The sequence below is a fragment of the Megasphaera sp. UPII 135-E genome (genome assembly GCF_000221545.1).
Taxonomy (GTDB): Bacteria; Bacillota; Negativicutes; order Veillonellales; family Megasphaeraceae; genus Megasphaera; species Megasphaera hutchinsoni.
In genome coordinates, this window is record NZ_AFUG01000021.1 from 1 (window position 1) to 57671 (window position 57671).

The following is a 57671-nucleotide window of genomic DNA, read 5'->3' on the forward strand; positions in this document are numbered from 1 at the left end:
GTTTCCCGTAGCATTATTTATTACAGTAAATTATTTTCTTTCAAATATTCAATTCTCTTTTTCAGAATCTCATCTCTTGACAGTTCTTCAAATTCTTTCTGTGTTAGTGGTAGAGAGTAATATTCTACAGATTTATTTTTCATGGAATCAAACTGTTCTTTTGTAATGGAGTAGGACTCCAAGTCGAACAGATTATCAGACAATTCTTTTAGGATATTGCATACGTCAGCATTAAAAGCGTGCTCTTTATCATTACCATAGAACACAAGCTTAACATTCCATTTATTTTCATCGGTTTCAATATCGTTATTGGGGAATTTATCTTCTACAATTATTTTGAATCCGATTTCTTTTTTCATTGCCAGTTCATACATAAATAATACAAAATCTCTCATGCTTGAAAGACCGAAAGTATAGTCACTTCTTCCGGCAAGCCAGTCTAAAGATACTTTACATTTATCGGCAATATCGATCAGTACATCTATTGTAGGATTATTTTTACCATTTTCGTAAGCAGACATTGACGGCTGAGGTATTCCTAAAAATTCTGCAAACTCCTTTTGTGTTTTTTTATTTATAGAACGAAGATATTTCAATCGCTCTGATACAGTTTTATTATTCATATTATAATCTCCTATATTTATTATATCTTATTATATCAAATCGTATACTAAAAATAAAGAGAAATTCTGATAAAAATTAGAAATGACTATTGACATCTACTATATAAATTATTATACTAATATATATCGCAAGTCTAAATAAATGAGAAAGGAGGAAAAATATGAGAAAAATGTATGTTGATGCTGAAGAAGTCAGCAAAGATTGGGGAGTTTCAAAACCTAAGGCATACAAAATGATAAAAGAATTAAATGAGAGAATGTTAAAAGACAATCCAAACCTGATAGTGATTGCAGGCAAGGTTAATCGAAAATTTTATGAAGAAAACTGTTATGGACAAACGAAAGAAGTATAGGAGGTGATGATGTGTCAGCCAGCAAGGATAAAGAAAGAGGTACATGGAAAATCTATTTAAGGTATGTTGATTGGCAAGGGATGAAACAGATTCACACAAAGCGTGGATTCGCTACAAAAAGAGAGGCTTTGGAGTATGAACGAGAGTTTTTGACAAGTAAGTCGAGAGATTTGAATATGCTTTTTGAGTCATTTGTTGAAATTTATTTGAATGATTTAAGACCGAGAATTAAATTCAACACCTACTTAACAAAGGTGCATATTATAGAAACGAAAATAATACCTTACTTTGCCAAAAAATCGATAGCTGAAATAACGGCTCCGGATATTTTACAGTGGCAGAATGAATTACTTAAAAAATCTGATGGTGAAGGAAAGTCATATTCTCAAACATATTTGAGAACAATTCAGAATCAATTAAATGCTATTCTTAACCATGCCAATAAATATTATGGATTAACAAGCAATCCCGCTCATAAAACAACTAAGATGGGAAAATCAAAGGCACAGGAAATGTTGTTTTGGACGAAAGAGGAGTATGAAAAATTTGCTGAAAGTATTAAAAGCAAGCCAGCTTCATATTATGCCTTTGAGATTCTTTATTGGTGTGGCATTAGAGAGGGTGAATTGCTTGCACTTACAAAAGATGATTTTGACCTTGAGAAGAAAATTCTAACTATTAGCAAATCATTTCAAAGGTTAAAAGGAAAAGATTATATTACATCTCCAAAGACGGAAAAAAGTAATAGAACAATTCAATTACCACAATTTCTATGTGATGAAATGTCTGATTTCTTCGGAATGTATTATCATCTGGATTCAAAGTCAAGGCTCTTTACTTTTACAAAATCATATTTACATCATGAAATGGATAGAGGATGTAAATTATCAGGAGTAAAAAGAATTAGAGTTCATGATTTAAGACACTCTCATGTTGCATATTTGATAGAGCAAGGCTTTTCTCCTGTGGTGATTGCAGAAAGATTAGGTCATGAAAGTATCTCGATAACCTTAAATTATGCACATTTATATCCGTCAAAGCAGTTGGAAATCATTGAAACGATAGAGAAAGAAAGGAATTAAATTGATTAAGATGAGTAAGATATTTAAAAGAGAAAGTCTGCAGTCAAAAGGTAGAAAACTGAAAGTCGATAACAACAGAAAAAGAAATATTATAGTGAATTTCAGAATGTCTCCGGAAGAAAAAAGTTTATTGGAAGAGAAAATAGCATTATCAGGATTAAACAAACAGGATTATATGATTCAAATGAGCATAAATCATAAAGTTGAGGTATTTGGAAATATAAGAGTGTTTGATGAACTGAAAACGAAACTGATGATGCTTGAAGCTTATTTTAAAAATGTTAATTTGGACTGCGATATTGAAGAAAATAAGCTTGAACTTCTGGCATATATTCTGGAAATGTTTGAAACGGTGAATAGAAATAAAAATGACTCTACCTACGGCAATAGATAGAGCCAAGAAGCAACCTGATAAGATTGTAAATCTCAAATAACATTTTATCAGGTTGTACTTCTATCATCAACATGATTATGGAGGTAATAACTATGAATAAAGAAAAATATATTAACAATATTCCACAGGAATTAAAAGAATGTAAGCAATGGTTATGGTTCAAGATTTATCATAATGAAGATAAGAATGGCAATATAAAAATGGTTAAGATTCCAATCAGTCCAATCACTTGTGAATCAAATGAATGGAACAAAAAAGAGAACTGGACAGATTTTGAAACTGCTTTAGATGGATTGGAAAGAAGCGGCTGTGATGGACTATCATTTGTCTTAACTGAAGATGATCCGTTTGTCTGCATTGATTTAGATAATGTTAAGGACAGCTTTGAGGATGTGCAAGACATTATAAGTGATTTTGGCGAAACATATAAGGAAATTTCCGTATCGGGCAACGGAGTCCACATATTTGCCAAGGGCAGAATTCATAAGAATATCAACAATCAAGCTGATCGTTTTGAAATGTATAAATCAAATAAGTGCATTGCTATGACCGGTGATGTCATAGGAACTTGCACGGAAGTAAAGAATGAACAATATAAGTTAAACCTTTACTATGAAAAATATGCCATTAAAGAAACGATTAGAGAGCAAATTTTCTACTATAAAAATATAAATAGTGATGTGCCGGATATTGAAGGGATTTTAAAGGCAATGTATATGACTAATCGCAAAGGCAGAGAGCTTTTTAGAGGCGAATATTCCACAGGAGATGCAAGCAAAGATGATTTTCAGCTTCTTCTTGTACTTAACAGTTTTACACATGGAAATGCTGATTTAATGTTAGAAATATTCTTAAAATCGGCATTAAATCGCATGGGAGATATGAGTAAAAGAAAAACAGAAGCTGCATATATTAAATATCTAAATCAGAGCATTAAAAAGGCACAGGAAGTTGGTGGAAATAACTATTGGGATTATAACTATCACAGAAAAAATCAGGAGGTAATTCGTTGAAAGCATATACGATAAATACTAAGTTTGATGCGTCTGATAAGTATATTGTGGATAACATTATTGCAAGTAAAAGCATTACCCTAATTGTAGCTTCGCCTAAAAAGGGCAAGACGGCTTTAGGGCTTAATCTTGGTATATGTATCAACGAAGGAATTGATTTTCTTGAGAACAAAGTTAAAAAAACAAACGTGGTTTACTATTGCAATGAGCTTTCAGGAAGTCTAATTCAAGAAAGAATAAACAGACTTGATTTACTTTGTCCAAATACTATGAAGTTTTATGAAGGTACAAGCTATGTGGTCTTTGATGAGTTTGAAAAAATTATAAAAGCTGATATTGAATTAGGCTATGAAGTATTTATAGTTGATACTTTTTCAAAGATAAAATATGACAGAAAATATAATGCCAATGATTATAATGACACCTATGAGGTTATGGCAAAGTATTATGAGCTTATAGAAAAATATGGATGTACTTTTATTATGATGTACCATACAAAAAAGGATTCATCAGTAAAAAGTGTAAGCGAGAAAGTGATAGGTTCACAAGCATTACCCGGCTCAGTAGATACCATTATAGCTATTGATAAAGCTTCAGAATTTGATACGGAGTTTAACTTAGATGTTACAAGTAGATTGTTTGAGTCAAAGGTATATCAGGTCAAAATAAATCCTTCTAAGAGGATATTAGAGCTTGATAAGGTTGATCCGATTGAACTGCTTGAGCCGTCAATTCAGAAATTGGTACAAGCCATGCCAAAACTAAAAGAAATAGAGGGAACGATAGTGGATATTTGTTCAAAGATTAATCTTGATATTGAAAGTCCTCAACAGTTTGGGAAGACCTTAAATCGTAATAAAGATATTCTAAGAAAGAATGGAATCAGCATTACAATGAAGTGAGGAAAAAACAATAATAATTATCAGATTAAGTATAACGCAGAAGATGTAATTTACTAAGACACCGTTCAGACCGTTCGTACCGTTAGATGTTTTCTATATAGGGAAATGTCGTGCGGTATGAACGGTGCAAACGGTAAAATGAAAAATTGCATCCATTTTTTTCTGTGTTAGTCCATAGACAAATAAGCAAAAGTATGAATTAGAGGTAGATAGCAAGCATATACTTTCTGACCACACTCAAAAAGTAGGCTTGAAATTTGATGCCTCAAATTTGAAATATTTAGGGAGAACCCTAATACCCCGAATATGAAAGGAGAGATGAAAAATGTCAAAGACCGTTAATCGTAAAAATAATTGTACCGTTCACTTTATGGTGAATGAAGAAGATATGAAAGAATTAAATAGAAGATTTGCATTGACCAATTTTAAGAGCAAGAGAGAATTTTATAGGGACAGTATTTTTAAGAACAGAATTATAAGCATTGATATTTCCGGAGCCTTTAGAAAAGAACTGAGGGAATTATCTTCTCTTGTAAGTCGTAACTCAGCAAACCTGAATCAAATTGCAAAAGCAGTAAACAGCACAGGAATTATTTATAAAGATGATATTGAAAGCATTAAGAAAGCTTTGCAAGGCGAACTTCTTTTCCTGTCAGAATTTAGAGAAAAAGTTTCTGACTATATTATCAATGAGGTTGTAGGGTAATGGCTGTTACAAAGATACACCCGATTAAAACTACTCTTAAAAAGGCGATAGATTATATCTGTAATGGAGATAAAACAGATGATGAAATCTATGTTACAACGCACCTGTGCAGTAGAGAAAATGCTCATAAAGAATTTGAACTTACCAAGAAGCAATTTAGCTCAAGAACAAAGACCTTAGCACATCATCTAATCCAATCTTTTGTTCCGGAAGAAGTCAGTTTTGAAGAAGCGCATCAAGTTGGAATTGAACTCTGTGAAAAGATTTTAGAAGGAAAATATGAGTATGTTTTAGCGACACATATCGACAAAGACCATATCCACAATCACATAATTTTTAATTCCATAGATGTGGATGAGGGGAAGGTTTATCATTCCTATTATGGTTCCTACATGAACATCAGAAACCAAAGCGACAAGCTTTGCAAGGAACATAATTTATCAGTAATCGACCAAGAAACGCAAAAGGAAATCAACGAGATTAAGCGAAGAAAATTTGTGAATTGGTATGACTGGAATGAAGATAAAAAATGCAGTAGCTATAAGTCAAAACTTCAATTTGACATTGATAGAACAATAAAGCAGTCTATCAATTGGCAGGACTTTTTATCTAAGATGGAAAGCCATGGTTATGAAATTAAGTTTGGTAAACACATTGCTTTTAGAGGTAAAAATCAGCAGAGATTTACCAGAGCAAAGACCATTGGAGCTAACTACAATGAAGAACGAATTAAGGAAAGAATCCTGAATAAAGATAAAGAACTTGGAAATATCATTGATATTAAGAACAGTGAAAAAGCAAAGTCAAGCAAAGGATATGAAAATTGGGCAACAAAACATAATCTTAAAACGGCTGCGTCTACGCTTGTTGAAATCAGGAATAAAGGGTTTAATTCAATGGAAGAATTGGAGCGTGGTATCAGCCGAATTTCCATTGAAAAGAATGACTTGAAACGAGAATTTGATAAGTTGTCATTGGAACAAAAAAAGGATAAAGGAAGTATTAAAGTATATTCAAATCTGTATTAGCAAGAGAGAGCATTATGAAGGCTATCGTAAAAATCCAAACGATAAAATTTATATGATGATGAATAGAAAAGATGTGGAAGCCTATCAGAAATCCTATGAGGAGATAGATATTTTCCTTAAACAATTTCCTCATTTAAGACATGTAGTGTTGGGAGAGTTGAAGACAAAATCAGGTAAAAATCTTTTCAGAAAATTAAATGAACATTCAGAAGAATTACAGACTAAACAAGCAGAGATAGCAAAGAAGCATAATTCGTTATCAGCACAGTATGAGGAGTTGGAACATTTGAAAGCTAATATGAATGAATATCTTGGTAGGGATAAAGCTGAGAAGAAAAAGGAATCCGTTATTGGTAAAATCAAGAAGTGTAAGGTGGAAGAAAAATTAAAGCCTATGGTAAAGAAAGAAACTTCAAAGGAAGCTGAGAGATAAATATATGGTCGGTGCGGTCTTCGGGCTGCACTGATTATTTTTTATTGTAAAATTGGTTCGAGAAAAAAGAAGATAATGCTACTAAAAGTTCTATTATTATGTTATAATAGAAACGATATGATATTAAGATGTATAAGACTGGAGGATAATCATGTCGAAACTAAGCTATAAAAAATTATTTAAGAAATTAATAGATATAGAAATGAAAAATACTGAGCTTATGGAAAAAGCAAAAGTAAGTAAAAGTACATTCTACAAAATAAAAAATGGCGAAAATGTTACTACTGATGTATTGCTAAGGATATGCAATGTCTTAGAGTGTGATATTTCGGAAATTGTAGAATGCGTGGAGGAATGATATGAATTTAGAAGTGAAAAAACAAAAGTTAAATAGACTTGTGAATGTTTTTTCTGAAAATTTGCCATACTATAAAAATCAAAAAAATAATTTTAATGAGCAGATGACTAGGCAACAATATATAGATGTTTTTTTAAGGTTATTGGGTTGGGATATTTCTAATCCCGATGGATTATCATTTAAGGAACGAGAAGTTGTAGCAGAAGAATATTCTACAGTTAACAGTAAAGATAGACCAGACTATACAATTAGAATGAATGGAATGAGCAAGTTCTATGTCGAAGCAAAAAAAGTTAGTGTTGATATCAGTTTAGAAGAAGCCCCAGCTTTACAAGCTAGAAGATACGGATGGAATGCTGGACATGATATTTCGTTACTTACAAATTTTGAATATTTAGCAATATATTTAACCCATGAAATGCCCAGAGAATCTGATGTTGCTAGTAAGTATAGATATAAACTTTATCATTATTCTGAGTATGAAGAAAAATTTGAAGAAATATATCGTTTATTATCAAGAGAGAGTCTTTTTGACGGGACATTTAATAAGTGGATAGAATCTGTACGACCAGAAGATGCAACTAAAATGTCTTTAGATAAAGTTTTTTTAGATCAGTTGAATGGTTGGCGAGTTTTGATTGCAAATGATTTATTAAGTTCTGGATGCAATATAAATTCATATGGAAATGTTAATGAATGTATACAGACATTTTTGAATCAATTAGTGTTTTTGAGGTTTGCAGAAGATAATAGATTTGAAAATCATAATAGCTTAAAAAATGAAATATTAAGTCATAGAAGCTATAAAGATTATTTCAAAACATTAGATAAAAAATACAATTCGGAATTATTTAGAAACTCTAGTATAATCACAGATCTGAGTGAAAATGTTTTGAGCAGTATAGTAGAGAATTTATATTTTCCTAATGTGTCTTATGATTTTTCTGTAATTGATTTATCGATTTTAAGCAAAATATATGAAAATTTCTTGCAACAGGAAATTGTAATTAATGATGGAATAGCGACATTAGAGAAAACAAAAAGTGCAAAAATTAAATCTGTAATATCTACACCTGATGAAATAGCGGTATCAATGGTGAAGCAGGCTTTATCTGATAAAATTATTGGAAAATCGGTTGAAGAAATACTGGAATTAAGAATAATTGATATCGCTGTTGGATCTGGAATTTTTTTGATTGAGATTTATAATTTTCTGGAAAGACATTTAGTAGATTTATATGCGGATAAAAATAGCGAATTTATTGATGAAAAAGTGGTGCCGTTTGCTGTTAAACGAGCGTTGATAGAAAAGGTGTTATTAGGATTTGATATAAATAATCAAGCAGTTCAACTTACACGTTTCTCTCTATTATTAAGATTATTATCCAATGAAGATAGGGAACGAATAGAGGATATTTCACCAATATTGCCATCACTTACTAAAACAATTGTATGTGCGAATTCGCTAGTCAGTGATGCTGATATAGATATAGTATCTGTAAATAAAGATGATTTGTATGAGATTATGCCTATGAGAAGTGAAGATGAAAGGCAGATGCAGTTTGATATTATTATTGGTAATCCTCCATATTTGAAGAAAGAAGATATTATTAATTCAACTCCAAAAGAAGAGATATCAGCATATGAAGTGAAATATGAAAGTGCATATAAACAGTATGATAAATATTTTTTGTTCATCGAGAGAATAGTAAACCTATTGAATGAAGATGGACAAGGTGTACTTATAGTTCCAAACAAATTTTTTAATGTTGCATCTGCATTGAAATTAAGAGATTTTCTTTTAAAGAAGAAGTGTATAGCTAAAATTTTTGATTTTGGAAGTAAACAATTGTTTAAAGGTGTTATTAACTATGTGTGTGTTTTAAAATTAGAAAAAAATTATGGAGATTCTTTTGAATATACGAAAGTATCATCGCCAGAAGATATTTATAACAACAAAAAAGGATTAATTTTTGATGTTTCAAAATTAGATATTTCACATTGGTTTTTAACAGATGATAGTACAATTCTTAATAAGTATGAATATGCAAAAGAAAAATTTCCTTGTATTGAGGAAGAAATAATACCTGCTAACGGTATACAAACTAGCAAGAATGATGTTTATAAAATACCCAAAAATACAATAGTTTCAAATGAAAATGGCGTAGTTACATTTATAAAAGAGGGACAGGAATTTAAAGCAGAGATAGAACTATTGAGAGAATATTATTTGCCAAGTAAAAGTGATGGGGAAAATAAGTCATACCAAAATCTAAAATCAACAAACTATGTGATTTTCCCATATATTAATGGAAAAATCATACATGAAAAAGAGATGAAAGAAAATTATCCAAATACATGGAGATATCTGCACTATTTTAAAGATAAATTACTTCCTAAAAGTTTAGGAGGTAAACGAGATGTAAGAGGAAATGAAGGTGATTTTGAATGGTATCAGTATGGTCGCTCCCAAGCCTTACGAGAAGTTGATAAGGAAAAAATAATTGTTGGAGTGCTTTCTAAAGAACCAAACTTTAATATAGATAGGAATAATATTGCATATTCATCGGGAGGTACAGCAGGTTATATAGGATTGTATTTGAGAGATAATTCAAAATACAACTTGGAATATATTCAAGCTTGGCTTAGTCACTGGTTTACAGATGAAATTTTTAAAACTATTGGCAGTGATTTTGAAGGAGGCTTTTACACTCACGGAACAAATATGTACAAGGATATACCACTTCTGCCGATTGATTTTGAAAATGAATATGAACATAAAATTTTTGATAGGATTTCCGAATTGGTAAAGAGTATTAATACTATAAATGAAGAGATAGAAAATGAGACTGATTCAAGAAAAAAAGAACTTAATTTAAGAATTAAAGAAAATATAATATCAAAAATAAATACTCAAATAGACGAATTAATAGAATTAAAGGTGGAAGAAAATAATGAATGTTAAAAGTAAGCAAACAGAAGAAAAATTAAATGGCGTTTTCTATACACCTTTTGAAATTGTTGATTTCCTTACAAGATGGATTACAGATAAACAACAAATTTCTAATGTATTAGAACCATCGGCGGGAGATGGTAGATTTGTAAAACAGATAGTTGAACTTGCAGATAAAGCGAATGTTACAGCGGTTGAAATCGATCCTTTGGAATGTGAAATAATTAAAGCTATTGATAATACAAAGGTTATAAATGATGATTTTTATAATTTTTACGAAGAGATAAAAGATATAGGAATCAAATATGATGCTGTAATAGGAAATCCTCCGTATATTAGATATCAATTTTTATCAGAAGAACAGAGAAATTATCAAAGTGATATATTAAAACGTAATGGCATGAAACCTAATAAATTGATAAATTCATGGGTTGCTTTTACAGTAGCAAGCATTGAATTATTAAGTTTGGGTGGAAAATTTGCATTTGTTTTGCCAACGGATCTTTTGCAAGTGTCTTATGCTAAGGAGCTTAGAAAGTTTATTTTCAAGGAACTGAAAGAAGTAACTATTATTCGTTTTGATAACATTGTGTTTTCTGGAATACAACAGGATGTTGTACTTATTTTTGGAATAAAAAGAGATATGGAAAGCAAAAAAACATTAATAAGGAATATTAGTGTAAAAGATATGTCTCAATTATCTAATAAAATCTATGCCATTCCATTTGAATATTATGATTTTGACAATAGTGACAAATGGAGAAAATTTTTGTTAAGCAAAAACTTTATGAAATTCTATGAAGATAAATTTATTAATGAGACTACTTCAATCAAAGATATTAGTACCATTGAAGTAGGTATTACTACTGGAAATAATAAAGTCTTTGTTGTAAATAATGAGACGGTTAATAAGTATAGCCTAGATGATTATAAAGTTCCTTTGGTAGGGAGAAGTTTAGATGTCTTTGGATTGTTTTATACAGAAAATGATATTTCGCATAACAGTTTAAATTGCAGAAAAGTTTGGTTATTGGATTTCAATAACAGGAAATTAAATAGAGGTGCAAAAAAATATATAAAGGAAGTGGAAAGCAGAGACGAACATAAGGGATATAAATTAGGTTTAAGGGAGAAATGGTACGAGGTTCCATCTATATGGATTCCAGATGCGTTTTTACTTAGAAGAATGGGAAATTTCCCAAAGATAGTCAAAAATGAAATTAAAGCTACGAGTACAGATACTTTTCACAGAATTAGGTTTAATGAAGGAATTGATGTTGCAAAAACATTGGTATCATTTTATTCTTCAGTGACACTTTTATCTTTTGAACTCGAAGGAAGAGTTTTTGGTGGGGGTGCTTTAGAAATACTGCCGGGTGATTTGAAAAATATTAGATTACCTAAAATTAATGATGGGATAGATTTTATTGAAATCTCAAAAAAAATAGATGAAAAATTAAGAGCAAATCATGAGTTCACGGAAATTGTAAAGTGGGTGGATAGTTTAATTCAATCATTATCAGGATTCAATAAATCTGAGATTAATGAAATCTATGATGTATGGAACAGTCTAAGGAGGAATAGAGTAGAGTGATATATTTTATTTAAAGGGGTATGAAGATGGATAAGGATATGGATAATCTAAAGAAACAAATCCAAAGTTTCTTTGACCAAGGAACAGTGACAATAGTGGGTTCTGGGCTATCTTGTGCTGAAGGTATTTCAGGAATGAAAGCACTGTCTAAAAAACTGATTGAAGATGTTCCTGATAGGCTAAGTGCCGAAGATATGGAGTATTGGAGAAGTATAGAAGAAACTTTAAATAATGGAACAGATTTAGAATCTACACTACAACAAAATAAAGTAACAAGTAACATTGAAAAAGCAATTGTTGAAAGTGCATATGAACTTATTTCCTGCGAAGATATATCTATTTTTACGGAAATTATAGAAAAAGGTAAAACGTTAAAGTTTTCTGAGTATTTATCGTGCTTTAATATTGATTTGTATAATTTGGCTGTAATAACAACCAATTATGATTTGTTAATAGAGTATGCTTGTGAAATTAAAGGATGTGATTATTCAGATTCATATTATGGGAAAATCATTTCTAAATATTCACCCGAAAACGCTGAAAAAGAAATGCTTAAAGGGATAAAAAGAGGTAAGAAACCTATGAATCATTACAAGCCACATATAAAAATATATAAACCACATGGATCAATTAATTGGAAACTCATCAATGGAAAACTTAATAAGATAAATCATGTAAATTGTGGTACTCCTTGCATAATTACCCCAGGTTCTAATAAATATGAAAAAGGATATGAAGAGCCTTTTGATTATCATATTGGAAAAATGAGGCAGGAGATAGATAATGCGAAAAGGTTAATATTTATTGGATATGGTTTTAATGATAACCATTTGGAAACTCATTTAAATAAACCAGAAAATATTTCTAAACCTAAACTAATTGTAACTAGAACCTTATATGGTAATGCGAAAAAAATTGTTGATAATTCGCCAAATACTATAGCTATAGAAGAGATGAAAATAAATAATAAGAGTTGTGGAACAAGAATTTACTTTGAAAAACAAATATATGAAATTAAAGATAAAAAAATATGGGATATAGCTGAATTAATTAAGGAGGTGTTTTGATGGATAAGTTAGTGTTTCAAGAAAATGATACAATAGGTTCTGTTATATATGTGGATACTAATCAGGTTTTAATTGAAGTGGAAGATAATGAGAAAATATCATTATTAAATGTTGGTAGTATTGTTGCTATTCAAACCACAAGATCCTTTGAGTTTACAATTGGTATTATAGATAAAGTAAGACGAAAAGCAAATGAATTAATGGAATTAGAAGATTTAACTGATGAATATAATGAAAGCCTTGAAGAAGAAGCCTATATTTCATCAGATGTAATCCAAGTTTCGTTAATTGGGACATACAAAACGGTTGACGGAGATACTAAAAATTGTTTCAAAAGAGGAATTGATACTTTCCCACAAATTACACATCATTGTTATTCGATTAATGGTAATAACTTAAAGTTATTTATGAATATTATTAGTGATGATGTTTCTTTGGAAAAACAATTGGTTATAGGAAAATTTGCAATTGATGACAATGCTACTGCAATTTTAGACGGCGATAAATTTTTTCAAAGACATGCTTCTATTTTGGGAAGTACAGGTTCAGGTAAAAGTTGGTGTGTTGCAAATTTGATAGAGGAAGCCAGCAAACTTAATAATCCTAATATTATTGTTCTTGATATGCATGGTGAATATAAGTCATTATGTGATACAGATAAGAAATATGCTGATTATTATAAGATTGCAGGACCAGGAGACTTAGAAAACGACGATGAAAAATATGTTTTCTTGCCATATTGGTTATTAAATAGAGATGAAATGCTATCTATGATTTTAGATAGATCAGATAATAATGCTCCTAATCAAGCTTCACGTTTTACTTTTCATGTAAGGGAACTAAAAGAGGAAACTTTAAGAGAATTGGGCAAATCTAAAGTTTTAAGTACTTTTACAGTTGATTCACCTATTCCATTTAATATGGAAGCACTGATTACAAGATTGAAAGAGGATGATACAAAAAAAGGAGTTGGAGCTAATAACAAACCAGTAAAAGGAGAGTGGGAAGGTAAACTTACTCGTTTTATATCAAGGCTAGAAACGAAAATCATGGACAAAAGATACGGATTTTTGTTTCAACCCAATATTAATACATTAAATTATGATTGGCTATCCAAGTTATTGTGTAAGATGATTGGTGCAGATGACGAAAGAAAAGGTATAAAAATTATTGACTTTTCAGAAGTACCTTCCGATGTTTTGCCTATAGTTACGGGAATTATTTCAAGATTACTGTTTGATGTGCAAATATGGATGGATGAGGAAAAAAGAACTCCTTTCGCTATTTTGTGTGATGAAGCTCATTTGTATCTTCCAATACAAGAGGATGCTGATAGTGTTCAAAAACAAGCATTGGGAAATTTTGAAAGGATTGCAAAAGAAGGTAGAAAGTATGGAATCTCTTTAGTTGTTATTAGTCAGAGACCTTCAGATGTAAGTAAGACAATTTTAAGCCAATGTAATAACTTTTTGGTACTACGACTGTCGAATGACAGAGATAAGTCTGTAATAAGAAATTTACTACCAGATGCTTTAAAAGGCATTTTAGATCAACTCCCCCTATTAGATGTAGGAGAAGCAATAGCGGTTGGAGATGCAATATTATTACCAAGTAGGATTAGATTAAAAACGCCACAATTAAAACCTATGAGTGCAACTAAAAATTTTTGGATAGAGTGGGAAAATACTAAGGCGGATAATGCTGCAATTATTGAAGCTATAGAAAATATGAGGTGTCAAACTAAAGAATAGAAAAGAGAAGACTTTTGCATAGCAGACAATGATTAAAACAGTTAGAAATGCCGTATCAAAACTAAATGATGAAGAATGTTTAGATTTGTTGGATAAAGAATAATGCTGTGCTTGCAATATGCTTGCAAAAAATCAGATAAACAGAAATAAAACGGATAATAAGGCTAAATCTGATAACAAAAACCTTGATTTTATGCCATTTATACAAAATAATATCAATGGACATATCGAATGGGAGTAATCGCAAAAAAAATCAAAAGCCTTGTAAAATCAATGGTTACAGAAGGTAAAAAATTGTAACTGGGATTAAAATGGGAACATTTGTAAAAAAGAATAAATTGAATAATAGTGCCAAGTGGTTTACATTTGGACAAAAAATTAGACCGTAGTTAAAAGCTGCGGTCTTTTTGTAATTAAATATGTTAAAAAGATGTGTTTATAAGATATGTAAAATAATAAGTCAATATTACTTGCCAATATAGCAAGTCGGTGATATAATTATTATTGAAAACAGAAAATTGTTTTTTGGAGGTCAATATGAAAAAGGAGATAGGAAATAGGATAAGCTATTTGTTAAATAAGAATGGTATATCACAAAAAGAATTAGCTGACAGAATAAATATTTCTGAATCTGTTGTATCAAGATATATTTCCGGAGAAAGAGAGCCGAAAGCTAATGTGATTGCCAACTTAGCCACAGCACTTAGGACAACTTCAGATTACTTATTAGGCATAGAAGAAGATGATAACTTTAGTCAACCACGTATCAAAAGAATGATAGCAAGAAATGCTGATAATATGACTGTGGAAGAAAAAAGAGAACTAATTAACGCCTTATTTGGGGAGGAATAAGTTGGGATTTAGATTATCAAATAATAGATATGAAGAAATTAAGAAAATAGTAGTAGAATTTTTTATAAAATATGATGTTAAATGTATTCCTATAAATGGATTTGAATTGGCTTCAAAAATGGGGATAAAGATAATTCCATACTCATCTTATAATGAAAAAACTCAAAAATTAATGATAAAAAGAAGTAAAGATGGATTCTTTGTAGAAAAGACCGAAGGAGAATTTTACATTTATTATAATGATACGATGAATTATGGTCGAATAAATAACACAATTTTACATGAAATAGGTCATATTGTATTAGATCACACTGAGGAAAGCGAACTTGCAGAAGCTGAAGTAAATTTCTTTGCAAAATATGCACTGGTCCCACCTGTTTTAGTTTATAAATTAAATATAAATAGTCCTAATAAGATTTCAGAAATTTTTGATGTTTCTATCCAAGCAGGATATTATGCTTATAACTACTATAGAAAGTGGCTAAAGTATGGTGGTTATATACTGAAAGAATATGAAATGAACTTAATAGGATTATTTAAAGATGCAATTTGATGCAAGGGGGTGATTGTATGAATGTAAAAAAAATCATCTATTAAACTATTGGCGTAGTAATAGATGATTGGTAGAATATGGTCTCATATTCCTTGGTAAGATTATGATACCATATTTTTGCCTTTTAGTAAATGGAAGAAGTTTAACTTTAATTTATATGAAAGGATAATTATGGCGAAAATTGAAAAAAAACGAAAATCGTGTAAAGATGTCTATAAATCTTTTTTAGTCGAAGATGCATATTATGATGGAGATTATGAAATACCAGTTCTAAGGGAAATTAATAATGTAAATCCAAAAAATTTAGTTTTATATTCTGATAGAAATAAAAATCCAAATAAAGAAGATTGGATTTGTTTTTATGAAGATGATTATAAAATAAATTCCTTTTGGAATAATCCGAGGAAATATTTAAATATTTTATCAAAATATGGAGGCATAATCACGCCAGATTACAGTCTATATCGTGATATGCCACTATCTATGCAAATATGGAATATATTTAGGAGTAGAGCCTTAGGTTATTTTATGCAATCTAATGGGGGAAAAGTTGTACCAAATATTAGATTTTCAGATGAAAGAACTTATGATATATCTTGTGCAGGAGTTGAAAAAAATTCAACTATTGCACTTAGTACACATGGCTTAATGAAGATAAAAAAAGAAAAAGAAATATTTAAAAAAGGATTAGATTATGTAATTAGAAAATTAACTCCTAAAACTTTAATAATATATGGAACTACCCCTGACGATATATTTGAGCAATATAAAACACAAGGAATAGAAATACTTTCTTTTGAAAGCAAAATTTCTAAAATCCACAAAATGGAGGCTAATTAATGGGTAGTGGAAATTTTGGAGGATTTAAAAATACTAAAGGATCATTAAAGCCTGAACATCTTATGGAAGAATTAAGAAATAGTGGAGTTAAATTTACTGAAGAAGACGTTGTAATGATTGCCAAACAAAAAAATGGCGAGCTTTTATGGCTTGAAAGAGGAAATAAAGTAGCAGGATTAATACACATTGAAGAAGGTCATTCTGAAAATTTAAAATCTGCATTTGGAGTGAATAAAAACTCCATACCTTCATTTATAAAGAATGTTATAGAACAAGGAAAAATAGTTTCTAATGTTAAAAAAGGTAAAAGAATTACCAGAATATATGATTTTGGTGGTAAACATTATGTACTATGTGCACTTGGAACGAATGGATTTATTGTTTCAGTTTATCCAAGATAGGTGGTTATATGAAAAAATTAAAACTCATGTTAGATTTTGGAGAAGGTCCAATATGGACTGAATATTTTGATGAAGAGAAAGGAAGATTATTAACAGGAATTGAAAAAGTAGACAATGATAAAGAATTATGGGATATAAATGAAACAATTCAAGAATTGTTTACATCTTACTACCACTTTGATTATAATGATAAGGCTTGCTTTTTCGATGAAGAACAAGAGAAAAAAAACAAGTATAAAATGCTTGCATTATTAGAGAAACTTAAAAAAAGACTATATGAAATAAATGATGGGTCTTTTGAAATTGATGATAGAGAAACTGAAAGAGTTAAAAATTTATAATGAAAGAATTAGATGTTGTAAGATTGAAAGAGGATTACAGAGAAATAAGTAAAGGAACAAAAGGAACGGTTGTTTTGCTTTATGATGATAAAAATTGTGAAGTTGAGTTTTTTGATAAAGATGGAGATACAATAGATGTAGTTATGACTCCTTTAAAAAAAACTAGAATTAATAGAGTTATTCTAATAGAATTTAAACTTTTGTAAAAAAAGCTTGCAAAAATGAATCATATAAGCTCTGATCTTATATTTATTTAAGAAATTAACTTTATTAAACATCATGTCTTCTATCGTTAAGTTACAAAGGATAGCGTAAATTCATCAAGAGGACTAAGAAAATCTGATTCTTAAATAGAGAAGTTATATTATAATTCTTTTTAAGATCAATATTTCTGAAATCATATTTAAATCCAGTACTGGGACTGGGACGGGACTAAAAATTTGAAAACGTCCTATAATTAGGTGTATTTAGTGGCATTAGAAAAAATAGAATCTAGTATGTTGAATGGTTTGGGATATATCGGATGTTTGGAAAGGAAGAATGGGAATAATCGCAAAATTTTCTAAAAAGGCTTGATTACAAGCTATAAAGAGAATAAAAAACGGCTACTGGTACTTAAATGGTACTGGTAGTAAAAAAAATAATCAAAATAATAGTTCCAAGTGGTTTACATTTGGACAAAAAATAAGACCGTAGTTTCAAGCTGCGGTCTTTTTGCGTATATATTATGCGTATATATTACTATTTTAAAAATCTTGTTTTTAGGGTAAGATAACTTCCAATCTTCAAATTCCTCGTCTGTTATTTTATCGTTGTAATGCTTTTTTCTCATTTCATTCTAGCTTTTTAGTACATTATTGAAGTCTATATCCTTTGATAATGACTGGGAATTTATCTATCGTTTGCTAATGCCCTAAGCGTCATATCTTTTTCATAATTAAAGACGATATGCATTTTTTCAAATATAAATTTGGAGATGTGTGGATCAATAGATGGTTACGACTTCAAACAATATGTACTAGGAGTGCTTTTTTATCGCTTTATTTTAGACAATTATGTAATTTTTTCATTCGGCGGCCATGCAGTAGGCGATGAAGTTTTTGATAGGTCAATTTGATCAAGAAGTAGAAGCCGATATTTAAGTCATAGGGGGTTCATTGGTTTGCAGGGTAATTTATGGTATACTGCTATATAGTAAAGCCGTGAGGAGGAAACGTATGAGTTGGTGGCGTGACATTATACGACAAAGTATATTTCTTTGTTTTTTTATTGTTCCAATTCCCATTGGGGCCTATACGATTCATAATGGTTCAAGTGCAACCGTTGCTGTTATTAGCTATGCTCTTTTATCGTTGGGGATTCCCTTTGCGTATTTATCTAGACCGGAAGCCGTATTCGGTAGACAGGAATACACCCTTTCGCGGAATGCTTTTGTGGGTGTGTGGATTATCGTAGTGCTTCTTCTTAGTATCATTGCATGGTCGCAACGAAGTATGTGGCAGACATTGCCCTTTTGGGAATGGTCAACTATCGGACGCGATATTGTGTGGATTGTCGGTATGTATGGCGGTGTCGTTGGCATGCTCATCGTGACCTATTTGTTATCACGGCGAGGAAAAGGATGAATACGCTTGGTATCTCCAAGCAGGGATATCGAGAAATTAAAAATTTAGGCTGGGATGGCTTTCGTTTTAGCGGCAGTATAATATTATTACTAAATGGACCTTTCACGTTGTTTTTTAGTACAACTGTGGGAGGTCCGTTTAGTTTGTAAGGTTGTATTGTTACACGCTGCGGTGAGTGTGTTTTGTGTATCGTGAATATATATCATATATAAATTATTTAAAAATAGTGGAATATAAATTAAAAACTATATCATGTATAAATCCTTAATATTAACATAAGATAACATATGATGATATATCATAAACTAAGATTAATGATATTATGCATAAAATGGAATTCGTTTTATATGCCGAGTCTTCAGGTGCTAGTGGTAGAACGAAGGTATATGTTTGTTTAGTAAATAATTAAATAGGGGAGATAATATGAAATTACAAAACAATGTGTTATTTATGATCGCTTTAATTGCCGCACTTATGAGGGGGATATGCTACACAGGCAGCATATCAGGTAGAAAAAGCGGATTATGAGAAAAATTTAAAGGCGATTCACACGTATTTGAAACTGGGGGAAAATAAGGCTATTAAGGATAAGATAGATAAGGCTTTTGACAAGGTTAGTCAAATTGCTAAAAGTGAAGCTCAAAAGAAAGTGGAAAAAGAGTTATTTGATAAGGAAGTGGCTAAGAAAAAGGTTGAGGGAGAAAAACAAAGATACAGGTTGCTGTAAATGCAGTAGATAAAAAATATAAGGAAGCGGTGCTACGGTAGAAGTAAAGAAAAAAGATTTAGCGATAAAGAAATAGGAAGTAGAGAAGGCGAAGATTGCTTATGATAAGGCACAAAGAGAGTATGATGAACTTGCTGAAGCAGAAAAAAGTAGCTGAATTGGAAGCAAGAGATTAAGATATTCGCTGTAGGGTGAATGATGGTAAGAAAAGTAGTAAAACGATACTGGTATATGTGTGAATTTTGTATTAAAAATGTTCCTCTTTCCGATGGTGTTAGGGAAGAGGAACATTTTGTTTGTGTTTTTTTATTTATTTTGTTAAGGGAGTTAGTGTTTCTAAGTGATAAGGTGTTTCTTGATAAACGAGATTTAGCCAGTTGTGGTAAAAGAGATGGGCATAGCTGCACCAGTTGAAACGAGGGGTTTTGCCGTCATCGTTTTGGGGGTAGTAATGTTTTGGTAAGGCAATGGGAAGTCCTTTTGCCTTATCTCGTTTATATTCTGTTTCTAATGTATAGCGATCGTACTCAAAGTGTCCGAGTACGAAAAAACGGCGGTGATCCCATGTGCCAGTAATATTAATACCGTTTTCATCAGAACGAGATAGTACTTCTAATGCGGGCGTGAAATAAATGCGACTATCATCAATAGATGTATGACGTGATTGGGGAATAAAATAGCGATCATCAAACCCTCGCAGGAGCGGATGATTGCGAACAGTTAGACCGTATTCATAGATGCCGAATAATTTTTGGGGTAAGGTTTTTTTTCGACCCCGTAGTAATAATATAAACCTGCTTGGGCACCCCAACAGAAGAAAAGGGTGGAAAACACGTGGCTTTTTGCCCATTCGAAGTATTGCGTTAATTCTGACCAATAGTCAACAGCTGTAAAGTCAATTGTTTCTACAGGTGCACCTGTAATGATAAGACCATCATAGTAGGCATCTTTTATTTCATCGAATATACGGTAATTTTTTTCTAAATAGGAGTTATCAATGTGCTTGCTTGCATGAGATGTCATATGGCAAAAATCAACGTCAAGTTGTAAGGGTGAATCACCGAGGAGTCGCAAAAATTGCAACTCCGTCTGCTCTTTTAGGGGCATAAGATTCAAAATTAGAATGCGTAAGGGGCGAATGTCTTGCTGTAAGGCAAGGCGGTTGTCAATAGTGGCAATTCCTTCTTCATGTAGTTGTTTTTTTGCTGATAAATTATTAGAAATTTGAATTGGCATGCTGCTGATTCTCCTTGTTTATTATTCGTTTATAATCCAGCAAATGCTGTGTCTAAGGCATGTATTAGGTCGGTTACATTTTCTAAACCAACGGAGATACGCACGGTTCCTGGGGTAATACCGCAAGCTCGTTGAGCTTCTTCAGATAATTGTTGATGTGTTGTAGATGCGGGGTGAACTAATAAAGATTTAGAATCCCCTACGTTGGCTAGGTTAGAGAATATAGTAGCATCTGTAATGAATTTGCGAGCCGCCGCATAGCCGTCTTTTAGTTCAAATGAGAAGATGGAACCAGTACCGCGAGGGAAGTATTTTTTTGCTAATGTATAGTACGGTGAAGAGGGTAAGGATGGATAATTTACTTTCGCTACCTTGGGATGCCTGGATAAATAGGTGGCGATTTTTTCAGCGTTGCTTACATGGCGTTCGACACGTAAGGATAGTGTTTCTAATCCTTGTAAGAGAAGCCAAGCGTTAAATGGACTAATGCACGCACCTAAATCGCGGAGGTATTTTGCCCGGATGCGTGTTACAAAGGGGGCATTGGGAATGTCAACGGCAAAGTTTATCCCGTTGTATGAGGCGTCTGGTGAGGTGAATTCAGGAAAACGACCAGATGCACACCAGTCAAAGGATGCGTTTTCGATAATAAGTCCGCCGAGGGTGGTGCCGTGACCGCCGATGAATTTTGTAGCTGAATGAACAACGATATCTGCACCGTGTTCTAAGGGACGGCAGAGATAGGGCGTAGCGAAAGTGCTGTCGACGATTAAAGGGAGACCGTGACGGTGTGCTAAGGCTGAAATGGTTTCAAAGTCGGGAATGTTAATGGCTGGATTACCTAAGCTTTCGATATAAACGGCTTTGGTTTTATCGGTAATTGCTTTTTCAACGGATGTCAAATCGTCAATGTCAGCAAAACGAGTAGTAATGCCTAAGTGTTTAAATGTATCGGTAAAGAGTTCTATCGTACCACCGTAGAGGGTAGGTGCGGCTACGATTTCGTCACCAGCACCGGCTAGGTTGATGATGCTGTATGCAATGGCGGATGCACCACTGGCAGTTGCGAGGGCAGCGGTGCCTCCTTCGAGTGCAGCAATGCGTTTTTCTAAGACTTCTTGCGTTGGATTTGCTAAGCGACTATAAATGTATCCAGGCTTGCGTAGAGCAAATTGATCTTCCCCGTCTTGTGCGTCTTTGAACACATAAGATGTCGTTTGGTAAATAGGAACAGCACGAGAACCTGTGGTGGGATCTGCTGTTTGACCTGCATGTTGTTGTAATGTTTCAAATTGATACGTTGTGTTGTTGCTCATATGATTACCTCCTCTTATATACACAGTCGAATAATAAAAAAAAGCCCCATCCCATAAGGGACGGAAGCTCCGTGATACCACCCAATTTTATTCGATTTTTACAAACCGAATCTCTTCAGGTACGCAGACCGTAGTCTTGAATACCATAGCACTGTAACGGGTGCACCCGGATGGTTTAATGATTCGACCAATCGGCTCCGAGGCCATCTTCAACAAAATTTTCTGCTTTCCCTTTCACCATACGGGAACTCTCTGTGCCAGTCCGTTTTGTTTACTCTTCTCTTCATCGCCTTGTTTTGTGATTATGGACGTAAGTTTAGCACGGAAGATTTTCTATGTCAATGAAAAAACAAGAGGTGTGTTCATTCTTTAGCGGTATTGTGATATATGACAAGTTTAATAAAAAATGAATACGTTTTAGGGGTGACGGTCATTTATTAGTTAAATTTATATATTTATTAGAACAGGATAACAAATAGGTATTCCTTGATTGGTTTCTTGCAATGTGATTTTCTGTATGATATAATTACCTAGTATGGATTTTGTATGTCAGAGAAGAAAGAGGTGTGAATTGTGAAAGAAGGAATTCATCCGAAATATGAAACGGTTACAGTTACTTGTGCTTGTGGCAATACGTTTGAAACACGTTCCACTGCCTCGGAAATTCGTGTTGAAATTTGCTCTAAATGCCATCCCTTTTTTACAGGGCAGCAGCGTGCACAGCAAGCTCGTGGTCGTATTGAACAGTTTAATAAACGGTATGGTAAAAAAGCTTAATAATCATATTGCAAGTGGATGGCAGAGCAGAAATGCTCTGCTCTATTTGTATGTCAGTAAATGAGGAGTGGAAATGGAGAAGGAACGGGTATATATTGGTGGACAAGCGGTTATTGAAGGTGTTATGATGCGTGGACCAGAGAAGATTGCAACGGCTGTACGGACCCCGGACGGGAAGATTACTATTCAGTGCGATTCTGTTCATTCGCTTGCACAGCGATTTCCGATACTACAAAAACGATTTTTGCGTGGTTCCATTGCCTTAGGTGAAGCGGTTGTTTATGGTATGAAGAGCTTATCTTTTGCCGCACGAGTTGTTGGGGAAGAGGAAGAAGAGGAGGAGTCTTCTTTAGGGATGATCGGTGTCATCGGGTGTTCGATTATTGCCGCAATTGTTTTCTTTTTATTGATTCCTACATATGTAGCCCATCTTCTTTTGGGAAGTGGTACGAGTCCCGTGGCGTTGAATATAGTAGAAGGTTTTTTGCGTTTAGTTGTTTTTTTAATATATATTAGGGGTATTTCATATACGGCTGGCATGCAACGTGTTTTTGAATATCATGGTGCGGAACATAAGACGATTTGGACGTATGAAGCAGGGGAAGCACTGACCGTGGAAAATGTGCAAAAGCATAGTCGGTTGCATCCCCGTTGTGGCACGAGTTTTTTACTTATTGTCATGATTATTTCTATTTTTGTGTTTGCTTTTTTGGGTTGGCCTAATTTGGTTATACGTGTATTGTCTAGGATTTTGTTGATGCCGCTTGTTGCAGGTATTAGTTATGAAATTATTCGGTATGCTATTGATACTTCGCAGGGATGGGTAAAAATACTTACTAAACCGGGATTATGGTTACAACATGAAACGACACGCGAGCCTCACCCTGATCAGATTGAAGTGGCTATTGCGGCGTTGCAAGCTGTAAGACCGTCAGAGTAGGTTGCTATAAATAAAGAGAAAAGGAGAGAACAACGTGTTTTTGGATAAGGTGCAGGCAGTTGAAAATAAATTTATGGATTTGGAACAACGGATTAGTGATCCTGCGGTGATAGCAAATCAAGTGGAATGGCAGAAGTTGACGAAAGAACACGCTTCTTTAGTTGATATTGTCGATACCTTTCGTGCGTATAAAGAAGTAAGGAATGCCGTAAAGGGGGATCAAGAAATTTTGGATGATCCTGATAGTGATGAGGAGCTACTTTGTATTGCAAAAGAAGAAATTAGTACGTTAGAAAAGAAACAAGCGGCTTTGGAGGAAAAACTTCATATTTTAATGTTACCTAAAGATCCGTATGATGATAAAAATGTGATTATGGAAATTCGTGGCGGTGCTGGCGGTGATGAAGCGGCTTTGTTTGCGGGCGATTTGTTTCGCATGTATATGAAGTTTATTGAAAAGCAGTCTGGTTGGAAAGCGAGTTTGATTAGTGCGAACGAACCGGAATTAGGTGGTTATAAGGAAGTTATTTTTTCGGTCGAAGGTAGTGGCGTGTATGGTAAGTTAAAATATGAATCGGGTGTCCATCGGGTTCAACGAGTGCCTGTTACGGAAGCGGGTGGACGTATTCATACGTCAACAGCAACGGTGGCGGTTCTTCCGGAAGCGGATGATGTGGAAATTGATTTGGATATGAAAGATGTTCGGATAGATTATTTTCGAGCCAGCGGTGCGGGTGGACAGCATGTCAATAAGACTAGTTCGGCTGTGCGTATGACCCATATACCAACGGGGATTGTTGTCGAATGTCAAGATGAACGGTCGCAATTGGAAAATCGGGCAAAGGCTTTACGGGTGTTAAAAGCACGGATGTTGGATCAGGCCCAACAAGCAGCGAATAAAGAAGTGACGGAAGCACGGCGTAGTCAGGTTGGTACAGGTGATCGGAGTGAACGTATTCGTACGTATAATTATCCGCAAGGACGGGTTACGGATCATCGGGTAAATTTGACTTTATATAAATTGGATAACGTGCTTAATGGTGATATTGATGAATTTATTCAGGCGTTAGCAGAAACCAGACGAGCTGAATTGATGCAGGCGGAAACAAATGAATAAGATTTGGACGATTGGTGCTGTCCTTACGTGGACACAGCAGTTTTTTCAGCAAAAGGGCAAAGAAACGCCTCGATTGGATGCGGAAATATTATTGGCACATGTGCTACATAAAGAAAGAATTTATTTGTATGCACATTATGATGAACCGTTAAATGCCGAGGAATTAGCACAGTATCGGCAGTATATTCAGCAACGTGCAGGGGGGTATTCGGTAGCCCATATTGTGGGGAAAAAGGCGTTTATGGGATTAGATTTTTTCGTATCACAAGATGTCTTAATTCCACGACCTGAAACGGAGTTGTTAGTGGAGTATGTGCTAGCACATATGGGGATGGAAGACTCCTTGCACATATTAGATATCGGAACGGGGAGTGGGGCTATTTTATTGAGCTTGTTGTATTATTTACCCAAGGCAACTGGAGTGGGTGTCGATATATCATCTGCGGCGTTGGCTGTTGCTAAAAAGAATGCTCTTCAGTTGGGTGTAGACAAACGGGTGACGTGGCAACAGCGTGATTTGTGTACGGCTATGCCAGCACAGATGTTTTCGATTATCGTGTCGAATCCGCCTTATTTGACAGCGGAAGATATGAAACATCTTTCGCCAGAAGTACAGTATGATCCAGCAGGAGCGTTGTTTGGGGGGACGGATGGATTGGATTTTTATCGGCGTTTGGCTATAGAAACGCCAGCTTATTTAAACGCGTCCGGGTTGTGCATAGTCGAAATTGGCAAGGGTCAAGAAAAGGCCGTTCGGCAGTTGTTTGAATGGTCGCAGGAATATGTGTTGATAGAGGTTATTAAAGATTATAGTGATATCTCGCGACATATGGTTTTTAGAAAAGAGTGAAAGTATGAAAACAAGTGTAATTACGATGGCAGATATAGAGCAGGATAGAGGTCTGTTGAAAAAGGCGGGACAGATTATTCGGCAAGGTGGTTTAGTAGCGTTTCCAACGGAAACGGTATATGGTTTAGGTGCCAATGGTTTAGATGAGAGGGCCTGTAAACGCATTTACGAAGCGAAAGGTCGTCCCAGTGATAATCCGCTTATTTTGACGGTGCCTGATTTAGCTGGGGCAACAGCTGTTGTAGCACGTTTCTCGCACTTAGAAAAGGCACTAATAGAACGGTTTTGGCCAGGTCCGTTGACGTTGGTTCTACCGCGTAAAGCGTGTGTTCCCGATGCGGCTACGGGTGGTTTAGATACGGTGGCGTTACGTTGTCCTGATCACGCAATTTGTCAGGCTTTTTTACAAGAAGCAGGGGTTCCTGTGGCAGGACCTAGCGCCAATCGTTCTACCCGGCCGAGTCCGACGACGGCAGCAGAAGTGTTACATGATATGGATGGTCGTATTGATATGATTATTGATGGAGGTATGTGCCATATTGGGGTAGAATCAACTATTATTGAATGTACGGGACCGGCGGAAGTGACGATTTTACGTCCCGGTGGCGTTACGCCGACTATGCTTGCGGAAGTGGCCGAAGCGGTTATTTTAGATGCACCGTTGGTACAAGGAATAGGAACGCCTAAAGCACCAGGGATGAAATATAGACATTACGCCCCGAATGCACCGATGGTTGTATTTGTGGGGACAGTGGAAATGGTAACCACATCTATCAGGCAGGCGTATCAAGAGGCCTTGGCTAAGGGACAAAACGTAGGTTTACTAGTTAGTCAAGAAGTGGCTGATGCCGTAGCAGCTGAGCATTGCTATGTATGGGGAACGCATGGCGATGTGATAGCTTTAGCGAACCAGTTGTATACAGGGTTGTTATCCTTTGATACGGAACGGGTGGATGTAATTTTGGCAGAAGGGGTTATATCTAAAGGTTTGGGATTGGCTGTAATGAATCGTATGAAAAAAGCAGCCGGAGGTCATGTGATAGAAGTATAAGTAATTGTCTTTGCAGGACAAAGAGAAGGTTTTATAATACAAGAGAGGCGGTGCTTTTTATGAAATTAGTGATTGGTTCAGATCATGGTGGGTTTCATTTAAAAGAAACGATTAAGCAGTATTTGCAGGAGCAAGGGATAGGGGTAGAAGATTATGGTACCCTTACGGGCGAACGGTGTGATTATCCCGATATTGCTGAAAAAGTGGCGATAGCTGTCGCTGAGGGTACGTTTGATCGTGGTATCTTAATTTGTGGTACAGGAATTGGTATTGGTATTGCTGCTAACAAAGTAAAAGGTATTCGTGCAGCCGTATGTAATGACTTGTTTTCCGCTGAATACGGTCGTCGTCATAATGATGCCAATATTGTGACCATGGGTGAACGAATTATTGGTGCAGGTGTCGCAAAAGAAGTAATTCGTATCTTTTTACACACACCCTTTGATGGAGGGCGTCATGTTGAACGTGTAGCAAAAATTGGGAAGTTAGAACAGTAGTATGAAGGGAGAAACGGTAATATGAAAAACGCAGGAGATATGCAAGTGCAGGTCATAGATCATCCGTTAATTCAACATAAGATCACATTGATGCGGAAAAAGGAAACGGGATCGATGGATTTTCGGCAGTTATTAGAAGAAATTACGATGCTTATGGGGTATGAAATTACGCGTGATTTGCCTTTAGAAGAAGTTGATATTGAAACGCCTATTTGTAAGATGAAGGGCAAACAAATTAGCGGTAAAAAATTAGGAATTGTGCCTGTCTTACGTGCTGGGTTAGGTATGGTTCAGGGGATGTTAAATTTAATTCCTTTGGCTAAGGTGGGACATATTGGGTTGTATAGAGATCCGAAAACGTTAAAGCCTGTCGAATATTATTGCAAGTTACCAGATGTAGCGGATCGTGATTTTATTATTGTTGATCCTATGTTAGCAACGGGTGGTAGTGCGTCAGAAGCAATAACGTTATTAAAGGAAAAAGGTATTCAGAGTATTAAATTAATGTGCTTGGTGGCAGCACCAACAGGAGTAAAGAAGGTAAATAAGGATCATCCTGATGTGCGTATTTATGTAGGTGCTTTAGATGATTCGTTAAATGAAGAAGGATATATTGTACCTGGGTTAGGTGATGCAGGGGACCGTATCTTTGGTACTAAATAAGCGGCTTATCGCGTAGGCATCTCATCTGTTATAGGGGAAGGGAGTGAGTAGGATGATTGAAATAAATGATGTGATACAACAAAAGAAATATGTTTTATCAGAAAAAATGACTTTAGAGGAAGTCGTCCAGGCGTATTATAAAGATGTATCACCCCGTATTGCCGCGGCCTTGTATGATGGGAAATTTGTGGGACTTAATACGATAGTTAAGAAGAGCGGTGATGTGACGTGGTTTTCCTTGGGTACGATTGAGGGAAATAGTTGTTTGCAGCGTACGGCTATTATGTTGTTAGTCAGAAGTGTTGATGATTTATATCCGGGTGGGAAGGTCTTCGTTAAACATGCGTTGGGTAAAGCCTTGTATTGTGAGCTAAGTATCGGTCATACCGTTACGGTTCGGGATGTAGAATTGATTAAAAAGCGGATGTCTGAAATGGTTGCACAGGATGAAAAGATTACACCTGTACAGACACAGATAGAAACGGCGATGGAAATGTGCAGAAATAGGCATATGATACGAGAAGCTGAGCTGCTACAACATTTAGATGTACAGCAAATTATGGCGTATCAATGTGGTCGTATTTTTGATTATTACATGGGCCCGTTGCTACCAAGTATGGGATATGTGAATTGTTTTAATTTACGTTCATATGCACCAGGAATTATTTTGGAAGTACCGACACCACAAGATCCGAATAGGCTACCTCCCTATAAAGAAATTCCTAAAATGGCACGGTTGTTTTTAGATGCGGAAAGTTGGGGACGTATTGTACGCTGTGAATATGTTTCCGATTTAAATCAATATATTGATAATGGTAGCATTCAAGATATTGTCGATATGGCCGAAGCTTTGCAAGAAAAAAAGTTAGCTGAAATTGCTGATTATGTGGTTAATCAACGTCCTAAAATTAAAGTTGTGCTTATTTCAGGACCTTCTTCGGCAGGTAAGACGACTTTTTGTAAACGCTTAACGACACAGTTGCGGGTAGTAGGATTACGCCCTGTGCAGATTTCATTAGATGATTATTTTTATAATCGTGAAGATACACCGAAAAATCCAGATGGATCGTATGATTTTGAATCGGTGCGAGCCATTGATATTCCGTTGTTTAATCAACAAATAGATGAGTTACAACAGGGAAAAGAGGTATATCTTTCGCGGTTTGATTTTGTTACGGGAAAACGGTATTTTGAAAAGACACCCGTTCGGTTGGAAGAAGAACAACCGCTACTCGTAGAAGGGTTACATGCATTGAATGATACGTTGACCTATATGTTGCCTCGGTATGAGAAAGTGAAAATATCATTGGGGGTATTGACGCAAATCCGGATTAATGATCATAATCGTATATCTACGTCGGATACACGGATTATTCGCCGGATGGTACGAGATCAACAGTTTCGTGATCGTGATGCGACAGCCACGATGGATGTATGGGCAGATGTGCGGCGCGGGGAAGAAATGAATATTTATCCTTATCAAGAAGATGCGGATATTATTTTCAATACGGCACTACCATATGAATTATCTGTGCTTAAGACATATGCCATACCGTTATTACAATCGATTGCGAAAGATAGTGTGCATTATGCAGAAGCACAACGTTTGTTGATGTTTTTAAAACCTTTTAAGGCACTTTCGTCAGAAGTGGTTCCGTTTAATTCGTTGTTGCGGGAATTTATTGGTTTTTCGCAGCAACGGGAGTTACCGTAAAGGGGTATGCTTTGGTCGTCGGGGATAGTTGTGTAGAAAAAGATTGACAAAGAATAGGTGGATATATATAATGATATAGTCGAGGTAGAAATATGAAACTACAAGTCGAAGATGTGTATAACGCAAAGGGAGATAAAATTCCTTTTCGGTTTGAACAAAATGCTGCGGATCTGAATGATGTGTCGATCTATCCTTGGGGTCAATCGCTTATTGTGGTGGAAGGCTTATATTGGTTTGATGGCAATCACATTGTGATAAATGGCATTATACATACACAGGGTGTGTATACGTGTAGCCGTTGCTTAACGGATGTCACGGTAGATCGAAATGCAGCACTGTCTGAAGTCTATGGTGCGGAAGTGGAGCTTCCTGAGAACGTATTGCCGTACAATGGGGAATACATTGATTTGACGGAGACGATTAGAGAAATATTGATTTTAAGTGAGCCTATGCGAGTATTATGTCAAGAAACATGTGCAGGACTTTGTCCAACGTGTGGTGCAAACTTGAACGAAGAACACTGTAGTTGTCCTACCGACAGTATCGATCCGAGATTAGCTATCTTGGAAACATTAAAAATATAAAGCAACGTACGTACCAAGATGTAAGGAGGTGCAGAAAATGGCAGTACCAAAAAATCGTTTGTCCCAGACACGGCAAAAAATGCGTCGTGCTAATTGGAAATTAACGGCTCCGGGATATGTAGAATGCCCACAGTGTCATGAACCTGTAATGCCACATCATATTTGCCCAACGTGTGGTTTTTATAAGGGAAAGCAGATTGTAAATAATACAACGGCAGAATAAGACAAAAAGAGTGTGCTATGCATGCTCTTTTTTTATTGCCCAAAATAGAGGAGACTAGCCCCAAAGTAGTTGTTTTATGGTATAATGAACGGTACAGTTATATTTTTAGAGAGAGGATAGGCATATGCGTGCATTAGGAATTGATCCGGGAACGGCTATTTGTGGGTTTGGTGTGGTAGATGCAGAGGGAAGTCGTCTACGGCCAGTAATGTATGGGACGATCCAAACGTCACCGAAATACACGGATTCACAGCGGTTAGTCCAATTATTTGAGGGCTTACAGTCGTTATATACAACGTATAAACCAGATGTTGTTGGGGTAGAACAGTTATTTTTTAATCGTAATGTTACAACCGCTATTACGGTAGGACAGGCAAGGGGTATTATTTTAGTTACAGCAGAACAAGCACATATTCCTATATTGGAATTTACGCCTTTACAAGTTAAACAAGGTGTTACTGGCTATGGAAGAGCAACGAAAGAACAGGTAATTGATATGACAAGGCGGTTATTGGGGATAACGGAAAAAATAAAACCCGATGATGCGGCAGATGCTTTGGCTATGGCTATTTATTCTATTTATTATAGCTATTCTCAGCGCTTGAAAAGGACGGTACAATTATGATTGGGTATGTACGAGGGGTGGTAACACATCTTTTTGAGGAGGCTTGTTTTGTTGATGTACAGGGCGTGGGATATCGGGTATATATACCCGCATCGACGATACAAGAAATAACCGTAGGTAAGGAAATACAGTTGTTTACATATATGGCTGTTCGTGAAGATGCGATTCTTTTATATGGATTTGCTACCACCGATGAGTATGAATTGTTCATGTTGTTAATAAGTGTAAATGGAGTGGGACCAAAAGTAGCACTCGGTATTTTAAGTGCCGTTACGCCAGAGGGATTTCGATTAGCTGTGCAACAAAAACAGTTGCAAACATTGGTGAAACTTCCAGGGATTGGCAAAAAAACAGGAGAGCGAATTTTATTAGAATTGCAAGATAAGGTAGGTAAGGCAGATGCACATACAACTGATGACGTTGAGGCAATCCGATCTGTACCCAACGACGAAGTGGTTATGGCGTTGGTGAGCCTCGGATATAGTGAGGGCGAAGCACAAAAGGCAGCGGCTCGTGTGACTTCGTTAGACCTATCTTTACCAGAACAGATACGACGAGCATTACAACAGTTAGGTGGAGGTAATACATGATGGAAGAAGCACGTATTGTAGAAACACATAATCTTCCTGGAGATTCTTGGCAATATAGTTTGCGTCCTCATTATCTTAAAGAATATATTGGGCAGATGGCAGCAAAGCAAAATTTATCGGTTTTTATCGAGGCAGCTAAACTACGTAATGAAGCGTTGGATCATGTGTTGTTATATGGACCGCCTGGGTTAGGGAAAACAACTTTGGCAGGTATTATCGCTAATGAATTGAATGTTAGTTTGCGGATTACATCAGGCCCCGCGATTGAAAGACCGGGTGATTTAGCGGCATTATTAACGAACTTACAAGAACGAGATGTTCTTTTTATTGATGAAATACATCGCTTGTCCCATAGCGTGGAAGAAGTGTTGTATGCAGCGATGGAGGACTATGCATTAGATATTGTTATCGGTAAAGGTCCTAGTGCCCGATCGGTGCGGATTGATTTACCGCCTTTTACGTTAGTTGGGGCAACAACGCAAGTAGGACGGTTGGCACCGCCATTGCGAGATCGTTTTGGTGTTATTTGTCGGCTTGAGTTTTATCGCCCTGAAGAATTGGTAGTTATTATTCAGCGTACGGCTGATATTTTACATATTGATATTGAAGAGCAAGGTGCCTTTGAAATTGCTCGTCGCTCAAGGGGAACACCGCGTATTGCTAATCGCTTGTTAAAACGCGTACGTGATTTTGCCCAAGTGGACGGTAAGGATTGTATTACTGCCACCTTAGCGGATAAGGCATTGCAACGATTAGATGTGGATAATGAGGGCTTAGATCGTACGGATAGGCGCGTATTAGAAACGATTATAGAAAAATTTTCTGGTGGCCCTGTTGGCTTGGATACGATTGCTGCTGCGATTAGTGAGTCCGTTGATGCGGTTGAAGATGTATACGAACCATTTTTAATGCAAAAAGGATTTTTACAACGTACATCTCGAGGAAGAGTTGTTACGGATGCGGCATATCTTCATTTAGGATTATCGATACCAATAGAAAGGGAACGTATTTAATATCGTTGCGTAAGCAATGAGAGGAGGTTATATGAAACTCATCGCGATGCTACTTGCATGTTGTTTTTGTCTGGGGAATCTGGGTAGCGATGCTTCGGGACCGGGCGTGTTAATTCGTGTGGGAATTCGAGAAGGTCGACCGTCTGTTGCAATGGTTTCTACGGGTGGCATGAATATATATACAGGAACATCTTTTTTGAAAAGCGTGGATAATAATGTAGTTGTACGTATTTCCAATCGTGGAAAAGATATGTATGTGGATGGGGATAAGGTAATAGCACCAGTTACGTTTCATGCACGTACTTACCAAGGCACTATACGGTTGACTGATGGGTATACCTATCGCGGATCCATGGAGTGTTTAAAAACACCTGGAAGAGATGGATTAACCGTAGTTAATGTGGTACCAGTTGAATATTATTTGTATGGTGTCGTTGGCAAAGAAATGTCTCCGTCATGGAATTTAGAGGCCCTCAAAGCACAGGCTGTGGCGGCTCGTACGTATGCTATTACACATAAAAATTATTATCGTCAGCGCGGTTTTGATGTTACTGATGATACGCGTAGTCAGATGTATGGTGGTATGAATGGCGAAGCACATAGCGTTATTCGTGCAGTCGATGAAACGAATGGTGAAGTGCTTTTTTATAAGGGCAAATTAATTGATGCCATTTTTTGTTCGACCGCTGGCGGATGGACGGAAAATAGTGAAAATGTTTGGGGCAGAGCATATGGTTATTTGCGTGGGGTGCCTGATTTTAGTCGCACGATGCCTGAATATCGATGGCATGTTAAGGTGACACCGGAGCAAATGGCAAATGTCTTGCAAGCGTCAGGACGAACCGTAGGAGAAGTGACGGGGATTTTGCTTTCGCCGTTACAAAAACGACCGATGAGTGTTGGTGATCGCGGCATATCAGGGCGGGTACGTTCGCTTACTATTTATGGAACCGATGGCAAGGTAACCTTATCAGGAAATGTGTTTCAATCGTTATTTTCGTTGAAAAGTGCTGTTTTTGATGTGTATGATGGACAAAGTAGTTTACCCGATCCGGAAACGAATAGTGTACAACGGGAAGCGTTTTTTACGGTTGATAAGGGGATACCTTTTGTGATTTATGGTTTTGGTTGGGGCCATGGCTTAGGGATGAGTCAATATGGGGCATATCATATGGCCTTGTCCCACCGTGGAGTAAAAAATTATTATCGTACTATTTTAGCACATTATTATACAGGAACTAGTCTTGAACAACTGTATTAGAAAGAGGTATTATTTTGAAATTAGTCGACTTTAATTATGAATTACCAGAAGAATTAATTGCACAACATCCAGTGGAACCACGAGATCATGCTCGTTTAATGATATATGATAAAGAAACGGGTGAGGTAGGGCATCGTCATTTTTATGATTTAGTGGATGAATTGAAACAAGGAGATGTGTTAGTATTTAATGATTCACGTGTTATTCCAGCCCGGTTACATGGGAAGAAAAAGGAAACGGGTGGTAAGGTGGAAGTACTTTTGTTAACGCCGCTCGGTGATGATCGCTGGGAAGTGTTGGTAAAACCTGGTAAAAAGGCCTTGCCGGGAATGGAAATTGTATTTTCATCGGCGTTGCGAGGTGTCGTAGAAGAACGAACTGATTTTGGTGGTCGTATTGTGCGTTTTATTTATGATGGGGTATTTGATGAGGTACTAGATGCTGTAGGAGAAATGCCGTTACCTCCTTATATTCATGAAAAACCAGATGATCCAGAGGATTATCAAACCGTATATGCCCGTGAGCGAGGCAGTGCGGCGGCGCCAACGGCAGGTTTGCATTTTACGGAAACGTTATTGCAAAAAATTCGAGATAAAGGCGTTAAAACGGTTTTTGTTACTTTGCATGTAGGGTTAGGGACATTTCGCCCCGTATCAGAAGAAACGATTGAAAATCATCGTATGCATAGTGAATTTTATAGTGTTACGCCAGAGGCAGCCGCTTGTATTAATATGGCTAAAAAAGAGGGGCGGCGAGTTATTGCCGTGGGAACGACTTCGATTAGAACATTAGAAAGTGCGGGAAAAAGTGGCGTAGTTCAAGCGGGTAGTGCATGGACGGATATTTTTATTTATCCTGGTTATACCTATCGAATTGCCGATGCCTTGGTAACGAATTTTCATTTACCTGAATCGACATTATTAATGCTTATTAGTGCACTTTCGACACGTGAAAAAATATTACATGCCTATGCCATTGCTGTGGCAGAACGGTACCGTTTTTTTAGCTTTGGCGATGCCATGTTTATTCGATAAGGAGGGACGACTTTGGTTATTACGTATGAATTACAAGCGGAATGTGATGGGGCCAGAGCCGGATTATTGCATACGCCCCATGGTACGTTTAAAACACCGATGTTTATGCCTGTTGGCACACAAGCAACGGTTAAAACATTGACGCCCGAAGAATTATATGACATGGGAGCACAAGTTATTTTAAGTAATACGTATCATCTGTTTTTGCGACCGGGAGCGGATTTAATTAAAAAAGCTGGGGGGTTGCATGCATTTATGCATTGGCGACAACCGATATTGACGGATAGCGGTGGCTTTCAAGTATTTAGCTTAGGACAAATGCGGAAGATTACGGAAGAAGGCGTAACATTTCGTTCTCATTTAGATGGTTCGTCAAAATTTTTGTCACCAGAAGTGTCGATGGATATACAAATGGATTTAAATTCTGATATTGCCATGGCCTTCGATGAGTGCATTCCGTATCCTTCGGATTATGAGTATACGAAGCAATCAACGGCGAGAACGACCAGATGGGCAAAACGGTGTGTTGAACATCATCGTAGCGATACGCAAGGATTGTTTGGTATCGTTCAAGGCGGTATGTACAAAGATTTACGCCAGCAGAGTTGTCAAGAATTAGTGGATCTTCCTTTTGATGGGTATGGTATTGGCGGCTTGAGTGTAGGTGAAGAAAAGGCACTCATGTATGAAGTGTTAGATTATACGACGCCGTGTTTACCTAGGCATAAAGCTCGTTATTTAATGGGTGTTGGCACAGCTGATTGTTTGCTTGAAGGAGTGGCACGGGGAGTAGATATGTTTGATTGCGTATATCCTACAAGGGTAGCTCGGAATGGGATGGCTATGACGCATCAAGGGCGGTTAACCGTTCGCAATGCCGCGTATGCTGAAGATTTTCGTCCTATTGAAGATGGCTGTTCTTGTTATACTTGTCAACATTATACAAGAGCTTATATTCGACATTTATTTAAGGCAGAAGAATTATTAGCCTATCGTTTAGTGAGCATTCATAATTTGCATTTTTTACTGCATTTTATGCAAGATACGCGTCAATCGATTATTAATGGGACTTTTCGTGAGTTTCGTCGCGATTTTTGGAAGCAATATCAAGATGTATGATTCTATTTATTGATTTTAGATAGTAAAACAGTGTATGATAGTAGTGTATAATGGGTAAGATGGTAGCTATTCAAACGTTTCTCCGTATGAGTTGATGCACTGCGGTGAGTATATGTACAGCGTATCCATTCATTATCTAGTATTATTTACGTTCGAATTTTATACGTAGGAGGTGAATCGTATGGAGATGCTTAGTCAGTTACAACAATTTTGGCCAATTATTATTATGATTGTTATTTTTTATTTCTTGTTGTGGCGTCCGCAGAAAAAGCAACAGCGTCGTCGTCAAGAAATGATGAATAGTCTTAAAGTCGGTACCAAGATAATGACAGCTGGAGGTATTTACGGAACGATTACAGGTATTCAGAAAGATGTTTTAGAACTTCGTATTGCCGATCAAGTGATAATATCCGTTTCTCGCAATGCAATTAGTCAAGTATTTGGTACAGACGATGCAGTACAGTAAAGCACGGTTAAGAATGGATATAAAAGAACAGATAGCCAAGATAGCATGTGAAAAGATGAGCGCCGATAGTCAGCTGATTTGTCGGCGTTTGTGCTGTTTGTCAGCTTATCAAAAGGCACGGCGGATACTGTTCTTTTTGGCAACGAAGCAAGAGGTATGCATAGATACCGTACTTGTACATGCATTAGCAAATCAGAAAGAGGTTTATGTACCGCGTTGTCAAGCGGCAGGTAGTATGGAAGCGGTTCGACTGTATTCGTTAGAGGAAACCCGTATAGGTATGTATGGGATTCGAACGGTGTCAGACAAAAGACCGCCTCTAGCGACCGAAGCGTTAGATCTCATTATGGTACCAGCCTTGGCATTTGATGTAAAAGGGCATCGGTTAGGGCATGGTGGCGGTTATTATGATCGTTTTTTGGCACGGTCAGGACAGGCATTATGTATTGGTGTTGCTTGGGATTGTCAAGTGGTGGCACAGGTACCTATTGAACCATGGGATAGAGGTGTAAGTGCTATACTTACACCTACACGATTTTTAAAGATAACTATATAACCCAGAGGGGGGGACACTATTGCGAATTCGTAATATTATTAAATGCTTAATAGCAGTTGTGATTATATTGTGTGCCTTTTTTACGTTGGTATTTTCACCCATTCCGTCTATGCGACAAGGTTTGGTATTACCATTTGGTGTAGTTAAGCCATTTCCTGATTCTATTAAGCAAGGGCTGGATTTACAAGGTGGTACACATATTGTGTTGGAAGCGGAAGATACACCAGGGGCTCCTGTTACAGATGATTCAGTCAAACGAGCGGTTTCTATTGTTGAACGTCGTATTAATGAAATGGGATTAACCGAGCCATTAGTACAACAAGAAGGGGCAAAGCGTATTATTGTCGAATTGCCGGGTGAAAAGAATCCAGAAAAAGCCATTGAGACGATTGGGAAAACTGCCGTTATGGAATTTAAAGACGAAAGCGGTACAACTCAGCTTACGGGTAAGGATTTAAAAACGGCGAAAGAACAAATTGATAATGGTCATAAGAATGTAGTCGCTATCGAATTTACCGATCAAGGTGCGAAAAAATTTGCCGATTTAACTGCGGCTAATGTAGGACATCGTATTGCGATCTTACTTGATGGTAAAGTGCTTACCAATCCCGTTGTTAATGAAGCAATTACGGGGGGCAAAGCGGTTATTACTGGTAGTAATACGCTGGAAGAAGCAAAACGTTTAGCTATTTTACTTCGTTCGGGTGCCTTGCCAGTAAAATTGAAAGTGATGGAAGTGCGTACGATTGGGCCTAGTCTAGGGCAAGATTCAAAGATAAAGAGTGAACGTGCCTTTGCCATCGGGATTTTATTAATTATGCTTTTCCTGATTATTATTTATCGTATTGCTGGCATTGTTGCTAATTTAGCATTGCTCGTGTACGTGGTAATTTTATTAGGCGTGTTGAAATATTTGGAAGCAACGTTGACCTTGCCAGGCATTGCAGGTATTATCTTGTCGATGGGCTTTGCCGTGGATGCGAATATTTTGATTTTTGAACGGTTTAAGGAAGAAGTATTAGTCGGTAAAAGCTTGCGTTCTTCTATGGAAACGGGCTTTAAGCGTGCTTTTAGTACGATTTTAGATGCTAATGTTTCCGTTATGATTGCTGCTATCGTATTAATGTTAATGGGTTCAGGAACGGTTAAAGGCTTTGCCGTGAACTTAGCACTTGGCTTGATTGTTAGTATGTTTACAGCAATTGTGGTTAGCCGCTCATTATTAACATGGTTTATTAATACTGGTCTTGTTTTAAATCCACGGTGGTATGGATTAAATAGACCGATACCAGCGCACTTAAAAAAGGGGGAACAAAAATGAGTTTTGAAATAGTCAAACATAGAAAATGGTGGTTCTCCCTATCTGCTATTCTGGTCATTTTAAGTCTTATTTCGATTTTTGTGCATGGTTTTAATTTTGGTATTGATTATACGGGCGGTACCATTTTAGATATGAAATTTAAACAAGCCGTTACGGTAGCGCAAGTACGGGATGTAGTAGATCGGTCTTCCTTGCATTTGGGGAATACAGTTATCCAGTTGTCGGGTGTTACAGATCAAAGTTCATCTAAAGAAGTTATGTTGAGGATGCGTAATTTGACGACTGATGAAAGTAAAGCGGTTGCACAAGAATTAAATGTAAAATTAGGTGGAGCTGAAGTAAAACGAACGGAATCGGTAGGGGCTGTTATTGGTTCAGAGGTTACTAAAAATGCTATCTTAAATTTAGCTGTTGCGTTTATTGCCTTAGCCCTTTATATTTCTTTTCGTTTTGAATATAAAATAGCTATTTCCGCTATTGTGTCAATATTACATGATTTGATTATGGTTTTAGGTGTGTTTTCGTTCTTTCATTTAGAAATAGATGCATCCTTTTTGGCCGCTATTTTAACGGTTATTGGATATTCTATGAACGAAGCGGTTGTTATTTTTGACCGGGTTCGCGAAAATACACGAACGCATCGTCGTACGGATTCATATGAAAAATTAGCACACGATAGCATTGCACAAAGTATTCATCGTAGTTTTTATACGTTGGCAACGGTATTATTTGCGTGTGGAGCCTTACATTTCTTTGGTGGAGAGTCGACAAAGAATTTTTCACTGGTTATGTTAATCGGCTTTATTAGTGGTGCCTATTCGTCTATTTGTGTGGATACATCTTTGTGGGTGGTATGGAAAAATCGTACGAATGGCGTACGTGGATCTCATGTTGCTCATAAAGTAGTAGAAGAAAAAGAAACAGATGAGTGGGAAGAATGGGAAGATATGGATGAATAAAAAAGAGCGAAACCATTTTGGTTTCGCTCTTTCTTGCTATACGTATAGTTTTTGGGTATACTGAAAATAAGGAATGAAAAGAGGTGGATTATGTGATAAAAAAGGTAGGTTTATTATTTTTTTCCTATTGTGTTGCATTCCCTTTGTAAGTATGGCAAGTATAAATGTTTCGCCTGATGGGTATTGTAAGGGCATTCATTTGGTAGGAAAGGTAAAAGTAGTTCCTTATCATGGAGATTTACGGGTAAAAGTAGTGGGATCTTTTCCAGATTTGCGCGTACAGCGTGTACGGATCTTTCCGCAGGAAATTGGAGAATGGCAGTTTGTTGAGTATGGAGAGGATTTTACGATTCAATATGTAGAAATGTTTCCAGATATACGTATTCAATTTGTACGGAATTTTCCCGGTGTTGTGTAAATAGGGCAAAAAGAGCATTGTCAGTGACAATGCTCTTTTTTTTGTGTGGTGGGCAGTAATGGATTCGAACCATCGACCCCCTCGATGTCAACGAGATACTCTAACCAACTGAGCTAACTGCCCATAAATAAGATTATTTATTTAGTATATAATACAGTGATTATACTGTCAAATATTTTTAATTTTTTAATAAGAAATAAATATATATATTAATAATGAAAGTTATATAAAGAATGGGGAAAATAGTAGTCTTTATGGTATGCTTTTTTTAGGAGGTGGCTATATGTTTTCGTCATTAGCAGGAATTGGGCAAGCCTCAGCAACACGTATTGTAGAGATGCTTTTACAACAAGCGATAGAAGTACATGCCAGTGATATTCATATTGAGCCGTTAGATGAAGCTGTACGGGTGCGGTTTCGGCGTGATGGCGTTCTGTTGACGGCTGCATCAATTCCGTTAGCGAAAGCGGACATGGTGACGGCACGGATTAAAGTGCTAGCTCGTATGGACATAGCGGATAAACGACGGCCCCAAGATGGACGGATCGTGTGGGATAGTCACGAAAAAACAGTGGATTTGCGTGTTAGTACGATGCCTACAGTGCGAGGTGAAAAGACGGTACTGCGGTTGTTAGATACAACACATGTAGAATTAAAATTGGAAACATTGGGAATAACGCCATCTGTTTGCCAAAGTATTCGTCAGATTGTATCTCAACATCGGGGGTTATTCCTTTTTAGTGGTCCCACGGGAAGTGGAAAAACGTCGACGTTGTATGCGGTATTACGAGAGTTACATAAGACGGAAGTGAGTATTGCTACCTTAGAAGATCCTGTTGAATATAAGGTGAATGGGATTTGTCAAAGTCAAATTCATGAAAAAGGGGGATTGGTATTTCAAAATGGTTTACGGGCGTTACTGCGGCAAGATCCGGATATTTTAGTGATTGGGGAAATTCGAGATGGCGAGACGGCAAATATTGCGGTGCGAGCTGCACTTACGGGGCATTTGGTATTATCTACGGTGCATACGGCATCGGCAGCGGAGGTGCCAGAGCGATTAATTGATATGGGTGTCGAACCTTATTTGGTTGCCGATGCTTTGTCGGGGATAACGTCACAGCGATTAGCAAGACGGATATGCCGACATTGTCGTGGTAAAGAAGAGTTGCGAAAAACGTGCACCGCCTGCTTTTCAACAGGCTATGAGGGTCGAATTTGTTTGTGTGAAATCATGCCAGTGAAGCAACAACTCCGCAAGTGTATTCGTCAAGGTGACGGTATGGATGAGATGGAAGCTGCGGCTATTACCGATGGGGCTGTGTTGATGAAAGAGGTGTTATTATATCATATTCAGAAGGGATATACAGATTGGCAGGAAATTCAACGCGTATATGATAATCGTGAGGTGAGTTATGGATATAGAAGAGTTAATCGCAACCGCCATTGTTGAAGGTGCTTCGGATATACATTTGCAAAGTGGGCAGGTTCCTTATATGCGAGTTCGTTTAAGTTTGCAAAAAATGAATGATACACCGATACAAGAAAAATGGTTACAACAATGGATGGTAAATCATAGGGATGGCTGGTCTTTTTCGTGGCAACAGGTACGCTGTCGGTGTCAAGTTTGTATGACTGAAAACGGGATGTATGGTGTTATTCGCTTGTTGTATCCGCTAGAGACATTGCCTGAGGATGAACAGCCTATAACGCTTGCTCACTTAAGTTGTGTAGGGGCAGGTTTGGTATTGATATGTGGACCTACTAGAAGTGGTAAAACTACTACGGTATGTCGGGTATTACAGGGGATTATGTCAAACAAGCCTTATCATATTATTACGTTGGAAGATCCCATTGAATATATACTTAAGGGAAAGAAAGCACTGATAACACAACGAGAAATAGGTAGTCATGTTAGCGATTTTGATACGGGCATTGTACAGTCGTTGCGGCAAGATCCAGATGTGCTGTTTATTGGTGAAATTCGCAATAGAGAAACGATGCGAGCGGCTATTATGGCCGCTGAAACAGGTATTACCGTATTTGCGACCATGCATTCACCCAGTGTGATGTTAGCGATTAATCGTGCGGTAGGGATGTTTGAAGGTAGTGAACAAGAAGAAATACGGCAACGATTAGCGGTAGTACTGAAAGCAGTGGTAGCACAAAAATTTATGGAAAAGGAGAATAAATTACATCTTCTACGCGAGCAATTATGGACTAATTCAGCGGTGGCCGCAGTTATTCGGAGTGGACAATTTTTCCGTTTGACATCGATCATGCAGACGGGGAGTGCATTTGGGATGGAAACCATGGAACAAGCGTTAAATCGTTATTGGAGAGAGGTATGAAAAAATTTGATGTGTACTTTGTGACTTCTGCAGGGAGAGCATCGGTTTGTCGTGTACAAGCAGTTGATAAAGAGGCTGTATATGAACTGAGTGAGCAATATCATTGGCAGGTGCAGCAAGTACAGGAAGTGATTTCTTTTTCACTGTGGCGTATAGCCATTCTTTCGCCCGGAACTTTACAAATCATGTTTTCGCAGTTGTCAGCATTAATGGACTCGGGCATTTCTGTTGTCCAGGCATGGGAAACGGTAAGCAAGGATATCGGTAACAAGCGGCAAAGACAGCGATTGTATCAAGTAGGTCAGCGGTTGCGGCAAGGCATATCGTTGACTCAGGCGATAAAAGCGTGTACCATTTTTCCCTCGTTGGTAGAGCATATGGTGAAAACCGGTGAAATGACGGGGCAATTGGAAACTATTTTCCGTATGTTAGGCGATCATTATCAAACGATGTTGAAACAACGGCAAGCATTGGTACAAGCCTTATGGTATCCGGGTTTTCTTTGCATTTGTTCTATCGGGGCGATGTTTATCGCTATATTTTTTCTATTGCCAATGGTAGAAGATGTCTGTGTCCAATTGGAAATGCCGTTGCCATTGATGACTCAACGAATACTAGGGATTGCTCATTTCTTGCACGCCTACATCCTATGGATCTTGTTGGGCTTTGTCGGGATTGGCGTGTTCGCTAGCGTGTATTTGCGAGCGGCACATCGACGGCAGCGGTTATTGTTAGCAGTGTGCCGGGTACAATGGATTCGCCACTGGTTGTGGATTTTTTGTTGGCAGCGGTGCAGTCAATTAACATCTTTACAATTGCACAGTGGGATTACGCTAGTAGAGGCATTGCGAGAGGCAGTGGCAGCGGTTCCGATAGGCTATTTCCGTAGCCACATATATTGGTTATGTCATAGATTAGAAAAAGGCGAATCCTTCAGTAAAGCTGTCGAACAAAGTCCCTTAGCCTTAGATTATGTTCGCATGATGTTGCAAATGGGTGAACATACAGGTGAATATGAACAAGCCTTACAAGGGATAGCAACGTATTATCATTGGCAATTACAACTTTTTATCACACGGATTAGACGCTTCTTAGGTCCTGTTGCCTTATTAGGAATGGGTGTGTTTATAGGAGGACTTATTGTTTGTTTTGTGATACCGATTTTAGATATGACGACACATGTAACGATGTAGAAAGGGGTATTAATATGACGTATTTTGGGTTAACAACGAAGCACGAAAACAAACGAGTTAGAAATGGGTTTACCTTATTGGAAATGTTGATTGTAGTGAGTATTATCATGGCTTTGGCTACGATTGCTGTACCGAAGTTTTCATCAGCGGGAAAAACGGCGAAAATAGCAAAAGTGCAAGCCGATATTCATACGATTAGCAATGCCGCCGCGTTGTATGAAATTGAAAATGGCACTTATCCAGCGAATGTAGCCGCATTAGTTAAGCCCGATAAGGGGGGGAAGGTATATTTACAAGGCGAACCGAAATTACCCGATGGCAGTGAATATACGATCGGGAAGGATGGTGTTGTGTCAGGAACTTATGCAAATAAAGTATATTCGACGGGAACGGCAACGCCTAAAAGCATGTAGGATATGATGGAACCGCTTTGGTTTTTAGGTGTAGCAGGCATTACGGCATGGATTTGTTATACCGATCTGAGGTATTATTGGATTCCTGATGGAGCCATTGTCGTACTAGTACTGTTACAGCTTGTGGCGTGGTATGAGCATCTAGCTGTTTATACACCTATAACGGTGCTTTTTATCAGTGTGTTTTTTGGTATGGTTTATTATGCGTATCCGCAAGGTCTGGGAACGGGGGATATTAAACTAGTTATCGTTTTATCCTTGGGCTGCTCCTTTTGGGAAGGGTTTGTTATGGTGTGGGTAGCCTTCTTTTTGGCCTTGCTCGTGTCGGTATGGCTGTGGTGGCGGCAAGGAGTACGTATGATTCCGTTTGCACCCTTTTTATGGAGTGGATGGTGGATTGCGAAATGCCTAGGAAATACAATTGGGGGTTGGATCGGTATAGGATAAAAAATGGGTATATTTTACTCATAGAATGCATGTTTGCATTGATTATTTTGCTCATGGTTGTTTCGTTGGTTATGCCGTTGTATCATAAACAGCGGGCAGAAAATGATGCATGTTTGTATGCACGCGTTTTGGCAATGCATTTTCAAATATCCCGTAATTATAATATGTCGTCACCACCGGGGCAAAAAAGTCGGTTTACCTTTGAGAAGGACGGGTATACGTTGTCAGATTGTTTCCCTACTTATAATGGGTATTATCCGTGTCCGCAAGGAATACACATTTATTGGCGTAATAGTAAAAAAGTGGTTTTTACTATGCGCGGACGCGTGTGGGGAACGGAAACGTTTGAACTTCAAGACGAACAGAATAAAGTACAAAAAAAGGTGGTAATTTCTTCACAGACGGGAAGGATTAGAATTGAGTAAACAAAATGGTTTTTTTTTACCTGATGCGATCATCGCGGCGTTTGTTTTTGTGTGTATGGCTGTTCCTGCCCTTATGGCGACATCTACATCACTTAAAATTTATCGTGAAACAAGGCGGCAAGTGGAATTATTAGAAATGACAAGAACGATTTTGGAAGAATGGCGTAGTGGACATCCGTATCAAGACGGGCAACATTTTCAGCGACAACAAGATAATCGCGTTTTTCTTGTGGTGCTACGGGAAAATGGTTGGCTGAATAAGAAAAAAAGGCAGGTTGAGGTGACCGATGAAGAAGGAAAGAAAGCATGTCTATGGTATACGGCGGTGTTGCCGCAAAAAATGTAACGGCTTTGTCTTGATGGAAATGATTGTGTTTTTTGTCATGGCCTTGTTTTTAACGGCAGCTATGCAAGTATGTGCCTTTCATATTCTTAAATCGGTTCAATATGGGGAGATGTTTGAAGAAATGCTACGACAACGCTTTTCGGTAGAAGATACATTGTATTCCGAAGTGCATCATAGTATTAAGCCTACAATCGGGCGAGATATGGTGAATTTGTTTGATGGTAAAAACGCGTGGCGTCTTTATTGTGGTGGCGGTATTATTTATCGGTGGTTACTTAATGATGAGATATTTGCTATGATGTCAGGCAATAAGGGACCCAATAGTTCATCGGCCGTGTATTTAACGTTACAAGAGAAGGAAAGTCGATATTTTTTCCCTTATAATAATGCCATGGAAGGCAAGGTGATTTATAGGGATAAGCGAGCACATATATATTGGCCGTACCGTTGGGTGATTACACCGTGGAGGATGGAATGGAAGGCATTAGAGTAAAGGGCAATGGTTTTTTAACATGGTATGCATTATGGTTAGGTTTTTTATTGGTCTTTTTATCGACTGGGACGACTTATTTGGCGATGCAATATTTAAAGCAAGTACCGTATAGAAAGATTTCCATGCAATTAGAATATGATGTATTTTCGTTGCTTTCTGATTGTATCGCCGAAATACAAGGGAAAGCTATTGGCGAAGATAAAACAGATTTTTTAGCTAGACCTGTGCAAGAATGGAAAAAAGCACATCCGGAACAATTCATATATCGAGAGCATACATACCAAGATCCCCATTTTAATGGCTATCCTATTAAAGGGGAGATACATATTCGGCTTTATGACACGAAAAATCGTATTGGTAAAGCTGGCACGGTACAGACAGAAACTAGAAAAAATGAAGACGGTACGTTTCACACGGTAATTATATCTGTAGTTCGAAGGTGAGAAGAAAATGAAACGACATAAGATAATTATTTGGATTTCTACGGAAAACGTATATATTGTAGAGGTGCATCGGCGTTTTAATCGTTATCCCTTTGCCTATGAAGGAAGTACATATAAGCGACATTACCAAGAGGATGAATCGGAACAAGGATGGGAACGGTTAATGGCATCACTGGTACAAATATATCAATGGGAACAGTGTGATTTTTCAGTTGTCTTAAGTGGTCCGTCTTTACAGTGGAAAGAATCATTTTTTCCCGTGTATACGCGTACGCAAGCGTTGGAGTTATGTTTATGTGAAATCGAAGAGGCTTGTGGCAATGTGGAGTTTGCCTATGATGTGACGCGTGTTGGGAAGATGAAAGAAAATGGTATGTATGCTTGGATTTGGAGTGCTTATCCGGAAGCACTTGTACGGATCGTGTATCACATGTTACAACGTGATAAAAATCGTGTACGCTCTATTGAGGCACTTCCTATGTATATTGCTCGTTGGCTTCCCGCAATTAGGGGAAATGCGTATGTAGGGGAAGGTAAGGTCATTCATCGTATCAACGTAAAAGAAGGTATACCCTATGGATATGATGTCATTGATGAGTTGCCCGTAAAGGGAAAAATTTATTTACAGTCGCAGGAAAAATCGTCAGAAGAAGCTTTTCTTCTTTGGCAAGATGAGAAAGAGGATGCATGGGAAATGAGTCCGTTTTTAGAGGTGTATGCACGTGGTTTTCAGTGGCATTTATCGTTGCTAACAGCGATTTTAACGGGGTAAACAGTAATGAAACAGAGAGTACAGCTTAATTTATTGCCTACGGATATCAAGCAACAGCGAAAACGGTTAGCGAGAAAACAATGGTGGTACATAGGGTGTGCATTGTCATTGTTTTGTTGGGGGAGCTGTATGGCTTATATGATGTATGCTACGGTTAGCATACGCACGATACAGCAACAATATAGTCAACAGGGAAAAAAGGTACAGATATCATGGCAAAAAGAAAAAGAGCGGCAAGCACGGTGGCAAGCATTTGTGGATGAACAGGAACAGGATGTGGATCTTGAGACGGATATCTCCCTATTGATTTCATTGGCTATGACGAAACCCAACGACATACGGTTTTTGTCTTGGCAACGGGAAGATAAGCGAATCTTAATTGGTGGTGAAGCGGAACAGCGGGAAGGGGTTTATAGGTGGCAAGAAAAGCTACAAATGGAACCGCGTATAGGTGCAGTATTAGTAAAAAAGGCCGACTCGGCTACCGCTGGGATGCAGCCATTTGAAATGTGGATACAACTAGAGAACAAGGAGGATGCCCATGGAGATGGAAAAGAGCGGTAAATGGTGGCTATATGCATTGCTTGGAGGTATGATAGTAATACACGGAGGATGCATATATTATACCCATCATCTTTATGACCAATTGCAGGCATGGAAGCATGTGCAAGCACAAGTACAAGATCAGACGCCTTTACGCATGGGTGTTTTTCCACCCGCATCACCGCAACATCTGGTTGAAACAGTAGAAGAAATAGCACAATCCCTACATATGAATATATTGCGTACGAATATAACGGATGATGGCACGACTTGTGAAATTGATGTGGAAAGTGATTTTTTTCAACTGTTATTGTATTTGGAAATGTTATCGGAACGATTATATACGACAGAAGTAAAATTATTGCGATTTGAAAGAAACGATATAGGTTCACAAGCAACGGTACAGATTTTAACTGAAAAGTCATAAAAGGAAATTTATGCACCATATGCATGGATTTCCTTTTTTTATAACAAAATGTCGGAATGGAGTATTTTTTGTCGTAATGGAGTAGACAAAAAAAGGATAGATTGATATGATACAAACATGATAATCGCTATCGAAAATGGGAGTAGTGGATATCGACATATATGTTGATTTTTCAGCAGAGTATTTATTTTATAAGGAGTGTGCGGAATGGAAGGATTACAGTATTGTTTGCATTTGTTTAGAAGTGGTGGTATTGTTATGTACCCTATGCTATTGTTATCGATTTTTACAGTAGCAATTGCGATTGAACGTAGTTTTTATTATCGGGCAAATCGGAAAAATTCAAAGCAGTTTTTTGCACAGGTTGAAGAGTTGGTAAAGGCAAAAAAATGGTCGGAAATTGCACAGCTCTGCAGTGAATCTCAAACCGCAATTAGTCGTATTATTCTCGGAGGCTTACAGCACGATGAAAGTGAAACTGCAATGAAAGATGGATTTGCAGAACAAGTAACCGTTGAAGCGGTTGGCTTCCGTAGATATTTAGATTATTTAAGTGCTATTGTAACAATTTCTCCTTTACTCGGATTGTTAGGTACGGTTACAGGGATGATTGGTACGTTTAGTATTTTAGATAATGGTGCTGGTGCAACAGCCATTACAGGTGGGATTGGCGAAGCGTTGATTGCAACCGCATCCGGTTTGTGTGTAGCGATTATATCATTTTGTGTATATACCTATTTTGATCATCAATTAGATACGATTATTACGGATACGGAAAAATTATGTGCGATTGTCTTTAATGCATGGAAAACAAAATAGGAGGTATAGCGAATGTTTACGAACTTGAGAACAAAGAGGAAACCGATGTTCATGATCATACCTATGATTGATATCATCTTTTTCCTTTTAGTGTTTTTCATGATGAACAGTTTGCAGACGGTGGCACAAAAAGCGTTGTCTGTGCAATTGCCCCAAGCACAGCATGCTTCAGCACCTGTACAAATGCCCATCATTATTACAGTTGACGCACAAGGGCATATTACATTGGATAATAAACCCGTTAGCATTCAAGAAGCAACGGTAATGATGAAACAGCATATGGCAGAAAATCCGGAAGCAGCGGTCGTGTTACAGGCGGATAAAAACACCATACATGGACAAGTAGTTGCAGTTATGGATATGTTGAAGTCAAGTGGTGTAAAACGATTGGCGATTGCGGCAGAACAGAAGGGATGAGGACATCATGCGGAGATTTAGTTGGAAAAGGGCGTATGCCTGCTCTGCTGCTGTTCATATCTTAGTTCTTGGGATTGCTGCATTCTGCGTAGCGGGACAAGTGCTACATCAAGAAAAACAACAAATGTATGTAGTTGATTTGGATGATGGTGATATGAGTCAAGGGAGTGGTCATGCTGGAGGAGGAGGAGGAAGTGACAGCAATGAGCTATTCCCCGATAAATTATCCGAAAAAGAAGTAGCAGAAAAAGTAACACAAGTAGAAGCAAATCAATCGATACCACAAGAAATACCGAAACAAGCGGTAATGACGAAGGCCGTAGCTAGTTCAGGTAATGTTGGTAAGGCGACTACGTCCGGTCATGGTTCTGGTGGTAGTGGATCTGGAACGGGTGGCGGTATCGGTTCAGGAACAGGTCGTGGAACTGGTTCGGGTGTTGGCGATGGTCATGGCTACGGTAAAGGTAGTGGAGATGGTCAAGGCAGTGGCTATGGTAATGCATCAGGAACAGGTAGTAGTCCTTTTGATAAAGCTGGTTTTAGAGCTAGAATTGATAGTCATAAACAGTATCCGCCGATGGCAGTGAAACGGCATATTCAAGGAAACGTTACAATTCAAACGACACTAGATGGAAATGGGAATTGTCTTGGTGTGGCTGTAGTGGCTTCTTCAGGGCAAGCAATGTTGGATAGTGCCGCCGTGCGTGCGGCTCGTGCAGCATGCCCGTACCCCAATGCAACGAAAAAGAAGATTACGGTTACGACAACAGTGCGATTTGAATTAGAGGACGATGATGAATAGGAATATGATGTTGGTTATGATGTAAGTGGAGTGACGATAATGTAACTTTGTTAGGCATTATCGTCTCTTTACTACATATAACATATATGTGTTTATATTTTTTTATGAGGTGATAGGTATGAAAGCAATTGTATTATATTCTACTCGTACAGGAAATACGAAAAAAGTAGCGGAAGCGGTTACAAAAGGATTACCGGCAGGTACACTCTGTTTGTCTGTAACTGATGCACCAGCTAATATAGATGAATACGACTGTGTATTTGTCGGATATTGGGTAGATCGCGGTTTTCCCGATGCAGCAGCGAAAGAATGTATTAGTAAATTAACGAATGCTCATGTAGCTTTATTTGGTACGTTGGGAGCAGACCCAGATTCAGAACATGGTTCTATGTGCATTAAAAATGCGAATTCCGTAGTACCAGAAGGCTGTACTATTGAAGATTCGTTTATTTGTCAGGGAGCGGTAGATCCTAAAATTATCGCGATGATGTATAAACAATTCCCGCAGGGTCATCCCCATGGTCAGTCGGCAGAACGCGATGCCCTACATGCACGGGCAGCAAAGCATCCGGATGAAACAGATTTGGATCATGCAACGAAATTTGCTACTCGCGTATGGAGTCATGTGCAATAATAAGAGGAGAACATTATGAGTTTACAAACATTATTTGATAGTTTAACAGAAGAACAACAGATTTTTCAATTTGGTGCACCAACGGATAATCCGTTGGCGAACGCATTTCCTCGTAAACGTGTTGTACATGCCGGCTTAAATGGAACTGTGGTAGCTCCGGCTGAGTCACAACAAATTTGGCAGGAGTTAATGTCTAAACCACCGAAGACAAAAGAAACACAAATGGCGTATATTCATATTCCCTTTTGTAAGACGAAGTGCTTATATTGTGGCTTTTTCCAAAATGGCACGAGTCAATCGGTGGAAGATCAGTATATTGATAAGTTAGTTCAAGAAATTGAAATGGAAGCGAAAAATCCACGTTTGCGTGATGGTTTAATTCATGCCTTATTTATTGGTGGCGGTACGCCGACATCTCTTTCTACAAAAAATATGGAACGGTTATTACAAACCATTCAGAAATGTTTGCCCTTGGCTAACGACTATGAATTAACGCTAGAAGGTAGAATTCATGATGTTATTCCAGAAAATATGGATGTATGGTTTGCCAATGGGGTGAATCGTGTATCTTTGGGGGTACAATCATTTCATACGGATATTCGACAAAATGTTGGTCGTTTAGATGACCAAGAAACAGTACTAAAAAGATTAGAGGAATTGCGGTCATATAATCAAGCGTCAATTGTTATTGACTTGATTTATGGATTGCCCGGACAAGATATGGATAAGTGGAAAGAAGATTTAGATCTGCTTATTGCCTCTAAAGTAGATGGCTGCGATTTATATCAATTGAATGTATTTGATGGCAGTGATCTAAATAAAGCGATTGTTTCGGGAAAATTGCCGGCCGCTGCAACGACGGAATACCAGTCGCAGATGTTTTTATTTGGGAAAAATTATTTGGCACAACATGGATATAAACGTTTGAATATTTGTCACTGGAGCTCAACAAACCGAGAACGGAGTTTATATAATACGTTAGCTCGTTCATCTGCACCGATGTTCCCTTTTGGTAGTGGCGCAGGCGGACATATTGATGGCTATTCTACGATGCTTCATCGGATTATTCAGCCGTATGAAGCTTATGTGGCACAAGGGAAAAAACCGTTTATGGCATTAATGAAGCAGTCCCCGTTAGAACCGATTGTCGAAGAAGTGCAATCGCAATTTGAAATGGGTTTTATCCATTTAGAAAAGATTGTTGCTTTTGATGAACGGTTACAAGGGTTAGATTGGTTGTTTTCTTTGTGGGAAAAACGCGGTCTAATTTCATTTAATGGCTTTCGGTATGATTTGACTGATGCTGGTCAATTTTGGCAAGTTAATTTAACGCAATCTACGTTAGAATGCATTCAATATCTCATGACAGGAAAAAATGCTATTGCTATGGAAAAAGTTGCAGCCCAAGATTCGGAAAAGGCATCCGCTATGGTGGAAGCGATGAAGAAGATGAAGGAAATGTATACTGGTCATGGTGTAGAAGTGATGAAGAAAATGGCAGAAATGGGAGCAGCACATGGTAAAGAGGGGAAAGCGGCTGCTAGTCCGATGGAACGCATGGCTGAAGCGATGAATAATATGAGTCCTGAAGAGTTACAAGCTGTTATGAAACGCATGATGGGTGGCGAATAAAGAATTTGCTGATTAGGATAAAATAAGTGTATCGTAAAATGGTTGATGACATAAAAAAAGAGTGCTTATAAAGCACTCTTTTTATTTTCCTTGTAGAGCAATTATTTTGCTCTTTTTGACATGAAGTAGATAAAGCAGCCCATGCCAATGTATGTGAGGATACCGAGGTAGGTTGCACCTGGTGTTGTTACCCAGTTTTCCATAAACCAATGAATGCCAGCGATGTGTAACACAGCACTGATCAAGCTACCGATAGCCCCTCCTGCAACGAAACCGGACGCAATGGTATTGCCCTCATGGAGTCTCAATTCATTGATAATATCGCTCTTGCTGCTATGAGAAACGAGGTAGGAAATAATACCGCCAATTAATACGGGCGTGTTGATTTCCATCGGTAAATATGCACCTAAGGCGAAAGCCAGCGGGGGAACTTTAATCATCCACATGAGAAACGCGAGGAACGCACCAGCCATGTATAACGGCCAAGGAGCCATACCACCGTCCATCATTGGTTTAACGATGGCAGCCATCGCATTGGCTTGCGGTGCGGCTAAGGCGTGTTCACCTGTAAAGCCGTATGCATTGTTTAAGAGGAAGATAACGCCAACGGAAACAACACCAGCTAAGATAATGGATACTAGTTGCCATTGTTGCATTTTTTTCGGTGTAGCACCAGTAATATAGGCGACTTTTAATTCAGACATGAAGTTACCTGCAACGGCAAGGGTTGAGCAAAGAAATGCCGCCATCATTAAAATAGCAATGATACCACTTTCACCACGCATGCCAGCAGCACTCATGATTACGGCAGATACGATAATCATAAAGATGGTCATTCCTGATACGGGTTCATTCCCCGTAAAGGCAATCGAGCTGATACCTACTACGGATAGCATAAACGCAAAGATGAGGATGATGATAAATGCCAAAATTGTTTGAACTAAGGTGTCCGCACAAGTAATGTGGAAGAAAATCGCGAATAAGATGGTCATGAGCAAAGTGCCGATAGCGATTTGGCTCATTGGCAAATCCCGTTGTGTCCGCAATAAGCCGGTTGAGCCAGTGGCATTACCGGAAAAGATATCAACGAAAGCTCGTTTTATAACTCGTGCAACGACACCAGACATGGAGATAAGTCCGATAATACCTGCCATGGCAAGCATGCCGATACCGATATGGCGGACATACTGATTGAAGACTTCACGCATCGGCGCTTGTGACAATAACATAGCTTGTCCGTCTACGGTCATGAGGTGGTCACCGCCTAAGTAATAGATTACTGGTAAGCAGACGAACCAGGAGAAAAATGAACCGGCTGCAATGATTGCGGCATAACGGATACCAGTAAAATAGCCGATCCCGAGTAAAGCCGCATCGCTATCCAAACTAAGCATGAGTTTATATTTATCCGCAATGGATTGTCCCCACGTAAAGGTTTGGGTAGATAAGACTTCACGCCACCAGCCGAGGGTGTTTAAAACAAAGTCATAGCCCATTGCGAGCAGACCGCTACCGATCATGATGCGTGCTTTAGAGCCTTCGTTACATTGTAACACTTCTGCTGCTGCTCGACCGGCCGGGAAAGGATAGGCGGCATCCATTTCTTCACAAAAATAACGGCGGAACGTTGTTGCTAAAAATACCCCTAAAATACCGCCTAAGATGATGGGAATGATCATTTGAACGAAGGAAACACCATGGAGATTAAGAATAAAAAGTGCAGGTAAAATAAACATGGTGCCGCCTAAAATGTTTGTTCCTGCACTGGCAATCGCCTGGATATGCACGGTTTCAGGGAAAGCATTTTTTCGTTTAAACATGATAGCCATACCCATTGCTAAGACTGATACGGGTGCAAAGGCATCAACCGTTTGCCCTATTTTCAAGCACAGATAGCCAACGGCAAGTGAAAATAAAGCGGCAAAAAATAGTCCCCAACCAACAACATAGGAATTGATTTCTGCATATGATTGGTGAGGTGACATGGGTGGATCATAGACTGATTTTTCTTTTTTTTCGGATACATCAGACATGATTAAAAACCTCCTTTTTTTTATGTACTATTGTGGTATAAATAGCTACTTTTATTGTATGAAGAATAGGGAGAGAAGTCAACGATGAAGGGAATGCGTAAATAGTATACAAAGAAGGGATGGATTAATTTTATAGATAACACTTTGGATGTAGGGGTTTGTCAACAAAAATGTCATTATAGATAAAAGAAAAAAAGAAGAAAAGCGTGCTTTTTTTTTGCAAACACTTTCTTCTTTTTAGCGTATGTTATATATTTTTGATTACTTATTATTTATTTATTTATTTCCATTATTCGTTGTTTAGCAAGCGCAAAACGAATGACATAAATAAGCCAACCCGTGAGGAGGGCGACACCACCACCGATACAAGTCATCAAGGACAAGGTTGTCAAGGCGTAGAGACAGTAGATGATAGAAATGGTCGCTAAGGCATAGGTGGTGCGTGTTGTCCAGACCGTCCGCAAGGGGTGTTCTTTTTTGATGATACTTCGCAACGCAGCAGCACATAATATATAAGGAATGATATTAGTTACAACGGCTAAATTCGCCATCATTTCAAATTGTTTTGTTAAGGACGGGCTAATCGAGGCGATAGAGAGAATACTTTGTATCGCGAGGATAGCCAGTAGTCCTTTTATAGGTACGTCTGCCCGGGTGACTTTGGCGAATATTTTCGGAAATAGTCCACGTTGTGCACTGGTTTTAAAGACTCGTGCCAGCGTAAATTGCCATGAAAGAAGGGACCCGGCACAAGCGATAACCATCATGCCCATGACGAGTTTTCCTGCAAGCGATCCGAACATGTACGTGAAGACTAGTCCGAAAGGAGCGTGAGATGACACAATTTCATGATATGGAATAATGCCGGAAATGATGTTCGTTGACACGATATAGATGATAGCAACGCCGAGAGTACTGAAAAATGTTGCTAATGGCACGGAACGTTGCGGATTTTCTACGGCATCCATATTGACGGCTGCCGATTCAAGACCAAGAAAAGACCATAAGGTGAGGGAAATAGATGTTCCAATTGCCGTGCTATATGGATAATGGTGGGGATTCCAAGCCGCTATCCAGACGGTAGGGGAGAACCACAACCAACCACAGATGGATAAAATAAGAATAGGCAAAATCGAACCCCAAATGGCAATTGAACTAAGTTTTCCTGAGTAGTGGGAGCCATTAAAGTTGAGGACGGCTGTTAGCCAAAGCAAGGCTATCGTATAGACACAGGTTTGGATAGGAGAGAAGACCGTCCCTAAAAAGGCGGCACCATAACCGATTGCCGAAAGGGCGATTGCCACGTTCGCAATAACGATAGAAATAGCATAGGCGTAACTCGCTAAAAAATGTCCGAAACGACCAAACGCATATTCGGAATATCCCCCCATACCACCGTCTTTCGTGGAAAACATGCCACAGCGTGCAAAGGTAATCGATAAAGCAAGCGAACCTAGTGCTGTGACGAGCCAAGAGAGGATGGAAATGGTACCGACTTCAGCTAACTTGGTAGGTAGCATGATGATACCGGCACCCATCATATTGGCAGCGGTAATAAAGGTTAATTGGAGTAATGACATTTTTCGACGAGTTGATTTCATTATCAGTCCTTCTTTCTCTATATCTATGTATCTTGTTACAAGTATATCAATTCTAGCATTTTTAGAAGCAAAATAAAATACTTTTTTATTAAAAAATAACGCTTTTTTTGCGTTGACTTAGATAGAGGAAAAGCCTACTCGTCATATTGACAAGTAGGCTTTGATGGGTATGATAAATGTTGATTATTTTAAGTTTTCTACAACGCAAGCCGCACCTTGTCCGCCACCGATGCAAAGTGTAGCTAAGCCGTATTTCCCTTTTTCTTGTTGTAATGCATAGAGCAAGGTAACTAAAATACGTGCACCAGATGCACCAATGGGATGTCCTAAAGCGATGGCACCACCGTGAATGTTTACTTTCTTCATGTCAAGACCGAGCGTACGGCAACAATGAACAGCTTGTGCAGCAAATGCTTCATTTGCTTCGATAACATCCAAATCAGATGCTTTTAAGCCGGCCTTATCCAACGCTTTCTGCGAAGAAGGAATCGGACCTGCACCCATGATGCTCGGATCGATACCGGCGGAAGCGTAGCTCACAATTTTAGCAAGTGGTTTAATGCCCAATTCTTTTGCTTTATCAGCAGACATGATGACGAAAGCTGCTGCACCATCGTTAATTCCGGATGCATTGCCGGCCGTTACGGTGCCATCTTTTTTGAAAGCAGGTTTTAAGCCAGACAAGCTTTCGACAGTTGTATTATCACGAGGGAATTCGTCCGTATCAAAGATGATATCACCTTTTTTCGATTTCATGACAACGGGTACAATTTCATCTTTAAATAAGCCGCCTTTGATAGCTGCACACGCATGTTGTTGTGATGCTGCTGCGAGAGCATCTTGGTCAGCACGACTTACGTCGTATTGAGCCGCTATATTTTCAGCGGTAATACCCATATGATAATCATTGAAAGCATCCCACAAACCATCTTTAATCATTGTATCAACGAGGGTACCATTGCCCATGCGATAGCCCCAACGTGCTTTTGGCATAGCGTAGGGAGCTTGCGACATATTTTCCATACCACCGGCAATTACGATATCGGCATCACCAGCTTTTATCATTTGTGCTGCTAAGGTAACACAACGTAAACCGGAACCGCATACTTTATTAATCGTCATAGCAGGAATTTCTACGGGCATACCCGCTTTAATCATAGCTTGTCTAGCTGGGTTTTGTCCGCTGGCAGCTTGTAATACGTTCCCCATAAGTACTTCATCTACTTGTGCGGCAGAAATACCAGCACGTTTAATAGCTTCGGCAATAACGATACCGCCTAATTCAGCAGCTGGTACGTCTTTTAAACTACCACCGTATTTACCAATAGCCGTACGGCATGCACTTGCAATTACTACTTCTTTCATGATGACCACTCCTTTTAATATTAGCTCTTTGGGGTACAGCATGCGTTTTGCTATACTCAAACACACGATGACCAATTGTTTGTTTTTAGAAAAATAATAGTTCTAAAATTCACAAACTATCTATACTTATAGTAAGAGTTTTTATCTTGAAATGCAAGTATATTTTTACTATTTGTCATGCAAAATGTGCAAACCTGAACGAAGAGAATTAAAAAAAATCATGAAAATAGTATTTTATCCGCTAATATTCGTCGTTTAATCATAAAAATAGGTCATTCGTTTTATAATAGATGATTTATAAAAAGAGATATATTACATAAAATATGTGTATATAAACGTGAAAACTGGTACAAAAGCAACAAAAAAGCGGAAACCCTAAAAGTTTCCGCTTTTTTGCTGTGTATGAGTGAATAAGAGAGCTACTACCATTGATTCACGACAAAGGGGTAAGCAAGTAAGAGGATTACCCCAATCATGAATTTAATATAAGGATGAAGTGATACCATATATATTCCCCCCTCGTGATCTAACTATGTATAGGTCTGTGTACACCGTTAGCATACCGATGTAAGGGAAGAAAAGCAAATAT

General features: G+C 37.7%; 64 protein-coding genes, 1 tRNA gene, 1 pseudogene and 1 other annotated feature. Of the genes and pseudogenes, 59 read left to right on the plus strand and 7 right to left on the minus strand.

The window, feature by feature from the left end; all coding sequences use genetic code 11:
- Positions 1 to 20: 20 nt before the first annotated feature.
- Complete coding sequence (locus HMPREF1040_RS03250) at positions 21 to 623, minus strand: helix-turn-helix domain-containing protein (protein ID WP_007392556.1); 603 nt, start codon at positions 621 to 623, stop codon at positions 21 to 23.
- Positions 624 to 784: 161 nt separating this feature from the next.
- On the opposite strand from HMPREF1040_RS03250, the gene HMPREF1040_RS03255 reads away from it, so the two are divergent.
- The 21 genes from HMPREF1040_RS03255 (at position 785) to HMPREF1040_RS08110 (ending at position 19596) form a co-directional block, all read left to right on the plus strand.
- Positions 785 to 976 (plus strand): hypothetical protein, encoded by a 192-nt coding sequence (locus HMPREF1040_RS03255; RefSeq protein ID WP_007392548.1) that lies wholly within the window; start codon positions 785 to 787, stop codon positions 974 to 976.
- An 11-nt stretch (positions 977 to 987) separates the two neighbouring features.
- Positions 988 to 2058: a site-specific integrase gene (locus tag HMPREF1040_RS03260; protein ID WP_007392519.1), complete on the plus strand. Its 1071-nt coding sequence runs from the start codon at positions 988 to 990 to the stop codon at positions 2056 to 2058.
- A 10-nt stretch (positions 2059 to 2068) separates the two neighbouring features.
- A complete protein-coding gene (locus HMPREF1040_RS03265; protein WP_036257480.1) occupies positions 2069 to 2452 on the plus strand; it encodes a hypothetical protein in 384 nt (127 codons plus the stop codon).
- A 92-nt stretch (positions 2453 to 2544) separates the two neighbouring features.
- Positions 2545 to 3465, plus strand: coding sequence for a hypothetical protein (locus HMPREF1040_RS03270; RefSeq protein ID WP_007392495.1), 921 nt, complete (start codon positions 2545 to 2547; stop codon positions 3463 to 3465).
- Entirely contained in the window at positions 3462 to 4367 is a 906-nt protein-coding gene (locus tag HMPREF1040_RS03275) for an AAA family ATPase (protein ID WP_007392532.1), read from the plus strand. Before HMPREF1040_RS03270 ends, HMPREF1040_RS03275 begins: the two co-directional genes overlap by 4 nt.
- A gap of 325 nt (positions 4368 to 4692) precedes the next feature.
- Positions 4693 to 5073: a plasmid mobilization relaxosome protein MobC gene (gene mobC / locus HMPREF1040_RS03280; protein ID WP_007392509.1), complete on the plus strand. Its 381-nt coding sequence runs from the start codon at positions 4693 to 4695 to the stop codon at positions 5071 to 5073.
- On the plus strand, positions 5073 to 6101 hold the full coding sequence (locus HMPREF1040_RS03285; protein ID WP_007392508.1) for a relaxase/mobilization nuclease domain-containing protein: 1029 nt from the start codon (positions 5073 to 5075) through the stop codon (positions 6099 to 6101). The genes mobC and HMPREF1040_RS03285 overlap by 1 nt, the downstream gene beginning before the upstream one ends.
- Positions 6102 to 6153: 52 nt before the next feature.
- Positions 6154 to 6534, plus strand: coding sequence for a hypothetical protein (locus HMPREF1040_RS08380; protein ID WP_007392494.1), 381 nt, complete (start codon positions 6154 to 6156; stop codon positions 6532 to 6534).
- A gap of 151 nt (positions 6535 to 6685) precedes the next feature.
- Positions 6686 to 6892, plus strand: coding sequence for a helix-turn-helix transcriptional regulator (locus HMPREF1040_RS03290; protein WP_007392525.1), 207 nt, complete (start codon positions 6686 to 6688; stop codon positions 6890 to 6892).
- Position 6893: 1 nt separating this feature from the next.
- Entirely contained in the window at positions 6894 to 9857 is a 2964-nt protein-coding gene (locus tag HMPREF1040_RS03295) for an N-6 DNA methylase (protein ID WP_007392506.1), read from the plus strand.
- Positions 9847 to 11439, plus strand: a complete 1593-nt coding sequence (locus HMPREF1040_RS03300) for an N-6 DNA methylase (protein ID WP_007392553.1) — start codon at positions 9847 to 9849, stop codon at positions 11437 to 11439. Before HMPREF1040_RS03295 ends, HMPREF1040_RS03300 begins: the two co-directional genes overlap by 11 nt.
- Before the next feature lie 26 nt (positions 11440 to 11465).
- The gene (locus HMPREF1040_RS03305) at positions 11466 to 12506 is read left to right on the plus strand and encodes an SIR2 family protein (RefSeq protein WP_007392518.1); all 1041 of its coding nucleotides are present in this window, start codon (positions 11466 to 11468) and stop codon (positions 12504 to 12506) included.
- Positions 12506 to 14257 (plus strand): ATP-binding protein, encoded by a 1752-nt coding sequence (locus tag HMPREF1040_RS03310; protein WP_007392503.1) that lies wholly within the window; start codon positions 12506 to 12508, stop codon positions 14255 to 14257. Before HMPREF1040_RS03305 ends, HMPREF1040_RS03310 begins: the two co-directional genes overlap by 1 nt.
- 537 nt (positions 14258 to 14794) lie before the next feature.
- Entirely contained in the window at positions 14795 to 15109 is a 315-nt protein-coding gene (locus tag HMPREF1040_RS03315; RefSeq protein ID WP_007392538.1) for a helix-turn-helix domain-containing protein, read from the plus strand.
- Position 15110: 1 nt separating this feature from the next.
- On the plus strand, positions 15111 to 15662 hold the full coding sequence (locus HMPREF1040_RS03320; RefSeq protein WP_007392524.1) for an ImmA/IrrE family metallo-endopeptidase: 552 nt from the start codon (positions 15111 to 15113) through the stop codon (positions 15660 to 15662).
- A gap of 171 nt (positions 15663 to 15833) precedes the next feature.
- On the plus strand, positions 15834 to 16502 hold the full coding sequence (locus HMPREF1040_RS03325; protein WP_007392549.1) for a DUF4417 domain-containing protein: 669 nt from the start codon (positions 15834 to 15836) through the stop codon (positions 16500 to 16502).
- Positions 16502 to 16903, plus strand: a complete 402-nt coding sequence (locus tag HMPREF1040_RS03330) for a hypothetical protein (protein WP_007392507.1) — start codon at positions 16502 to 16504, stop codon at positions 16901 to 16903. The genes HMPREF1040_RS03325 and HMPREF1040_RS03330 overlap by 1 nt, the downstream gene beginning before the upstream one ends.
- A gap of 8 nt (positions 16904 to 16911) precedes the next feature.
- A complete protein-coding gene (locus HMPREF1040_RS03335) occupies positions 16912 to 17244 on the plus strand; it encodes a hypothetical protein (RefSeq protein WP_007392547.1) in 333 nt (110 codons plus the stop codon).
- Positions 17244 to 17450 carry a DUF4926 domain-containing protein gene (locus HMPREF1040_RS03340; RefSeq protein WP_007392560.1) on the plus strand — a complete coding sequence of 69 codons (207 nt, stop codon included), beginning with the start codon at positions 17244 to 17246 and terminating at the stop codon, positions 17448 to 17450. Before HMPREF1040_RS03335 ends, HMPREF1040_RS03340 begins: the two co-directional genes overlap by 1 nt.
- 1011 nt (positions 17451 to 18461) lie before the next feature.
- Entirely contained in the window at positions 18462 to 18869 is a 408-nt protein-coding gene (locus tag HMPREF1040_RS03345; RefSeq protein WP_007392554.1) for a hypothetical protein, read from the plus strand.
- A gap of 556 nt (positions 18870 to 19425) precedes the next feature.
- Positions 19426 to 19596 (plus strand): hypothetical protein, encoded by a 171-nt coding sequence (locus tag HMPREF1040_RS08110; RefSeq protein WP_007392559.1) that lies wholly within the window; start codon positions 19426 to 19428, stop codon positions 19594 to 19596.
- A 310-nt stretch (positions 19597 to 19906) separates the two neighbouring features.
- Here the strand turns inward: HMPREF1040_RS08110 and metA are convergent.
- Positions 19907 to 20832, minus strand: a pseudogene (metA, locus tag HMPREF1040_RS08395) (homoserine O-succinyltransferase).
- 29 nt (positions 20833 to 20861) lie between these two features.
- Positions 20862 to 22148, minus strand: coding sequence for an O-acetylhomoserine aminocarboxypropyltransferase/cysteine synthase family protein (locus tag HMPREF1040_RS03355; RefSeq protein ID WP_007392498.1), 1287 nt, complete (start codon positions 22146 to 22148; stop codon positions 20862 to 20864).
- A 53-nt stretch (positions 22149 to 22201) separates the two neighbouring features.
- Positions 22202 to 22444, minus strand: a binding site (T-box leader).
- Positions 22445 to 22721: 277 nt separating this feature from the next.
- Here HMPREF1040_RS03355 and rpmE point away from each other — a divergent pair.
- The 21 genes from rpmE (at position 22722) to HMPREF1040_RS03460 (ending at position 39926) form a co-directional block, all read left to right on the plus strand.
- The gene (rpmE, locus tag HMPREF1040_RS03360; protein WP_007392501.1) at positions 22722 to 22925 is read left to right on the plus strand and encodes a 50S ribosomal protein L31; all 204 of its coding nucleotides are present in this window, start codon (positions 22722 to 22724) and stop codon (positions 22923 to 22925) included.
- A 73-nt stretch (positions 22926 to 22998) separates the two neighbouring features.
- A complete protein-coding gene (locus HMPREF1040_RS03365) occupies positions 22999 to 23865 on the plus strand; it encodes a DUF1385 domain-containing protein (protein WP_007392516.1) in 867 nt (288 codons plus the stop codon).
- A 34-nt stretch (positions 23866 to 23899) separates the two neighbouring features.
- Positions 23900 to 24982, plus strand: coding sequence for a peptide chain release factor 1 (prfA, locus tag HMPREF1040_RS03370; RefSeq protein ID WP_007392530.1), 1083 nt, complete (start codon positions 23900 to 23902; stop codon positions 24980 to 24982).
- The gene (prmC, locus tag HMPREF1040_RS03375) at positions 24975 to 25832 is read left to right on the plus strand and encodes a peptide chain release factor N(5)-glutamine methyltransferase (protein WP_007392511.1); all 858 of its coding nucleotides are present in this window, start codon (positions 24975 to 24977) and stop codon (positions 25830 to 25832) included. Before prfA ends, prmC begins: the two co-directional genes overlap by 8 nt.
- A gap of 4 nt (positions 25833 to 25836) precedes the next feature.
- Positions 25837 to 26883 (plus strand): L-threonylcarbamoyladenylate synthase, encoded by a 1047-nt coding sequence (locus tag HMPREF1040_RS03380; RefSeq protein ID WP_007392491.1) that lies wholly within the window; start codon positions 25837 to 25839, stop codon positions 26881 to 26883.
- A gap of 59 nt (positions 26884 to 26942) precedes the next feature.
- Positions 26943 to 27380, plus strand: a complete 438-nt coding sequence (gene rpiB, locus HMPREF1040_RS03385; RefSeq protein WP_007392534.1) for a ribose 5-phosphate isomerase B — start codon at positions 26943 to 26945, stop codon at positions 27378 to 27380.
- Between the two features lie 39 nt (positions 27381 to 27419).
- A complete protein-coding gene (gene upp, locus HMPREF1040_RS03390; protein WP_036257486.1) occupies positions 27420 to 28043 on the plus strand; it encodes a uracil phosphoribosyltransferase in 624 nt (207 codons plus the stop codon).
- A gap of 52 nt (positions 28044 to 28095) precedes the next feature.
- Positions 28096 to 29757, plus strand: a complete 1662-nt coding sequence (locus HMPREF1040_RS03395) for a nucleoside kinase (protein WP_007392505.1) — start codon at positions 28096 to 28098, stop codon at positions 29755 to 29757.
- A gap of 92 nt (positions 29758 to 29849) precedes the next feature.
- The gene (locus HMPREF1040_RS03400) at positions 29850 to 30341 is read left to right on the plus strand and encodes a DUF177 domain-containing protein (protein ID WP_007392536.1); all 492 of its coding nucleotides are present in this window, start codon (positions 29850 to 29852) and stop codon (positions 30339 to 30341) included.
- A 37-nt stretch (positions 30342 to 30378) separates the two neighbouring features.
- The gene (gene rpmF, locus HMPREF1040_RS03405) at positions 30379 to 30564 is read left to right on the plus strand and encodes a 50S ribosomal protein L32 (RefSeq protein WP_007392545.1); all 186 of its coding nucleotides are present in this window, start codon (positions 30379 to 30381) and stop codon (positions 30562 to 30564) included.
- A gap of 124 nt (positions 30565 to 30688) precedes the next feature.
- On the plus strand, positions 30689 to 31189 hold the full coding sequence (gene ruvC / locus HMPREF1040_RS03410; protein WP_007392543.1) for a crossover junction endodeoxyribonuclease RuvC: 501 nt from the start codon (positions 30689 to 30691) through the stop codon (positions 31187 to 31189).
- The gene (gene ruvA, locus HMPREF1040_RS03415; protein ID WP_007392497.1) at positions 31186 to 31779 is read left to right on the plus strand and encodes a Holliday junction branch migration protein RuvA; all 594 of its coding nucleotides are present in this window, start codon (positions 31186 to 31188) and stop codon (positions 31777 to 31779) included. Before ruvC ends, ruvA begins: the two co-directional genes overlap by 4 nt.
- Positions 31776 to 32792, plus strand: a complete 1017-nt coding sequence (gene ruvB, locus HMPREF1040_RS03420) for a Holliday junction branch migration DNA helicase RuvB (protein ID WP_007392542.1) — start codon at positions 31776 to 31778, stop codon at positions 32790 to 32792. Before ruvA ends, ruvB begins: the two co-directional genes overlap by 4 nt.
- Positions 32793 to 32823: 31 nt before the next feature.
- Positions 32824 to 34053 (plus strand): SpoIID/LytB domain-containing protein, encoded by a 1230-nt coding sequence (locus HMPREF1040_RS03425; RefSeq protein WP_007392526.1) that lies wholly within the window; start codon positions 32824 to 32826, stop codon positions 34051 to 34053.
- A gap of 14 nt (positions 34054 to 34067) precedes the next feature.
- On the plus strand, positions 34068 to 35087 hold the full coding sequence (gene queA, locus HMPREF1040_RS03430) for a tRNA preQ1(34) S-adenosylmethionine ribosyltransferase-isomerase QueA (protein WP_007392529.1): 1020 nt from the start codon (positions 34068 to 34070) through the stop codon (positions 35085 to 35087).
- 12 nt (positions 35088 to 35099) lie between these two features.
- Positions 35100 to 36206, plus strand: a complete 1107-nt coding sequence (tgt, locus tag HMPREF1040_RS03435; protein ID WP_007392521.1) for a tRNA guanosine(34) transglycosylase Tgt — start codon at positions 35100 to 35102, stop codon at positions 36204 to 36206.
- Positions 36207 to 36387: 181 nt separating this feature from the next.
- Positions 36388 to 36672, plus strand: coding sequence for a preprotein translocase subunit YajC (yajC, locus tag HMPREF1040_RS03440; RefSeq protein WP_007392544.1), 285 nt, complete (start codon positions 36388 to 36390; stop codon positions 36670 to 36672).
- Positions 36659 to 37228, plus strand: coding sequence for a 5-formyltetrahydrofolate cyclo-ligase (locus HMPREF1040_RS03445; RefSeq protein WP_036257471.1), 570 nt, complete (start codon positions 36659 to 36661; stop codon positions 37226 to 37228). The genes yajC and HMPREF1040_RS03445 overlap by 14 nt, the downstream gene beginning before the upstream one ends.
- 19 nt (positions 37229 to 37247) lie before the next feature.
- On the plus strand, positions 37248 to 38549 hold the full coding sequence (secD, locus tag HMPREF1040_RS03450) for a protein translocase subunit SecD (protein ID WP_007392539.1): 1302 nt from the start codon (positions 37248 to 37250) through the stop codon (positions 38547 to 38549).
- The gene (gene secF, locus HMPREF1040_RS03455; protein ID WP_007392500.1) at positions 38546 to 39508 is read left to right on the plus strand and encodes a protein translocase subunit SecF; all 963 of its coding nucleotides are present in this window, start codon (positions 38546 to 38548) and stop codon (positions 39506 to 39508) included. The genes secD and secF overlap by 4 nt, the downstream gene beginning before the upstream one ends.
- A 151-nt stretch (positions 39509 to 39659) precedes the next feature.
- Positions 39660 to 39926, plus strand: coding sequence for a hypothetical protein (locus tag HMPREF1040_RS03460; protein ID WP_007392510.1), 267 nt, complete (start codon positions 39660 to 39662; stop codon positions 39924 to 39926).
- 46 nt (positions 39927 to 39972) lie between these two features.
- On the opposite strand, the gene HMPREF1040_RS03465 is transcribed toward HMPREF1040_RS03460, so the two are convergent.
- Positions 39973 to 40049, minus strand: a tRNA-Val gene (locus HMPREF1040_RS03465).
- Between the two features lie 160 nt (positions 40050 to 40209).
- On the opposite strand from HMPREF1040_RS03465, the gene HMPREF1040_RS03470 reads away from it, so the two are divergent.
- The 17 genes from HMPREF1040_RS03470 (at position 40210) to hutW (ending at position 52083) form a co-directional block, all read left to right on the plus strand.
- On the plus strand, positions 40210 to 41379 hold the full coding sequence (locus HMPREF1040_RS03470; RefSeq protein ID WP_007392496.1) for a GspE/PulE family protein: 1170 nt from the start codon (positions 40210 to 40212) through the stop codon (positions 41377 to 41379).
- Positions 41342 to 42277 carry a type IV pilus twitching motility protein PilT gene (locus tag HMPREF1040_RS03475; protein WP_007392513.1) on the plus strand — a complete coding sequence of 312 codons (936 nt, stop codon included), beginning with the start codon at positions 41342 to 41344 and terminating at the stop codon, positions 42275 to 42277. The genes HMPREF1040_RS03470 and HMPREF1040_RS03475 overlap by 38 nt, the downstream gene beginning before the upstream one ends.
- Positions 42274 to 43470, plus strand: coding sequence for a type II secretion system F family protein (locus HMPREF1040_RS03480; protein ID WP_007392504.1), 1197 nt, complete (start codon positions 42274 to 42276; stop codon positions 43468 to 43470). Before HMPREF1040_RS03475 ends, HMPREF1040_RS03480 begins: the two co-directional genes overlap by 4 nt.
- 14 nt (positions 43471 to 43484) lie before the next feature.
- Positions 43485 to 43883 carry a competence type IV pilus major pilin ComGC gene (locus HMPREF1040_RS03485; RefSeq protein ID WP_007392535.1) on the plus strand — a complete coding sequence of 133 codons (399 nt, stop codon included), beginning with the start codon at positions 43485 to 43487 and terminating at the stop codon, positions 43881 to 43883.
- A 3-nt stretch (positions 43884 to 43886) separates the two neighbouring features.
- Positions 43887 to 44330, plus strand: coding sequence for a prepilin peptidase (locus tag HMPREF1040_RS03490; RefSeq protein ID WP_036257473.1), 444 nt, complete (start codon positions 43887 to 43889; stop codon positions 44328 to 44330).
- On the plus strand, positions 44288 to 44755 hold the full coding sequence (locus tag HMPREF1040_RS03495) for a hypothetical protein (RefSeq protein WP_007392527.1): 468 nt from the start codon (positions 44288 to 44290) through the stop codon (positions 44753 to 44755). The genes HMPREF1040_RS03490 and HMPREF1040_RS03495 overlap by 43 nt, the downstream gene beginning before the upstream one ends.
- Positions 44748 to 45101, plus strand: a complete 354-nt coding sequence (locus tag HMPREF1040_RS03500; RefSeq protein WP_007392502.1) for a hypothetical protein — start codon at positions 44748 to 44750, stop codon at positions 45099 to 45101. Before HMPREF1040_RS03495 ends, HMPREF1040_RS03500 begins: the two co-directional genes overlap by 8 nt.
- Positions 45043 to 45594: a hypothetical protein gene (locus HMPREF1040_RS03505; RefSeq protein ID WP_141557792.1), complete on the plus strand. Its 552-nt coding sequence runs from the start codon at positions 45043 to 45045 to the stop codon at positions 45592 to 45594. The genes HMPREF1040_RS03500 and HMPREF1040_RS03505 overlap by 59 nt, the downstream gene beginning before the upstream one ends.
- Entirely contained in the window at positions 45576 to 46037 is a 462-nt protein-coding gene (locus HMPREF1040_RS03510) for a hypothetical protein (RefSeq protein ID WP_007392546.1), read from the plus strand. The genes HMPREF1040_RS03505 and HMPREF1040_RS03510 overlap by 19 nt, the downstream gene beginning before the upstream one ends.
- Before the next feature lie 7 nt (positions 46038 to 46044).
- Positions 46045 to 46809: a hypothetical protein gene (locus tag HMPREF1040_RS03515; protein WP_007392537.1), complete on the plus strand. Its 765-nt coding sequence runs from the start codon at positions 46045 to 46047 to the stop codon at positions 46807 to 46809.
- 6 nt (positions 46810 to 46815) lie between these two features.
- Positions 46816 to 47373 (plus strand): hypothetical protein, encoded by a 558-nt coding sequence (locus tag HMPREF1040_RS03520; RefSeq protein ID WP_007392557.1) that lies wholly within the window; start codon positions 46816 to 46818, stop codon positions 47371 to 47373.
- Positions 47351 to 47779: a hypothetical protein gene (locus HMPREF1040_RS03525; RefSeq protein WP_007392551.1), complete on the plus strand. Its 429-nt coding sequence runs from the start codon at positions 47351 to 47353 to the stop codon at positions 47777 to 47779. The genes HMPREF1040_RS03520 and HMPREF1040_RS03525 overlap by 23 nt, the downstream gene beginning before the upstream one ends.
- 207 nt (positions 47780 to 47986) lie before the next feature.
- On the plus strand, positions 47987 to 48598 hold the full coding sequence (locus HMPREF1040_RS03530; RefSeq protein ID WP_007392517.1) for a MotA/TolQ/ExbB proton channel family protein: 612 nt from the start codon (positions 47987 to 47989) through the stop codon (positions 48596 to 48598).
- 12 nt (positions 48599 to 48610) lie between these two features.
- Positions 48611 to 49015 (plus strand): biopolymer transporter ExbD, encoded by a 405-nt coding sequence (locus HMPREF1040_RS03535; RefSeq protein WP_007392522.1) that lies wholly within the window; start codon positions 48611 to 48613, stop codon positions 49013 to 49015.
- A gap of 7 nt (positions 49016 to 49022) precedes the next feature.
- Positions 49023 to 49817: a TonB family protein gene (locus tag HMPREF1040_RS03540; protein WP_007392540.1), complete on the plus strand. Its 795-nt coding sequence runs from the start codon at positions 49023 to 49025 to the stop codon at positions 49815 to 49817.
- Positions 49818 to 49935: 118 nt separating this feature from the next.
- Positions 49936 to 50451, plus strand: coding sequence for a flavodoxin family protein (locus HMPREF1040_RS03545; RefSeq protein WP_007392550.1), 516 nt, complete (start codon positions 49936 to 49938; stop codon positions 50449 to 50451).
- Between the two features lie 15 nt (positions 50452 to 50466).
- A complete protein-coding gene (gene hutW / locus HMPREF1040_RS03550; RefSeq protein ID WP_007392512.1) occupies positions 50467 to 52083 on the plus strand; it encodes a heme anaerobic degradation radical SAM methyltransferase ChuW/HutW in 1617 nt (538 codons plus the stop codon).
- A 101-nt stretch (positions 52084 to 52184) separates the two neighbouring features.
- Here hutW and HMPREF1040_RS03555 read toward each other — a convergent pair whose 3' ends face one another.
- The 3 genes from HMPREF1040_RS03555 to HMPREF1040_RS03565 form a co-directional block, all read right to left on the minus strand.
- A complete protein-coding gene (locus tag HMPREF1040_RS03555) occupies positions 52185 to 54116 on the minus strand; it encodes an OPT family oligopeptide transporter (protein WP_007392492.1) in 1932 nt (643 codons plus the stop codon).
- 272 nt (positions 54117 to 54388) lie between these two features.
- Positions 54389 to 55717: a putrescine-ornithine antiporter gene (potE, locus tag HMPREF1040_RS03560; RefSeq protein WP_007392490.1), complete on the minus strand. Its 1329-nt coding sequence runs from the start codon at positions 55715 to 55717 to the stop codon at positions 54389 to 54391.
- Between the two features lie 183 nt (positions 55718 to 55900).
- Positions 55901 to 57082, minus strand: a complete 1182-nt coding sequence (locus HMPREF1040_RS03565) for an acetyl-CoA C-acetyltransferase (RefSeq protein WP_007392541.1) — start codon at positions 57080 to 57082, stop codon at positions 55901 to 55903.
- Between the last annotated feature and the right edge of the window lie 589 nt (positions 57083 to 57671).

Excerpts from the sequence above, each read along its gene's own strand:
- HMPREF1040_RS03250 (WP_007392556.1), bottom strand. The coding sequence starts at position 623 with ATGAATAATAAAACTGTATCAGAGCGATTGAAATATCTTCGTTCTATA.
- HMPREF1040_RS03255 (WP_007392548.1), top strand. The coding sequence starts at position 785 with ATGAGAAAAATGTATGTTGATGCTGAAGAAGTCAGCAAAGATTGGGGA.
- HMPREF1040_RS03265 (WP_036257480.1), top strand. The coding sequence starts at position 2,069 with ATGAGTAAGATATTTAAAAGAGAAAGTCTGCAGTCAAAAGGTAGAAAA.
- HMPREF1040_RS03270 (WP_007392495.1), top strand. The coding sequence starts at position 2,545 with ATGAATAAAGAAAAATATATTAACAATATTCCACAGGAATTAAAAGAA.
- mobC (WP_007392509.1), top strand. The coding sequence starts at position 4,693 with ATGTCAAAGACCGTTAATCGTAAAAATAATTGTACCGTTCACTTTATG.
- HMPREF1040_RS03285 (WP_007392508.1), top strand. The coding sequence starts at position 5,073 with ATGGCTGTTACAAAGATACACCCGATTAAAACTACTCTTAAAAAGGCG.
- HMPREF1040_RS08380 (WP_007392494.1), top strand. The coding sequence starts at position 6,154 with ATGATGATGAATAGAAAAGATGTGGAAGCCTATCAGAAATCCTATGAG.
- HMPREF1040_RS03290 (WP_007392525.1), top strand. The coding sequence starts at position 6,686 with ATGTCGAAACTAAGCTATAAAAAATTATTTAAGAAATTAATAGATATA.
- HMPREF1040_RS03295 (WP_007392506.1), top strand. The coding sequence starts at position 6,894 with ATGAATTTAGAAGTGAAAAAACAAAAGTTAAATAGACTTGTGAATGTT.
- HMPREF1040_RS03300 (WP_007392553.1), top strand. The coding sequence starts at position 9,847 with ATGAATGTTAAAAGTAAGCAAACAGAAGAAAAATTAAATGGCGTTTTC.
- HMPREF1040_RS03305 (WP_007392518.1), top strand. The coding sequence starts at position 11,466 with ATGGATAAGGATATGGATAATCTAAAGAAACAAATCCAAAGTTTCTTT.
- HMPREF1040_RS03310 (WP_007392503.1), top strand. The coding sequence starts at position 12,506 with ATGGATAAGTTAGTGTTTCAAGAAAATGATACAATAGGTTCTGTTATA.
- HMPREF1040_RS03315 (WP_007392538.1), top strand. The coding sequence starts at position 14,795 with ATGAAAAAGGAGATAGGAAATAGGATAAGCTATTTGTTAAATAAGAAT.
- HMPREF1040_RS03325 (WP_007392549.1), top strand. The coding sequence starts at position 15,834 with ATGGCGAAAATTGAAAAAAAACGAAAATCGTGTAAAGATGTCTATAAA.
- HMPREF1040_RS03330 (WP_007392507.1), top strand. The coding sequence starts at position 16,502 with ATGGGTAGTGGAAATTTTGGAGGATTTAAAAATACTAAAGGATCATTA.
- HMPREF1040_RS03335 (WP_007392547.1), top strand. The coding sequence starts at position 16,912 with ATGAAAAAATTAAAACTCATGTTAGATTTTGGAGAAGGTCCAATATGG.
- HMPREF1040_RS03340 (WP_007392560.1), top strand. The coding sequence starts at position 17,244 with ATGAAAGAATTAGATGTTGTAAGATTGAAAGAGGATTACAGAGAAATA.
- HMPREF1040_RS03345 (WP_007392554.1), top strand. The coding sequence starts at position 18,462 with ATGAGTTGGTGGCGTGACATTATACGACAAAGTATATTTCTTTGTTTT.
- HMPREF1040_RS03355 (WP_007392498.1), bottom strand. The coding sequence starts at position 22,148 with ATGAGCAACAACACAACGTATCAATTTGAAACATTACAACAACATGCA.
- HMPREF1040_RS03365 (WP_007392516.1), top strand. The coding sequence starts at position 22,999 with ATGGAGAAGGAACGGGTATATATTGGTGGACAAGCGGTTATTGAAGGT.
- prmC (WP_007392511.1), top strand. The coding sequence starts at position 24,975 with ATGAATAAGATTTGGACGATTGGTGCTGTCCTTACGTGGACACAGCAG.
- HMPREF1040_RS03380 (WP_007392491.1), top strand. The coding sequence starts at position 25,837 with ATGAAAACAAGTGTAATTACGATGGCAGATATAGAGCAGGATAGAGGT.
- rpiB (WP_007392534.1), top strand. The coding sequence starts at position 26,943 with ATGAAATTAGTGATTGGTTCAGATCATGGTGGGTTTCATTTAAAAGAA.
- upp (WP_036257486.1), top strand. The coding sequence starts at position 27,420 with ATGCAAGTGCAGGTCATAGATCATCCGTTAATTCAACATAAGATCACA.
- HMPREF1040_RS03395 (WP_007392505.1), top strand. The coding sequence starts at position 28,096 with ATGATTGAAATAAATGATGTGATACAACAAAAGAAATATGTTTTATCA.
- HMPREF1040_RS03400 (WP_007392536.1), top strand. The coding sequence starts at position 29,850 with ATGAAACTACAAGTCGAAGATGTGTATAACGCAAAGGGAGATAAAATT.
- rpmF (WP_007392545.1), top strand. The coding sequence starts at position 30,379 with ATGGCAGTACCAAAAAATCGTTTGTCCCAGACACGGCAAAAAATGCGT.
- ruvC (WP_007392543.1), top strand. The coding sequence starts at position 30,689 with ATGCGTGCATTAGGAATTGATCCGGGAACGGCTATTTGTGGGTTTGGT.
- ruvA (WP_007392497.1), top strand. The coding sequence starts at position 31,186 with ATGATTGGGTATGTACGAGGGGTGGTAACACATCTTTTTGAGGAGGCT.
- ruvB (WP_007392542.1), top strand. The coding sequence starts at position 31,776 with ATGATGGAAGAAGCACGTATTGTAGAAACACATAATCTTCCTGGAGAT.
- HMPREF1040_RS03425 (WP_007392526.1), top strand. The coding sequence starts at position 32,824 with ATGAAACTCATCGCGATGCTACTTGCATGTTGTTTTTGTCTGGGGAAT.
- yajC (WP_007392544.1), top strand. The coding sequence starts at position 36,388 with ATGGAGATGCTTAGTCAGTTACAACAATTTTGGCCAATTATTATTATG.
- HMPREF1040_RS03445 (WP_036257471.1), top strand. The coding sequence starts at position 36,659 with ATGCAGTACAGTAAAGCACGGTTAAGAATGGATATAAAAGAACAGATA.
- secF (WP_007392500.1), top strand. The coding sequence starts at position 38,546 with ATGAGTTTTGAAATAGTCAAACATAGAAAATGGTGGTTCTCCCTATCT.
- HMPREF1040_RS03460 (WP_007392510.1), top strand. The coding sequence starts at position 39,660 with ATGGCAAGTATAAATGTTTCGCCTGATGGGTATTGTAAGGGCATTCAT.
- HMPREF1040_RS03470 (WP_007392496.1), top strand. The coding sequence starts at position 40,210 with ATGTTTTCGTCATTAGCAGGAATTGGGCAAGCCTCAGCAACACGTATT.
- HMPREF1040_RS03475 (WP_007392513.1), top strand. The coding sequence starts at position 41,342 with ATGGATATAGAAGAGTTAATCGCAACCGCCATTGTTGAAGGTGCTTCG.
- HMPREF1040_RS03480 (WP_007392504.1), top strand. The coding sequence starts at position 42,274 with ATGAAAAAATTTGATGTGTACTTTGTGACTTCTGCAGGGAGAGCATCG.
- HMPREF1040_RS03485 (WP_007392535.1), top strand. The coding sequence starts at position 43,485 with ATGACGTATTTTGGGTTAACAACGAAGCACGAAAACAAACGAGTTAGA.
- HMPREF1040_RS03490 (WP_036257473.1), top strand. The coding sequence starts at position 43,887 with ATGATGGAACCGCTTTGGTTTTTAGGTGTAGCAGGCATTACGGCATGG.
- HMPREF1040_RS03495 (WP_007392527.1), top strand. The coding sequence starts at position 44,288 with ATGCCTAGGAAATACAATTGGGGGTTGGATCGGTATAGGATAAAAAAT.
- HMPREF1040_RS03505 (WP_141557792.1), top strand. The coding sequence starts at position 45,043 with ATGAAGAAGGAAAGAAAGCATGTCTATGGTATACGGCGGTGTTGCCGC.
- HMPREF1040_RS03510 (WP_007392546.1), top strand. The coding sequence starts at position 45,576 with ATGGAAGGCATTAGAGTAAAGGGCAATGGTTTTTTAACATGGTATGCA.
- HMPREF1040_RS03515 (WP_007392537.1), top strand. The coding sequence starts at position 46,045 with ATGAAACGACATAAGATAATTATTTGGATTTCTACGGAAAACGTATAT.
- HMPREF1040_RS03520 (WP_007392557.1), top strand. The coding sequence starts at position 46,816 with ATGAAACAGAGAGTACAGCTTAATTTATTGCCTACGGATATCAAGCAA.
- HMPREF1040_RS03525 (WP_007392551.1), top strand. The coding sequence starts at position 47,351 with ATGGAGATGGAAAAGAGCGGTAAATGGTGGCTATATGCATTGCTTGGA.
- HMPREF1040_RS03530 (WP_007392517.1), top strand. The coding sequence starts at position 47,987 with ATGGAAGGATTACAGTATTGTTTGCATTTGTTTAGAAGTGGTGGTATT.
- HMPREF1040_RS03535 (WP_007392522.1), top strand. The coding sequence starts at position 48,611 with ATGTTTACGAACTTGAGAACAAAGAGGAAACCGATGTTCATGATCATA.
- HMPREF1040_RS03540 (WP_007392540.1), top strand. The coding sequence starts at position 49,023 with ATGCGGAGATTTAGTTGGAAAAGGGCGTATGCCTGCTCTGCTGCTGTT.
- HMPREF1040_RS03545 (WP_007392550.1), top strand. The coding sequence starts at position 49,936 with ATGAAAGCAATTGTATTATATTCTACTCGTACAGGAAATACGAAAAAA.
- hutW (WP_007392512.1), top strand. The coding sequence starts at position 50,467 with ATGAGTTTACAAACATTATTTGATAGTTTAACAGAAGAACAACAGATT.
- HMPREF1040_RS03555 (WP_007392492.1), bottom strand. The coding sequence starts at position 54,116 with ATGTCTGATGTATCCGAAAAAAAAGAAAAATCAGTCTATGATCCACCC.
- potE (WP_007392490.1), bottom strand. The coding sequence starts at position 55,717 with ATGAAATCAACTCGTCGAAAAATGTCATTACTCCAATTAACCTTTATT.
- HMPREF1040_RS03565 (WP_007392541.1), bottom strand. The coding sequence starts at position 57,082 with ATGAAAGAAGTAGTAATTGCAAGTGCATGCCGTACGGCTATTGGTAAA.